At 57.1% G+C, this 57671-nt stretch carries 49 protein-coding genes and 1 pseudogene (2 of these 50 cut by a window edge); 40 read left to right on the plus strand and 10 right to left on the minus strand.

Annotated elements, in window-relative coordinates:
• From OR573_00535 to OR573_00645, 23 genes and pseudogenes are all read left to right on the plus strand, one after another.
• Positions 1–959: the 3' portion of a flagellar hook-length control protein FliK gene (locus OR573_00535; GenBank protein XGA80174.1), read on the plus strand. 346 nt of this gene lie to the left of the window's left edge; the window shows 959 of its 1305 coding nt (coding positions 347–1305); its start codon lies beyond the left edge, outside the window; its stop codon occupies positions 957–959.
• Positions 956–1252 (plus strand): EscU/YscU/HrcU family type III secretion system export apparatus switch protein, encoded by a 297-nt coding sequence (locus tag OR573_00540; protein XGA80175.1) that lies wholly within the window; start codon positions 956–958, stop codon positions 1250–1252. The genes OR573_00535 and OR573_00540 overlap by 4 nt, the downstream gene beginning before the upstream one ends.
• 138 nt (positions 1253–1390) lie before the next feature.
• A pseudogene (gene flhD / locus OR573_00545) lies at positions 1391–1702 on the plus strand (flagellar transcriptional regulator FlhD).
• Positions 1703–1782: 80 nt separating this feature from the next.
• Entirely contained in the window at positions 1783–2319 is a 537-nt protein-coding gene (gene flhC / locus OR573_00550) for a flagellar transcriptional regulator FlhC (GenBank protein XGA80176.1), read from the plus strand.
• Between the two features lie 243 nt (positions 2320–2562).
• Complete coding sequence (gene motA, locus OR573_00555; protein ID XGA80177.1) at positions 2563–3432, plus strand: flagellar motor stator protein MotA; 870 nt, start codon at positions 2563–2565, stop codon at positions 3430–3432.
• On the plus strand, positions 3429–4376 hold the full coding sequence (gene motB / locus OR573_00560) for a flagellar motor protein MotB (protein ID XGA80178.1): 948 nt from the start codon (positions 3429–3431) through the stop codon (positions 4374–4376). Before motA ends, motB begins: the two co-directional genes overlap by 4 nt.
• A 31-nt stretch (positions 4377–4407) precedes the next feature.
• Entirely contained in the window at positions 4408–6516 is a 2109-nt protein-coding gene (gene cheA / locus OR573_00565; protein XGA80179.1) for a chemotaxis protein CheA, read from the plus strand.
• A 17-nt stretch (positions 6517–6533) separates the two neighbouring features.
• A complete protein-coding gene (gene cheW, locus OR573_00570; protein ID XGA80180.1) occupies positions 6534–7034 on the plus strand; it encodes a chemotaxis protein CheW in 501 nt (166 codons plus the stop codon).
• Positions 7035–7217: 183 nt separating this feature from the next.
• Positions 7218–8102 (plus strand): chemotaxis protein CheR, encoded by an 885-nt coding sequence (locus OR573_00575; GenBank protein XGA80181.1) that lies wholly within the window; start codon positions 7218–7220, stop codon positions 8100–8102.
• Between the two features lie 53 nt (positions 8103–8155).
• Positions 8156–9220, plus strand: a complete 1065-nt coding sequence (locus tag OR573_00580) for a chemotaxis response regulator protein-glutamate methylesterase (GenBank protein XGA80182.1) — start codon at positions 8156–8158, stop codon at positions 9218–9220.
• A 61-nt stretch (positions 9221–9281) separates the two neighbouring features.
• Positions 9282–11000: a methyl-accepting chemotaxis protein gene (locus OR573_00585; GenBank protein XGA80183.1), complete on the plus strand. Its 1719-nt coding sequence runs from the start codon at positions 9282–9284 to the stop codon at positions 10998–11000.
• Between the two features lie 177 nt (positions 11001–11177).
• Positions 11178–11567, plus strand: coding sequence for a chemotaxis response regulator CheY (cheY, locus tag OR573_00590; GenBank protein ID XGA80184.1), 390 nt, complete (start codon positions 11178–11180; stop codon positions 11565–11567).
• A 45-nt stretch (positions 11568–11612) separates the two neighbouring features.
• Positions 11613–12308: a protein phosphatase CheZ gene (cheZ, locus tag OR573_00595; GenBank protein XGA80185.1), complete on the plus strand. Its 696-nt coding sequence runs from the start codon at positions 11613–11615 to the stop codon at positions 12306–12308.
• A 123-nt stretch (positions 12309–12431) separates the two neighbouring features.
• Positions 12432–13592, plus strand: coding sequence for a flagellar biosynthesis protein FlhB (flhB, locus tag OR573_00600; GenBank protein ID XGA80186.1), 1161 nt, complete (start codon positions 12432–12434; stop codon positions 13590–13592).
• On the plus strand, positions 13589–15670 hold the full coding sequence (flhA, locus tag OR573_00605; protein XGA80187.1) for a flagellar biosynthesis protein FlhA: 2082 nt from the start codon (positions 13589–13591) through the stop codon (positions 15668–15670). Before flhB ends, flhA begins: the two co-directional genes overlap by 4 nt.
• 70 nt (positions 15671–15740) lie before the next feature.
• Complete coding sequence (flhF, locus tag OR573_00610; GenBank protein XGA80188.1) at positions 15741–18029, plus strand: flagellar biosynthesis protein FlhF; 2289 nt, start codon at positions 15741–15743, stop codon at positions 18027–18029.
• Positions 18026–18607 (plus strand): hypothetical protein, encoded by a 582-nt coding sequence (locus OR573_00615; protein XGA80189.1) that lies wholly within the window; start codon positions 18026–18028, stop codon positions 18605–18607. The genes flhF and OR573_00615 overlap by 4 nt, the downstream gene beginning before the upstream one ends.
• A gap of 244 nt (positions 18608–18851) precedes the next feature.
• Positions 18852–19226 (plus strand): flagellar protein FlhE, encoded by a 375-nt coding sequence (locus OR573_00620; protein ID XGA80190.1) that lies wholly within the window; start codon positions 18852–18854, stop codon positions 19224–19226.
• A 26-nt stretch (positions 19227–19252) separates the two neighbouring features.
• Entirely contained in the window at positions 19253–19954 is a 702-nt protein-coding gene (locus OR573_00625; GenBank protein ID XGA80191.1) for an RNA polymerase sigma factor FliA, read from the plus strand.
• A gap of 69 nt (positions 19955–20023) precedes the next feature.
• Complete coding sequence (locus OR573_00630) at positions 20024–20818, plus strand: MotA/TolQ/ExbB proton channel family protein (GenBank protein XGA80192.1); 795 nt, start codon at positions 20024–20026, stop codon at positions 20816–20818.
• A 6-nt stretch (positions 20819–20824) separates the two neighbouring features.
• The gene (locus OR573_00635; protein ID XGA80193.1) at positions 20825–21484 is read left to right on the plus strand and encodes an OmpA family protein; all 660 of its coding nucleotides are present in this window, start codon (positions 20825–20827) and stop codon (positions 21482–21484) included.
• Between the two features lie 107 nt (positions 21485–21591).
• Positions 21592–23646: a diguanylate cyclase gene (locus tag OR573_00640; GenBank protein XGA80194.1), complete on the plus strand. Its 2055-nt coding sequence runs from the start codon at positions 21592–21594 to the stop codon at positions 23644–23646.
• Complete coding sequence (locus OR573_00645; protein XGA80195.1) at positions 23646–26348, plus strand: EAL domain-containing protein; 2703 nt, start codon at positions 23646–23648, stop codon at positions 26346–26348. The genes OR573_00640 and OR573_00645 overlap by 1 nt, the downstream gene beginning before the upstream one ends.
• Here the strand turns inward: OR573_00645 and OR573_00650 are convergent.
• Positions 26303–26944, minus strand: a complete 642-nt coding sequence (locus tag OR573_00650; protein ID XGA80196.1) for a hypothetical protein — start codon at positions 26942–26944, stop codon at positions 26303–26305. The genes OR573_00645 and OR573_00650 overlap by 46 nt on opposite strands.
• A gap of 207 nt (positions 26945–27151) precedes the next feature.
• On the opposite strand from OR573_00650, the gene OR573_00655 reads away from it, so the two are divergent.
• On the plus strand, positions 27152–29263 hold the full coding sequence (locus OR573_00655; GenBank protein ID XGA80197.1) for an adenosylcobalamin-dependent ribonucleoside-diphosphate reductase: 2112 nt from the start codon (positions 27152–27154) through the stop codon (positions 29261–29263).
• 79 nt (positions 29264–29342) lie between these two features.
• Positions 29343–30140, plus strand: coding sequence for a ribonucleoside-diphosphate reductase (locus OR573_00660; protein XGA80198.1), 798 nt, complete (start codon positions 29343–29345; stop codon positions 30138–30140).
• Positions 30141–30218: 78 nt separating this feature from the next.
• Here the strand turns inward: OR573_00660 and OR573_00665 are convergent, their stop codons facing one another.
• Positions 30219–31160: a sodium-dependent bicarbonate transport family permease gene (locus OR573_00665; GenBank protein ID XGA80199.1), complete on the minus strand. Its 942-nt coding sequence runs from the start codon at positions 31158–31160 to the stop codon at positions 30219–30221.
• Positions 31161–31298: 138 nt separating this feature from the next.
• Here OR573_00665 and OR573_00670 point away from each other — a divergent pair, with 138 nt between their 5' ends.
• A complete protein-coding gene (locus OR573_00670) occupies positions 31299–32267 on the plus strand; it encodes a LysR family transcriptional regulator (GenBank protein XGA80200.1) in 969 nt (322 codons plus the stop codon).
• Here the strand turns inward: OR573_00670 and uvrA are convergent.
• On the minus strand, positions 32240–35089 hold the full coding sequence (gene uvrA / locus OR573_00675) for an excinuclease ABC subunit UvrA (protein ID XGA80201.1): 2850 nt from the start codon (positions 35087–35089) through the stop codon (positions 32240–32242). The genes OR573_00670 and uvrA overlap by 28 nt on opposite strands.
• Before the next feature lie 277 nt (positions 35090–35366).
• Here uvrA and OR573_00680 point away from each other — a divergent pair, with 277 nt between their 5' ends.
• Positions 35367–36746 (plus strand): MFS transporter, encoded by a 1380-nt coding sequence (locus OR573_00680; GenBank protein ID XGA80202.1) that lies wholly within the window; start codon positions 35367–35369, stop codon positions 36744–36746.
• A gap of 60 nt (positions 36747–36806) precedes the next feature.
• The gene (gene ssb, locus OR573_00685; GenBank protein XGA80203.1) at positions 36807–37412 is read left to right on the plus strand and encodes a single-stranded DNA-binding protein; all 606 of its coding nucleotides are present in this window, start codon (positions 36807–36809) and stop codon (positions 37410–37412) included.
• A gap of 127 nt (positions 37413–37539) precedes the next feature.
• On the opposite strand, the gene OR573_00690 is transcribed toward ssb, so the two are convergent.
• Positions 37540–38199, minus strand: coding sequence for an FCD domain-containing protein (locus OR573_00690; GenBank protein XGA80204.1), 660 nt, complete (start codon positions 38197–38199; stop codon positions 37540–37542).
• Between the two features lie 139 nt (positions 38200–38338).
• Here OR573_00690 and OR573_00695 point away from each other — a divergent pair, with 139 nt between their 5' ends.
• From OR573_00695 to OR573_00730, 8 genes are all read left to right on the plus strand, one after another.
• The gene (locus OR573_00695; protein ID XGA80205.1) at positions 38339–38923 is read left to right on the plus strand and encodes a chromate transporter; all 585 of its coding nucleotides are present in this window, start codon (positions 38339–38341) and stop codon (positions 38921–38923) included.
• The gene (locus tag OR573_00700) at positions 38920–39450 is read left to right on the plus strand and encodes a chromate transporter (protein XGA80206.1); all 531 of its coding nucleotides are present in this window, start codon (positions 38920–38922) and stop codon (positions 39448–39450) included. The genes OR573_00695 and OR573_00700 overlap by 4 nt, the downstream gene beginning before the upstream one ends.
• A 248-nt stretch (positions 39451–39698) precedes the next feature.
• Positions 39699–40802, plus strand: coding sequence for a TRAP transporter substrate-binding protein DctP (gene dctP, locus OR573_00705; GenBank protein ID XGA80207.1), 1104 nt, complete (start codon positions 39699–39701; stop codon positions 40800–40802).
• Between the two features lie 19 nt (positions 40803–40821).
• A complete protein-coding gene (locus OR573_00710) occupies positions 40822–41316 on the plus strand; it encodes a TRAP transporter small permease subunit (protein ID XGA80208.1) in 495 nt (164 codons plus the stop codon).
• Positions 41316–42641 (plus strand): TRAP transporter large permease subunit, encoded by a 1326-nt coding sequence (locus tag OR573_00715; protein ID XGA80209.1) that lies wholly within the window; start codon positions 41316–41318, stop codon positions 42639–42641. Before OR573_00710 ends, OR573_00715 begins: the two co-directional genes overlap by 1 nt.
• A 41-nt stretch (positions 42642–42682) precedes the next feature.
• Positions 42683–44269 carry a gamma-glutamyltransferase family protein gene (locus OR573_00720; GenBank protein ID XGA80210.1) on the plus strand — a complete coding sequence of 529 codons (1587 nt, stop codon included), beginning with the start codon at positions 42683–42685 and terminating at the stop codon, positions 44267–44269.
• 316 nt (positions 44270–44585) lie between these two features.
• On the plus strand, positions 44586–45734 hold the full coding sequence (cfa, locus tag OR573_00725; GenBank protein XGA80211.1) for a cyclopropane fatty acyl phospholipid synthase: 1149 nt from the start codon (positions 44586–44588) through the stop codon (positions 45732–45734).
• Positions 45735–45844: 110 nt separating this feature from the next.
• Entirely contained in the window at positions 45845–47974 is a 2130-nt protein-coding gene (locus tag OR573_00730; protein XGA80212.1) for a methyl-accepting chemotaxis protein, read from the plus strand.
• Positions 47975–48088: 114 nt separating this feature from the next.
• Here OR573_00730 and OR573_00735 read toward each other — a convergent pair whose 3' ends face one another.
• From OR573_00735 to OR573_00750, 4 genes are all read right to left on the minus strand, one after another.
• Positions 48089–49441 carry a nicotinate phosphoribosyltransferase gene (locus OR573_00735; GenBank protein XGA80213.1) on the minus strand — a complete coding sequence of 451 codons (1353 nt, stop codon included), beginning with the start codon at positions 49439–49441 and terminating at the stop codon, positions 48089–48091.
• Entirely contained in the window at positions 49438–50004 is a 567-nt protein-coding gene (locus tag OR573_00740) for an isochorismatase family protein (protein ID XGA80214.1), read from the minus strand. Before OR573_00740 ends, OR573_00735 begins: the two co-directional genes overlap by 4 nt.
• A 316-nt stretch (positions 50005–50320) precedes the next feature.
• On the minus strand, positions 50321–51289 hold the full coding sequence (locus OR573_00745; protein XGA80215.1) for an Abi family protein: 969 nt from the start codon (positions 51287–51289) through the stop codon (positions 50321–50323).
• Positions 51289–51510 carry a hypothetical protein gene (locus tag OR573_00750; protein XGA80216.1) on the minus strand — a complete coding sequence of 74 codons (222 nt, stop codon included), beginning with the start codon at positions 51508–51510 and terminating at the stop codon, positions 51289–51291. Before OR573_00750 ends, OR573_00745 begins: the two co-directional genes overlap by 1 nt.
• Before the next feature lie 873 nt (positions 51511–52383).
• On the opposite strand from OR573_00750, the gene OR573_00755 reads away from it, so the two are divergent.
• Entirely contained in the window at positions 52384–53943 is a 1560-nt protein-coding gene (locus OR573_00755) for an AAA family ATPase (protein ID XGA80217.1), read from the plus strand.
• 190 nt (positions 53944–54133) lie between these two features.
• Here OR573_00755 and OR573_00760 read toward each other — a convergent pair whose 3' ends face one another.
• A complete protein-coding gene (locus tag OR573_00760; GenBank protein XGA80218.1) occupies positions 54134–54859 on the minus strand; it encodes a GntR family transcriptional regulator in 726 nt (241 codons plus the stop codon).
• 178 nt (positions 54860–55037) lie between these two features.
• Here OR573_00760 and OR573_00765 point away from each other — a divergent pair, with 178 nt between their 5' ends.
• From OR573_00765 to OR573_00775, 3 genes are all read left to right on the plus strand, one after another.
• Positions 55038–55322 carry a UxaA family hydrolase gene (locus OR573_00765; protein ID XGA80219.1) on the plus strand — a complete coding sequence of 95 codons (285 nt, stop codon included), beginning with the start codon at positions 55038–55040 and terminating at the stop codon, positions 55320–55322.
• Positions 55323–55324: 2 nt separating this feature from the next.
• A complete protein-coding gene (locus tag OR573_00770; GenBank protein ID XGA80220.1) occupies positions 55325–56494 on the plus strand; it encodes a UxaA family hydrolase in 1170 nt (389 codons plus the stop codon).
• Between the two features lie 119 nt (positions 56495–56613).
• Positions 56614–57627, plus strand: coding sequence for an Ldh family oxidoreductase (locus OR573_00775; protein ID XGA80221.1), 1014 nt, complete (start codon positions 56614–56616; stop codon positions 57625–57627).
• A 12-nt stretch (positions 57628–57639) separates the two neighbouring features.
• Here OR573_00775 and OR573_00780 read toward each other — a convergent pair whose 3' ends face one another.
• Positions 57640–57671: the end of a LacI family DNA-binding transcriptional regulator gene (locus OR573_00780; protein ID XGA80222.1), read on the minus strand. The gene runs 997 nt beyond the window's last position; the window shows 32 of its 1029 coding nt (coding positions 998–1029); its start codon lies off the right edge, out of view; its stop codon occupies positions 57640–57642.

Here is a 57671-nt window from a genome sequence, read left to right on the forward strand (position 1 = left end):
CTCTGATGCAATCGGCAGATACCGCTTCGCCGTCCACTCTGGCAACTCGCCTGGAAAGCAGTATCCGTGATAGCGGCCTGTTTTATGAATCCCATCTCAAGCGCTGGTTCCAGGGCGATGCAGCGCGTCAGCAGTTACTGCGTGAACCGCAAATGCAGCCTGGTGTACGGCCGTTGCCCACCGTCACTTTGGCCGGGCAGGGGCTGCCGGCGATCAACAATCCGCTTTCCCCGAATGGGCCGCCGCTACTTTTGCCCACCTCTGTGCCCTTCATGCTGCCGCCAGGTTCTTCCCTGAATATGTTGTTGCAGGCGCTTAGCCAGGGAGGCGGCGGCCCGCTTATTCAGTCAGGCAGCGCCCTGCTGCCGGTTGCTGGTAATGCTGCCCAAGCATCCAGCTTGCTGCCGGGTGCCAATCCCGCCGCCAGTGGTAATCCTTCGGCCGCTAATGTTTCGGCAGCCAGTGTTTCGCCAGGCAATGCTGCTCTACAAGGTCAGGGCGGTGAGTTGGGCGCAGGGCGTGAATTGCTTGAACTGCATGCCATGCGCCAGCGTGAAGTGGTCAATGAGAACCTGCAGGGTCTGGTACGCCAACAGTTAGAGCTATTGGTCACGCCGACAATTCGCTGGGAAGGCGATGTCTGGGCCGGGATTTTCATGGCCCTGGTGATCAACCTGCCTGGCCGGGAAGAAGGTGCCAGCGGTGACGATAGCGAACAGAGCGAATCGCAAGAGGGCTGGCGCTCGGAAATGCACCTTGATGTCCCTGATCTGGGCGAATTCAGCGTTGCCTTGTGGCTCTATCGCGGCACCTTGAGCGTTGACTTCACAACATCCAGTGGCGAGGTGCAGCAGCGCCTGGATGAACATTTGCCTGCCCTGGAGCAGCGCCTTTCGGCGTTGGATCTGCGTAAGGTGCAGCTGAGAGTGCGCCACCTGGAGGCTGATGAGGCGCGATGAATACTCCCCATGAACGCCGCCGCCAGGCGGTAGCGCTTGCCTATCAGGGTGACGATAGCGCGCCACGTGTCGTGGCGAAAGGCTATGGCGAAATGGCCGAGCGCATCATGGCGGAAGCGCAGCGTCAGGGTATCTATGTGCATGACGCCCCGGAACTTGTAGCCTTGCTTATGCAACTGGATCTGGACGAAGAAATTCCTGCCAGCCTCTATCAGGTGGTCGCTGAAATCCTGGTCTGGGTATTTGAGCTCTCGGGAGAAGGCGTGGCACCCTCCGACGCCCAGAAATCCTGACGCTCCTGTAACCACTAAAATTGCTCTAGCTAATGAAAGTGGGATATGTAACCATACGAGAAAGTAAATAAGCGTAAAACGTTAATGATATTGCTACACTTGAGTGGCAATGTTGCCGTATGGGTTTAATAAATCAGCATGAGTCATACCAACTTTTTCGATGAAGTTCAGGAAATCAATCTGGCCTATCTGCTTCTGGCCCAGCGCCTGCTGGCGGAAGATCGTGAGATAGGTATGTTCCGGCTGAAAGTGGATGCTGAGATGGCGGATATGTTGGCATCGCTCAACGCGCGCCAGCTTACCCAGCTGGCGCGGACTAACCAGCTGCTGTGCCGCTTCACGCTGGAAAGTGCCGAACAGTTGCGTCAGCTCACTCACAACCCGCGCGACCAGGGGTTATCCGGCCTACACACTTCCTTACTGTTGGCAGGTGAGCCGCTGGAAAGTCTTCGCGACTCGTCATCTGCAAAAGCCTCCACTGACAAGCCGTCATATGGCGGCTCTGGAAAGTCGTCTGACGAGGAGGCGGAGTGACCCAAAAAAGCTTGGTGGATGAAATGCACCAGGTGCAGCTGGCTATTGAGCTGATTGAGCTGGGGGCCCGCCTGCAGGTGCTGGAGACCGAGACAGAGCTAAGCCGTACCCGCCTGATCAAGCTTTACAAAGAAGTGCGCGGGATGTCGCCGCCTAAAGGCATGCTGCCGTTTTCAGCGGACTGGTTTATTACCTGGCTGCCTAATATCCACTCATCATTGTTTTATAACATCTACCGCAACCTGCTCAAGGAAGGCAGCTGCGAGCGTATTGATGCTTTTGTTAAAGCCTACCGGCTGTACGATGAGCAGGTTGAACTTGAAGATATGGAAGCTGTACTCGGGCTGACCCGTGCCTGGACGCTGGTACGTTTTTTTGAAAGCGACCTTCTCCAGCTGAGCCGCTGCACCCGCTGTGGCGGGAATTTTGTGGCCCATGCCCATAGTCCCACACAGCATTACGTCTGTGGGATCTGTCAGCCGCCTTCCCGTGCAGGTAAAACCCGCAAGACCGCCCGCTACAAAATGACCTGACAACGGTCGTGTCAGGTGTTCTTTACCTGCCTTTACCAAACAGAATACGTCTGCTGTCGACGGCTATGCCTGTTATGCTGTTAAATAGTGTTAATTAGGCCATGTATCGCTGACACCCTGACGATATGGAACAGCCCGACAGCCGGTGTGTCGCCCCCGGTAGCCTTCGGTGAGGCGTTTCTGTGTAGGCCTCGTTAGCCTAACGGCTAACACAGGTACACAAAACCGATAAGGATACTGCTTGTGTTAATTGCGCTCGGTTATGTGGTGGTCTTGCTCTCTGTATTCGGGGGGTATGTGCTTGCCGGTGGCAGCTTAGGGCCACTGTATCAGCCGCTTGAGCTTGTGATGATTGGGGGCGCAGGTGTTGGTGCCTTTGTGGCGGCCAATAATGGTAAGGCGCTCAAGGCGACGTTCAAGATATTTCCGCGCCTGCGGCGCACCAAGCAATACAACAAAGCCATGTATATGGAGCTGTTGGCGCTGCAGTACAAGATACTCTCCAAGGTGCGCCGTGAAGGCATGCTGGGGATTGAGCGGGATATCGATAACCCTCAGGACAGCCCCCTGTTCCAGGAGCATCCGAGGGTGCTGGCGGACACGCACATCATGAACTTTCTGACCGATTACCTGCGTTTGATGGTCAGCGGCGGCATGGAGCCGATGGAAATTGACGAGCTGATGCTGCACGAAATTGAGGGCTTTGAGCAGGAAGCACATATCCCTATTGATGCGATTGCCAAGGTGGGCGATGCCATGCCGGCATTTGGCATCGTGGCGGCGGTGATGGGGGTGGTCAAGGCGTTGACCTACGCCGATGCAGGCCCTGAGCAGATGGGCGAGATGATTGCCCATGCGTTGGTCGGTACCTTTCTGGGGATTCTGCTCGGCTATGGGTTTATCAACCCTCTGGCCAGCTATCTGGATCGTCAGGCCAAGGAAGCCGAAAAGATGCTGCAATGTGTTCGGGTCACGCTGTTGGCGAGCCTGCATGGTTATGCGCCACAGATTGCCGTGGAATTTGGCCGTAAGGCTCTGCATACCGCAGAACGGCCGAGCTTTACAGAGCTTGAAGACTACGTGCGCGATGCCAAAAAGGCAGGTAGTGCATGAGCCAGGGGGGAGGTGAGCGGCGCCCGATCATCATTCGGCGTAAAAAAGTCGTACACGCTCATCATGGCGGTTCATGGAAGATTGCCCTGGCGGATTTTATGACGGCCTTGATGGCGCTGTTTTTGGTGATGTGGATCCTCAGTACTGCCAGTGAAGAGGAGCGTCAGGGGGTAGCGGAGTATTTCAATATGCCACTGACACAAGCCGTGACCGGGAGTGACCGCTCAGGAAGCACCAGTCCGATTCCCGGCGGCGGCCCGGATCCGATGCATACAGAGGGCGAGCGTGCGCGCCTTGATCTCCGCCAGCACACGCGCCCCAGCGAGCAAGAGCGGCGTTTTTTCCGCGACGTTCAAGAACGTATCGAGCGGGCAATAGCGCTGCAACCGGAACTCAGCCTGATGCGTGAGCAGATGCGCTTTGACCTGACGCGGGAAGGGCTGCGCATCCAGTTGCTCGATACCGAACAGCGGCCGATGTTTGAACTTGGCAGTGATCAGGTAGCGCCCTATATGCGCGACCTGTTACGCACTATAGCGCCGCTGCTTAACGAGCTGCCTAATGATCTTAGCATCGGCGGGCATACCGATAGCCTGCCTTATAGCGGTGGCTATCGCGGCTACAGTAATTGGGAGCTCTCAAGCGATCGGGCCAATGCCTCGCGGCGGGAGCTGGTCGCAGGTGGTCTGGACCCGGTCCAGCTGCTGCGGGTCTCCGGGTTTGCCGACCGGGTTACCTTGCCAGAGGCTGATGCGCAGGATCCGATTAACCGGCGCATTGAGCTGGTCGTGCTGCTGCCAGAGGTGGCCGAGGCGATTCGCAATCCCAGGGTGACGCCGGGCAATCGCCCGGTTCCCGAAAATGATCCGACTGCAGAAGGCAGCGTAATCCCGGAAATACCGTTGACGATGAGTCCGAACGGGGCTGAGCCCGGCAGTAACTGACATAAAAACGACGCATAGGGTGAGAGTGTGCATGGATATCACGGACTTTTTTGACACCTTTTTTGAAGAAGCGGAAGAGCTGCTGACCGATATGGAGCAGCACTTGCTGGAGCTGGATGTCGAAGATCCGGACAGCGAACAGCTTAATGCCATTTTCCGCGCTGCCCATTCGATCAAGGGTGGGGCAGGCACCTTTGGTTTTACGGTACTGCAGAAGACCACACATATTTTTGAAAACCTGCTGGATCACGCGCGCAAGGGTGAGCTTGCTCTGCGCGCCGATCTTGTTGATACCTTCCTGGAGGCAAAAGACATCATGCACGATCAACTTAATGCCTACCGCAGCGAGGAGGAGCCCAACCAGGAAGCTTATGAACGCATCTGCCAGACATTGCAGCAGATTGCACTAGAGGAAATTGGCAAAGGTCTTGAAGCTGCCGAAGGTGCGCCGATTGCCAATGCGACCCCTTCCGCTGCTGCTGAAAAATCTGCGTCTTCATCGAGCGAAGCCGTCTCTGAGTCTAACCCTGAGCCCGCTCAAAGCGCGGGCAGTGACGGTGACCTGCTACAGGTTTCCCTGCTAAACGTCAGTGAAAAAGACCGTATTCTGCTGGCCGAAGAGCTTGAGCAGTTGGGCGATATCCAGTCCCAGTCCGGAGATGAAAAACGCTATGAGGTGATTCTCCAGGGCAATACCAGCCCGGATGATATCGAAGCGGTGATGTGCTTTATCATTGAGCCGGAGCAGATCGAGATCAAGGTGCTGGACGCTGCACCCGCCGCTGACACGCCAGCGCCGCCCCTATCGACGCCAGAGCCCACCCCTGAAAAAGCCCCGCCAGCTGCGGAAAAAGCAGCGACCAAACCTGCTGCTGATGCCAAGCCTAAAGCGAAAAAAGCCGCCTCTGAATCGTCCTCCATTCGCGTCTCAGTCGACAAGGTAGATCAGATCATCAACCTAGTTGGCGAGCTAATCATTACCCAGTCAATGCTCGATCAGACCGTTAGCGATCTGGCTGATCAGTCGGTCGGCAACAGTTCACTGCAAAACGGTATGAGTCTTCTGCAGCGCAATGCCCGGGATCTCCAGGAAGCAGTGATGTCGATCCGCATGATTCCCATGGAATTCGTGTTCAGCCGTTTCCCCCGGGTGGTGCGTGATACCGCCGGCAAGTTGCAAAAAGATATAGAGCTGGTCACCGAAGGCAAATCTACCGAGCTGGACAAAAGTCTGGTCGAACGGATTACCGACCCGCTCACCCACCTGGTGCGCAACAGCCTGGATCACGGCATCGAAATGCCCGATGAACGCGAAGCCAAGGGCAAACCGCGTACCGGCAAGCTGACCCTGGCGGCAAGGCATCAGGGGGGCAATATCCTGATCGAGGTCAAAGACGACGGGGCCGGCATGGACCGTGAAGTGCTGCTCAACAAGGCCCGAGAGAGTGGCCTGAATGTGTCTGACACCATGACCGATGAAGATGTCTGGCAGCTGATTTTTGCCCCTGGTTTTTCAACCGCCAAGGAAGTTACCGATGTGTCCGGCCGCGGTGTCGGCATGGATGTGGTCAAGCGCAACATTCAGGGGATGGGCGGTCGGGTTGAGATTCAGTCCAAAAAGGACGAAGGCACCAATATCCGCATCGTGCTGCCGCTGACGCTGGCCATCCTGGATGGCATGTCGATCAAGGTGGGTCAGGAAACCTTCATTTTGCCGCTGTCGGCGGTGCTGGAATCACTGCAGCCTGCCAAGCAAGATATGTATGCCATGGCCGGTGATGACGTGGTGCTGAAAGTGCGTGACGAATATCTGCCGGTGATTGCCATTCACGAAGTGCTGGATGTCGAAAACGCCATCACCGACCCGACCAAGAGCATCGCTGTGATCGTCCAGGGCGAAGGGCGTCGCTACGCCATGCTGGTGGATGAGCTACTTGGCCAGCAGCAGGTAGTGGTCAAGAACCTTGAAGATAACTACCGTAAAGTGCCGGGCATCGCCGCTGCGACCATTCTTGGCGACGGCAGCGTTGCCTTCATCCTGGATATTACCGGCCTGCACCGCTTGGGTCGCAATAAAAAGGAATCCGGCAAAAAGATTCAATCACCCGATTTCAAATCGACCCACGCTGTTACATCGTAAAAGGAGGCTGAGTCATCATGAGTCAGGCTAGCAGTAGTGTAGTGCTTTCTGCCGCTGAGGCAGATAACCGTGAATTCCTGGTGTTCTCACTGGGAGAAGAAGAGTACGCCATTGATATTCTCAAAGTGCAGGAAATCCGTGGCTACGAAAACGTTACCCGGATTGCCAATGCGCCGGACTTTATCAAGGGCGTGACCAACCTGCGTGGCGTGATCGTGCCGATTGTTGATCTACGCATCAAATTTCGCCTTGAAAGCGTTGAATATGGCGGACAGACGGTGGTGATTGTCGTCAATGTCGCTGATCGTGTTGTCGGCATCGTCGTGGACGGCGTCTCGGATGTGATGACCCTGACCCCGGATCAGATTAAACCGGCGCCTGAGTTTGGTGTCACCCTGTCATCGGACTTTCTGAGTGGCCTGGGCAGCCTGGAAGACCGCATGCTGGTGCTGGTGGATATCGACAAGCTGCTGACCAGTGAAGAAATGGCGCTGGTGGATACCACGCGTCAATCCTGATAGTGGCAAGAGTTTAACGCCATGGATGGCGCTTTGGGTAGTGCTCGCAGAGAAGAGCATGGGGCGCTTACGCATGGCAAAGAATGTTAAAATATGTTTAATGTTAAGAATGATGACGTTGAAAGAGGGCATTCAACGCAGATTTGCCAGGCCTGTGACTGACGCGATAATGGAGGCGTGTTTTTGACCGAGCAACGAGAGGGAGAGGCTAGTCAATGGTCTTCCGGCAATCAGATCGAACGTGATCTGATGCTGACAGACGCTGATTTCAAACGTATCCGCGAACTGATCTATCAGCGAGCAGGCATCGTGCTGGCCGAACATAAGCGTGAAATGGTCTACAGTCGGCTGGCCAAACGTTTGCGTCATCATGGCCTGACACGCTTCAGCGACTACCTTCAGCGTCTTGAGCGCCAGCCCGATGCTCGCGAGTGGGAGGCCTTTACCAATGCGCTGACCACTAACCTGACCGCTTTTTTCCGTGAGGCGCATCACTTTCCGCTGTTGGCGGAACATATCAGGCACAAGACAGGGCCGGTATCGGTCTGGTGTGCGGCGGCCTCTACCGGTGAAGAGCCCTATTCGCTGGCCATGACCCTCTTGGAAACCCTTGGCCCCAAGGCCAGCCAGTCGCGCATCGTGGCCACCGATATCGATACAGAAGCCCTGCAAAAGGCGCGCAGCGGCGTTTACCCCCTTGAGCAGGTACGCAAGATAGATGAAGTACGCGTTAAACGTTTCTTCCATAAAGGCACCGGTAAGCGCATTGGGTTAGCCAGAATCCGCCCTGAAGTCTCCGAGCTGGTGGATTTTTCTGCCTTGAACCTGCTGGCGCCGCAATGGCCAATCAAAGGGCCTTTTGATGCGATTTTCTGCCGCAACATCATGATCTACTTCGATAAAGAGACGCAGGCAAAAATTCTCAAGCGGTTTGCACCGCTGTTGAAGCCGGATGGCCTGCTCTTTGCCGGGCATTCGGAAAGCTTCTCGTATATCAGCAACGAGTTCAAATTGCGTGGGCAGACGGTCTACACCCTGGCGCCCCATCATCGCTCGTCCGGCAACTAGCCAAAGGTACTTGTAGTCAAAGGTATCTGGCCAACAACGACAGGAGGCGTGCATTGAGCGCATCTAAAATAAGAGTGTTATGCGTCGACGATTCGGCACTGATTCGCGATCTACTGACAGAAATCATCAACTCTCAGCCGGATATGGAAGTCGTGGCGGTTGCCCCGGACCCGATTGCCGCACGAGACCTGATCAAACAGCATAATCCTGATGTGCTGACCCTGGATGTCGAAATGCCGCGTATGGATGGCCTGGATTTTCTTGAACGCCTGATGCGCCTGCGGCCCATGCCGGTGCTGATGGTGTCCTCGCTGACCCAGGCAGGCTCAGAGATCACCCTGCGAGCGCTGGAGCTTGGAGCCCTGGATTTTGTTGCCAAGCCCAGCTTGGGTATTCGCAACGGCATGATGGAATACGCCAATGAGATCGCTGAAAAACTGCGTGCCGCCGCCCGTTCAAGGCCGCGTCAGGCGCTGCCCAAAAAGAATGCCCCAGCACGTAAAGAGCTGACCGCACCGCTGACCTCCAGTGAAAAGCTGATCATCATAGGCGCGTCGACTGGCGGTACCGAAGCGATTCGCTCAGTGCTGGAGCCACTGCCCGCCAATGCCCCGGCGATTCTGATCACCCAGCATATGCCCGGTGGCTTCACCCGCTCGTTTGCTGAACGTCTTGATCGGCTGTGCCGTATTTCGGTGAAAGAAGTTACCGATGGCGAGCGTGTACTGCCTGGCCACGCCTATATCGCCCCGGGGGATCAGCACCTTGAGCTGGCGCGCAGCGGGGCCAACTATGTGGCCCGGTTAAACAGCGGCCCGCCGGTTAACCGTCACCGTCCCTCGGTGGATGTGTTGTTTCATTCTGCGGCCCAGCATGCCGGTAAAAATGCCGTGGGCGTGATTCTTACCGGTATGGGTAAGGACGGTGCCAAGGGGCTTTTAGAAATGCGTGAGGCCGGTGCGGCGACGATTGCCCAGAACGAAGAAACCTGCGTGGTGTTTGGTATGCCACGGGAAGCTATCGCCATGGGCGGTGCCACTGAAACTGCTGCCCTGGACGATATTCCCGGCCGGATGATGTCGCTGGTAGCGGCGTCCGGTCGCGCCCAGCGGGTCTGATGATCACTTGCCATTTACCGGGCCGCTGATAACCCACGCCTGCTGACCAAGGAAACACGCTATGAGCCGCCTACTGCGCAACGTATCGCTGAACGTCTCCATTCTCGTCGCGCTTGTTCTACTGACCCTGGCGATTGCTGCCAACGTGGTGATTTTTACCCTTGCCGACAGGGCAACAAACCGCACACTGCACACCTTGGAAGCGATCAACGTTGACCAGCTCAACGAAATCAACCGCGCCGATGCCCTGTGGAGCGGCGCCATGGTGGAACTGGAAGCCGCCTCCAACGATTTCATGCTAGGCCGCCGCGAGCAGGCAGACCAGCGTCTAGATGCCGCCTCCAATCAGCTGGAGCGTGCGCAAGAACGCTTTGATAACTTTGCCTCAGTGGCGCGCACCGAGCAAGGCGAAGCGCTTGGCGCCCGGATTGAGACAACCTTTGCGGCGGGTATGGAGATTGCGCGTCAGCAGCTTGCGGCATTGAACGAGCTGCGCACTACCCAGTTCAACGAGTTGCGCGACGAGCTTGCCACTGTGGGCGCCCAGCAAGAGGCTGCGCTGGATGAGTTTGTTGACTATGCCACCCTGCGTGGCCAACAGCTACAGCAGGAACTCAATGACATCAGCCGTTTTTATTCGATTATCGAGTGGGTCATCCTGGGGCTGTCGATCCTGTTGGTAATCCTTATCTATGCCAGCCTGAGGGCGATTGTATTGCGACCGTTGAATCAGGTCGCTGTAGCGCTGGATGCGATTGCCAATGCCGACCTGACCCAAACCTTGCCCGAAGGCGGCAAGAACGAGATAGGCCGCTTGCTGACCTCAATGAGGCGTATGCAGCTGAGCCTGAACGATATTGTCGCCAAAGTACGTGAAGGCAGCCAGGAGATCTATCACGGCACCCGTGAAATCGCCAGCGGCAACGCTGACCTTTCATCGCGTACCGAGCAACAGGCCGCCTCTATCCAGGAAACCGCCGCCAGCATGGAAGAGATGACCGCCACGGTGAAGCAGAATGCCGACAACGCCCGCCAGGCCAGCACTCTGGCAGCGGATGCCTCAAGTACCGCGGAGCGTGGTGGTGAGGTGGTTGAGCAGGTGGTCAGCACCATGCACGGCATTTCCACCAGCTCGCAGAAAGTGGCGGATATTACCGGGGTGATCGACTCGATTGCCTTCCAGACCAATATTCTCGCCCTGAACGCTTCGGTGGAAGCCGCGCGTGCGGGAGAGCAGGGCCGTGGCTTTGCCGTGGTCGCGGGTGAAGTACGCAACCTGGCCAGCCGTAGCGCGGACGCGGCCAAAGAGATCAAAGGGCTGATTGAAAGTTCGGTGGCACAGATCAACGAAGGCTCTGTTCTGGTGGAGCAGGCGGGCGCCACCATGACAGAGGTCGTGACTTCGGTGCGCCGAGTCACCGACATCATGGATGAAATTTCGGCCGCCTCCCAAGAACAGAGTGACGGTATTGAGCAGGTCAGCCAAGCGGTAGGCCAGATGGATCAGGTCACCCAGCAGAATGCCTCTCTGGTGCAACAGGCCTCGGCGGCAGCGGCCTCGCTGGAAGAGCAGGCGAACCGTCTGGAGCAGGCGGTTGCGGTCTTCCAGCTGTTGGGTGCCAAACAGGCAGCGCCTGCCTTGGCGTCGCCGACACCAGCGCCTTCTGCCGCCCGCTCTGCAGCCCACTCCTCGCAGGAAGCAGCGCCGCTGCGGCGTCCTGCCAGCCAGACCCGTAGTACCCGGGAGACACCCGCTCAGGATGACTGGGAGGAATTTTGATGTGTGCGCACTTTCTGGCTCGGGTGTCCTTTGAAAAGCAGGCTTAACTGGCTGCTTTACAATGTTTTAAAATAAGATGATGGCGATATACTTGTTGGCTGGTCGTGATAAAGCGTCGCCATCATCAAACGAACCGTTAATAACACCGCAAGATCAAGATCTGAGTGAGGATAACCAATGGCAGACAAGAACATGAGCTTTCTGGTGGTTGACGACTTTCCGACCATGCGCCGGATTGTCCGCAGCCTGCTCAAAGAGCTCGGTTTTACCAATGTAGAAGAGGCCGAAGACGGCCAGGATGCGCTGAACAAGCTACGCGCGGGCAAGTTTGAATTCGTGGTATCGGATTGGAACATGCCCAACCTGGATGGCTTGGAGATGCTCAAGGAAATTCGTCAGGACGATGCGCTGAAAGAATTGCCAGTGCTGATGGTGACGGCAGAAGCCAAGAAGGAAAACATCATTGCCGCCGCGCAAGCGGGCGCCAGTGGTTACGTCGTCAAGCCGTTCACGGCCGCCACCCTCGAAGAAAAGCTGAACAAGATCTTCGACAAGATGGGCAAATAAAGCGGTGAGGGTGCTAAGGCGCCTGAATAATGAGGAGATAACATAATGCGTCAGAATGAGCAGGATGATTCTGCCCAGCTGTCCGAAGAGGCCGCCGAAGACCTGATCCAACGTATTGGCAAGCTGACACGCATGCTGCGTGAAAACATGCGGGAGCTGGGCCTCGATAAAGAAATTGAGAAGGCCGCGGAAGCAATTCCCGACGCCCGTGACCGTCTGCATTACGTCGCGGCCATGACCGAGCAGGCAGCCGAACGTGCCCTCAACGCGATTGACCGGGCCCAGCCCATGCAGGACCAGCTGACCGAACGCGCCGAAGCGCTGGACAAGCGCTGGACGGAGTGGTTTGAGGCTCCTCAGGAGCTGGATGACGCCAAGCTGCTGGTCAAGGAGACCCGCCAGTATCTCAGTGACGTACCGGATATGACCTCCGCGACCAGCAAGGAACTGCTGGAAATCATGATGGCCCAGGACTTTCAGGATCTGACCGGCCAGGTGATCAAGAAGATGATGGATGTGATCCGCGAGATCGAACATCAGCTGGTACAGGTGCTGATTGATAACGTGCCGGAAGCGCAGGCACGACAATCCATGCAGCGTAAGGCCGAAGATCAGTGGAAGAATGACAACGCACGGCGTAACGAAGAATTGCTCAATGGCCCACAGGTTAAGGAGGATGAACCTGATGTGGTCTCCGGGCAGGATCAGGTTGATGATCTGCTGGATGAGCTGGGTTTCTGATTGCCAGTAAGGTACGGATTTAATGGTTGTCCGGCTTCAACCGCCCAACAGGGCGGTTGAATGCGTCTTGAACAAGCATTGAAACCTTGACGAGACCATTGCAGCAAGCTGAGCAGAGAGTTTATGGCTGAAAGCGATAGCGACGACGAAAAAACCGAAGAGGCTACGCCGCGACGTGAGGAAAAAGCCCGAGAAGAAGGTCAGGTACCCCGATCACGGGAGCTGACCACCTTCCTGATGCTTCTGGGCGGCGTTATCGGGCTTTGGGGGATGGGCATGATGATCTATGACCAGCTTGGGCTGGTGATGGAGCAGGCCTTTGGGTTTGAGCGTCGTGAAGCCATGGAAACTCTGCCCATGCTGGTGAATGCGCTGGATATTGGTGAACGCACTCTCTACGCCATCATGCCGCTGTTTTTGCTGTTGACGGTGATTGCCATGGTCTCTCCGGCGCTGTTGGGTGGCTGGCTGATTTCAGCCAAATCCATGCAGCCAAAGCTTTCCAAGCTTAATCCGTTTAAGGGTCTGAAGCGGATGTTTTCCAGCCAGGCCCTGATCGAATTGTCCAAGGCGCTGGCCAAGTCAGTCCTGATAGGCGGCGTGAGTGCGGCTTTTTTGTATCTCAATATTGGTAAGTTTCTGGCCCTGATGACCCAGCCCATCCAGCAGGCCCTGGCCAATACCCTGACCATGGCCGCCCAGGCGGCAGGCCTGATGGTGTTGACGCTGATTGTGGTCATCCTGATTGATGTGCCTTTCCAGCTTTACAGCCATGCCAAAAAGCTGCGCATGAGCAAGGAAGAAGTCAAACGTGAGCACAAGGAATCCGAAGGTGACCCTCAGCTCAAGGCGCGCATCCGCCAACAGCAACAGGCAATGTCGCGGGGGCGGATGATGAGCAAGGTACCGGATGCCGATGTGATTATTACCAACCCGACCCACTACGCCATTGCCCTGGAATATCAGGAAGGCAGCATGGGCGCCCCCCGGGTAGTTGCCAAAGGCGCCGATGCGGTGGCGATGCGCATCCGCGAAGTAGCGCAGGAAGCGGGCGTGCCGCACCTTGAAGCCCCACCGCTGGCGCGGGCGCTGTATTACCACGTTGATCTGGACGCTGAAGTACCTGCCCAGCTCTACACTGCCGTGGCCGAGGTCATGGCCTGGGCCTATCGCCTGAAGAATATTGCAAAAGAGGGAGGCGATGTGCCCCCGACGCCCGATAACCTACCGGTGCCACCGGAAATGGAGAGCCGCGATTCACGCGGCAATGAGACACCGTTATGAAAGGCTTAGGCCAACTGATCAACCAGCGTGACTGGATGGGCGATGTGCGCATGAAGCTGCTCGCCGGCCCCATCCTGATCATGATGATCCTGGGCATGATGATTCTGCCGCTGCCGCCTTTCGTCCTGGATCTGTTATTCACGTTTAATATCGCCCTGGCGATCATGGTGCTGCTGGTCAGCATGTTTACCCAGAAACCGCTGGATTTCGCCGCGTTTCCAGCGGTACTGCTGTTTACCACCTTGTTGCGCCTCTCGCTGAACGTTGCCTCTACTCGAGTGGTGTTGATGAATGGCCATGAAGGCGGCGACGCAGCGGGCAAGGTGATCGAGGCCTTTGGTACCTTCCTGGTCGGCGGTAACTTCGCCGTTGGCCTGGTGGTGTTTCTGATTCTGGTGGTGATCAACTTTATGGTCATCACCAAAGGCGCCGGGCGTATCGCCGAAGTCGGCGCCCGCTTCACGCTTGATGCCATGCCAGGCAAGCAGATGGCGATTGACGCTGATCTCAACGCCGGGCTGATCGGAGAAGAAGACGCCAAGCAGCGGCGCGCCGAAGTGGCCCAGGAAGCCGATTTCTACGGCTCCATGGACGGTGCCAGCAAGTTCGTGCGCGGAGATGCCATGGCCGGGCTGGTGATCATGGTGGTCAACATCATTGGTGGCCTCTTGATCGGCATGCTGCAGCACGGCATGAGCTTTGCCGATGCGGGCGAGACTTACACACTGCTGACCATTGGTGATGGCCTGGTCGCGCAGATTCCGGCCCTGGTGATTTCAACCGCTGCCGGTGTCACGGTATCACGGGTCAATACCGATCAGGATGTTGGCCAGCAGATGATCAGCCAGCTGTTTATCAACCCTCAGGTGTTGATTCTGGCAGCCGCAGTGATGGGCCTTCTGGGCATGGTGCCAGGGATGCCCAACCTGGTCTTCCTGATCTTCACTACTCTGCTGGGCGGGCTGGCCTGGTACCTGATTCGCCAGAAGAACCAGCAGCTGGTGCGCCAGGAGATTGCCGACGTCCCGGCGCCGGTTCAGGAAGCGCCGGAGGCCAGCTGGGAGGATGTCCAGCTGGTGGATACCCTAGGCCTTGAAGTGGGCCATCGGTTGATTCCGCTGGTGGATTCACGCCAGAAAGGCGAGCTGTTAGGGCGGATCAAGAGCGTTCGCAAGAAGTTTGCCCAGGAAGTCGGCTTTTTGCCGCCCGTCGTGCATATCCGCGATAACCTGGAGCTTGCGCCCAACAGCTATGTGCTGACCATGAAAGGCGCTGAAATCGGCCGCGCCGAAGCTCATCCTGGCAAATGGCTGGCCATCGACCCCGGCCAGGTCTCGGGTGAGCTGCAAGGCTCGCCGACCAAGGACCCGGCCTTTGGCCTGCCAGCGGTATGGATCGACAGCAACCAGCGCGAGCATGCCCAGGTGTATGGCTATACGGTCGTGGATGCCAGTACGGTCATTGCCACCCATCTGAACCACCTGTTGCATCGTCATTCACCGGAAATGCTTGGCCGTGCCGAAGTGCAGAAGTTGCTCGACAAGCTGAGCGGCGACCAGAAATCCCTGGTGGAAGAAGTGGTGCCCAAGGCGATTTCACTGACGGTATTGCAACGCATTATGCAGAACCTGTTGGATGAAGACGTCTCGATTCGCGACTTGCGTACCATTCTGGATACCCTGGCCGAATACGCTCCTCAACAGCAGGATGCCAACGAGCTATCGGCGCTGGTGCGGATTGCGTTGGGGCGTGCGATTACCCAGCAATGGTTTGCCGGCCAGGACGTGCTTAATGTAATGGGCCTGGATGCCCAGCTGGAACAGGTGCTGTTGCAGGCTATGAACGGTAACGGTGCCATGGAGCCTGGCCTGGCGGATACCCTGATGACCCAGGCCGAACAGGCACTGGAGCGCCAGGAAGCTGCCGGTGAGCCGCCGGTACTGGTGGTGCAACACAGCCTGCGTGCGGTATTGGCGCGCTTTTTACGCCGCCGGATGCGCCACCTGGTGGTGATGTCCCAGGCCGAGATTCCCGACGACCGCACCCTGCGTGTTGTCACGCTGGTCGGTGGGCGATAGCCATGCTGCCAGCAGCCTGCACGAGTGAACACGTATCTCCACTTTTGAACCAAAGGGCAGAGGGTGAAACATGAGCGTAAGACGTTTCGTTGGCACCAATAGCCGCGATGTAATGCGCCAGGTGCGCGAGGCGCTGGGAGATGATGCGCTGATCGTTGCCAACCGCCGCACAGAAGGGGGAGTCGAGATTCTGGCCATGGCCGACGCGGCGGCGGATCACTTTGACCCTGCGCCCGAGGACCCGATTCCCCCTGAGCCACCTGTGGCGCAACCAGCGCCCGCGGCGGGGTTTGAATCAGCGCTGGCGGCGGCATCATCCCGGCCAGTACCTGCAAAAGCACAGCCTGCCAACCTCGAACAGGCCAAGCCAGACCCCTTGCAGGCGATGAGCGAACGCCTGCTCAAGGAAATGCAGGATATGCGCGCCCTGCTGGCCAGCACCGGGCAGCCGCTGGAAACCACACCGCCGCCCAGAGGCTGGGCGCAGCGTCTGCACCAGTTGCTGTTTGAAGTAGGGTTCAGCGTTGAAATTGCCAATGAGCTGCTGGCCGGCATGCCGGAGGATTTCAACCAGCTGGCCGATGAAAGCGAGCAACCGCTGGCCTGGCTGCGTACCCGGCTGGCCAGTCGGCTGACCGTCCTCAAGGATGAAAACAGCTTTTTTGATCAGGCCGGCATTGTCGCTCTGGTCGGGCCCACGGGGGTGGGCAAGACCACCACCACTGCCAAGCTGGCGGCACGCTTTGTGATGCGTCATGGCACCCGGCCAGTGGCGCTGGTGACCACTGACAGCTTCCGTATCGGCGCCCATGAGCAGCTGCGTATCTATGCTCGCCTGCTGGATATTCCCATGTACGCACTGGACGCCGAGCAGCCGATTGATTCCCTGCTGGGGCGTTTGCAGGGCAAACAGTGGGTGATTATCGATACGGTGGGCATGAGTCAGCGGGATCAAAGGGTGATCGAGCAGATTGCCCAGCTGCAGGGCGGTCATTCCAAGGTACGGCTGGTGTTATTGCTGAACGCTGCTAGCCAGCCGGAAACTCTGGAAGAAGTGGTGCTGCGCTATCGCCAGGCAGCCCGTGCCGCAGGCGCAGAGCTTGACGACTGCATCATCACCAAGCAGGACGAAGCCGGGCGGCTGGCGCCGGTGCTGGATATTGTCATGCGCCATGGCCTGCGTGTGCTGTTTGGCTCTCATGGCCAGCAGGTGCCTGAAGACATGAGCCTGGCGGCCGCCGCCCCGCTGGTGGAACAGGCGCTGAAAACCCGCACCCCGCGCTCGGCCCAGGCGGAACCTGACGGAGCGCCATCACTCAGCCTGCCGCGCTGGTCGCGAGATGTACTCGGTCAGGGGCGGCGGCTGTCCTCGCTGCTAAGCCGCCTGCGTGAACGGGTAGGTGGTTTTGCGCACCTGGAAGCCTGTTGGGATTTAGCCGCTCTGCCAATCCGCGTTCAGGCTGAGCGTCTGGACAAACTGCTGCAGGATTACCCGCCCGCCGGGGCGACCCTGGGCATGCACTGGGCGCCACGGCGTAACGAGCGCGGCTGTGACTGGGCCATGCCGGATACTGGCCTCGACCCCGACGGCGCCTGGCTGGCGCTGCCCTGGCTGCAGCATCGCCAGCCTGCCGGGTGGCAGCCACGCCTGGAAGCGCTGACTGAACAAAGCGGCGTGGCCGTGCATTTACTGCCTCAACTGCCTGATACCCCCAGCCGTTCCTGGCTTAACGCCCAGCAGCTTACCTGGGTCAGCCAGGTGCGCGGTACTCAACGCGTAGTCGCGGATGGCGAGCGGGTGACCCTTAAACAGGTGTTTGCGCAAAGCACCTTGACCCATAGCGTTGAGGTGCGTTTTCGTGGCCAGCCCATGCAGCTGTGGAACGCCTATGCCGAAGTTGACAGTGTTGAGCGCGATGCCCATGGCCAGAGCGAAACCTTACTGGCCTGGTATGCCGAGGTGCGTGACCCGGAAAGCGCCCGGGTGGTTACCCGTCGCTACTGGCTGACGCCGCGCCGCCTGGGGGCAGATGTTCTCTCCCTGCTGGTCATTCAACTGCAGGCTGAAGGCTTGGCCACCCTGACGCGGCGCGCCTGGCAACAGCTCAAGCAGGATGACGGTGGCGAAGTGAACGCCGAGGTGCGCCTGTTGATGGCCAGCGGCACGGCAGCGGTTGCCGGGCATCTGGATAATGCCGATGACGAAGCAGCGGTGGCGTTACACAGTGATCTGATGGGGCTTTTGGGGGCGCGCCGGAAACGCCGCGATACCGCCTTGCTGGATGCCCTGCTGTACGCCCTGATGGCCCGCGATGCGATCCGCCAGTTGGGCAGCGTTAACCGGGAGGGTGTGGTGTGAGCGAGCAGGATCAGGCATCAGGGTTACGCAAATGGGCCAACCTGCAGCGTCAGCAGCAGGGTCAGCAAGATCAGGCCGAGGAGGAAGGTGATGCAGACTCCCCAACCACTGAGCAGCCGTCAGCGCCCGAACCCGCTGAACCAACGCCAGCGTCTGAGCCAGCACCAGCACCCACCCCCGCGCCGCCCGCGCCGAAGAAAAGACTGATGGTGGTGGGTCTGCCTTCGACCGCCAATAGCCAGGCCAATCGGGTACGTGAGCGTCTTGAACAGTGGTCAGCGTTAGGGCGATGCTGGGCGGGAAAGCCGGAAAACTGGGATATTCATGTGGTAATGGCAGATGACCCCGCACTTCATGACTATGCGCGCCGCTACTCGCGCTGGGCGCTTTGGGTCAACAGCCACGCCGACAGTTTTGTGGATACCTTTCGCACCCTGCGTCAGCTGAGGGAATCCGGCGGCCCGCAGCGCTTGCTGGCGCTGCATGAACCTAATCTGCCACGGGCCGGTCTGTTGAGCAATTTGCAAGCGGCGGCACAGACTTACCTGGATATTGAACTGTTGATTTTAGCCAGATAGATGCCTTTGCGAGCGCTTTGCATTAAGCTAATTGTTAAGGTGTTTTTAACAAATAGGTATTAGTCGTCTGTTTGGTCATCAGAGCGGTTAAGAACAACCCCTTAAACAGGGAGGAAGCCTCAGGGAAGATAACTGTCAACGTCAGCACGGCCAGGCGTTACTGGCAACGGATGAAACCTTGTTTCCAAAACCATCAGATACCAGATTATTGTGCAATACCCTCCAACGCCGGGTAGGCATTGGAGTGTTGGCTTTGTTATGGCTGCCCGCCGCTGCCCTGGCAGCAAGCGGCAGCTGGGTGGCCAGCGTACCGGGCACCCTGGTCGCCATGAGTGACCGCCCCAGCGAGACGCGCCGCGCGACGCCACCGCCGGGTACACCAGTGGGCGAAGGGGTGATAAGCCAGGTGCAATGGCGCTGGGAGCCTCCTCCGGGGCAGTCGGTGAATGCCTGGCTTTGCCACCCCCAAAGCTGCCTGGCCTTGCCGATGCAGCGTGGCAGTACCCGGGCATTTGCAGGGGTAAGTGCGCAGACGCCGCTGCATTTTCGCTTTACCTTGCCGCAAGGACACAGGCCGGTACGCGTTCAGGGCATGCAGATCATCGTTAATTATCAGTAACGCGAGTCCAGCCGCGAGGCGAAAAGATGTACACAGCACAGGGCAGATTCGAACAGCAGGACCAGTTGACGCAATACATGCCTCTGGTGCGGCGTCAGGCGCTCTCGCTACAGGTGCGCCTGCCGGCCAGTATCGAGCTGGATGATTTGATTCAGGCCGGCACGGTCGGGCTGCTTGAGGCACTCAGCCGCTTTGATGCCAGCCAGGGGGCCACTTTTGCCACCTTTGCCAGCCAGCGTATTCGCGGGGCGATGATGGACGAGCTGCGTACCCGGGACTGGCTGCCACGCAGCGTGCGACGTTCCGCTCGGGCGATTGATGAAACCGTCAGGCAGCTGGAGCAGCAGCTTGGCCGAGCGCCGGAGGAAAGCGAGATCGCCGCCGGGCTGGATATGTCGCTGAGCGATTATCATCAGGTATTGCAGGACACCAACAGCGGGCAGCTGTTGCCCTATGAGACCCTGGTGGAAGATGGTGGCGAGCCGGATAACCAGAGTGCTCAGAGCCGCCCCTTCGAACAGCTTCTCGACAGCCAGCAGCGTCAGCACCTGGTCGCCGGTATTGAAGCGTTACCCGAGCGCGAAAAGCTGTTAATGGCGCTGTATTACCAGGAAGAGCTCAACCTGAAGGAAATCGGCGCTGTACTCGGCGTTACCGAATCCCGGGTTTCCCAGCTGCACAGCCAGGCTATCAGCCGCTTGCGAGCAAAGCTCAACGACTCTGCCTGATGCAGGGCCAATCTCTGACGCTTGAGCGTCTGTTTTCCACTTGATCAAAAGACCGGCAAGGAGCCGTTGATGAACCCCTCAACGCTAATCGGTATGTTTGCCAGCATTGTACTGCTGGTCAGTGTTCTATTTTTTACGGCTGAATCGCCGGAAAGTTTTCTCAACCTGCCGGGGCTGGCGATCGTGGTGACCGGCACCCTGGCCGCTACCTTTATCAGCTATCCGCTGCGCGAGGTGCTGAGAGTGGTTCGCCTGGTGGGTGTGGTGTTCCGGCGTGAAAATACCTACGTGCGCGATGACATCAAAGAACTGGTGGACATGTCGCGACTATGGTTCAAAGGCGACGTTCGTGCAGTCGAGGACGCCCTGCAGTACACTCGCAACCCGTTTTTGCGCTCTGGTATTCAGCTGGTGATTGCCAATACCAAGGAAGATGAGATCTTCGATATGCTGCGCTGGCGGATTGCCCGCCTCAAAGCCCGCGAGCACGCGGAAGCGCAGATTTTCCGCACCATGGCCACCTATGCGCCGGCCTTTGGCATGATTGGCACCCTGGTGGGGTTGGTGAATATGCTGGAAGTGATGGACGCCGGTGATCTTGAAGTCATCGGCCCACGCATGGCGGTGGCGCTATTGACCACTTTCTATGGGATTCTACTGGCCAACCTGATCTTCAAGCCGATCGCCGTCAAGCTGGAGCGCCGCACTGAAGAACGCCTGATCACCATGAACATGGTGCTCGAAGGTATTTCGCTGATTACCAAGCGCCGCCTGCCGTCGTTTATTGAGGAAACGCTTAACTCCTTCGTGGCCAACTACCACGATGAAATCCGCGATCCTAATGTCAAACCACGCAAGGGGTAATTGGCCATGTTGGATCGTGATACCCGGCGCACACTGGAACCGGTTGCCGTTGACAGTGGTGATGACGAAAGCTGGCTAACTAGCTACCTGGATGTACTGACGCTGCTGATCACGCTCTTTGTACTGCTGCTGGCGCTGACACCAGTAGGAAACGGCGAGGCTAGAGAGGCCATGCGTCCACCTGGTGCCGTGCCGTCTTTCCCGTTGGCCACCTTGGCGACCGGGATCATGCCGCGTAGCGATGGCCTGCAGCCAAAGTTCTCGGGTCTGAGTATTCCTGGGGTGAATGTCGAGCAGGGGCGTGAAGGTGTCACACTACGCATTGATGACAGCCTATTATTTGCCAGCGGCCAGGCAGAGCTGACCGCCCAGGGGCGGGGTGTGATTGAAAGCCTGGTAGAGGTGCTGGAATCCTTTGACGGCCAGATTTCGGTGGAAGGGCATACTGACAATATTCCGATTGCCACGGCACGCTTTCCGTCCAACTGGGAGTTGTCGGCCGCCCGTGCGATTGCCGTGGTTCGTCATCTGGAAAGTGAAGGGTTGGATATCTATCGGATGCGTGCCGTGGGCTATGCGGATACCCAGCCGATGGAAAATAACACAACACCAGAGGGGCGGGCCGCCAACCGACGGGTAGAACTGATCCTGCGTCAGCAACTCTGAACGCTGGCCAGCCATTACCATAAGCCACCATTCTTAATCATTTATAGTCAATCATTGTCATAGACTGTGATGGGTATCAATAAAATACGACCCGTGAAAAATAGTTCATGAATAGCGCATCCACTCTACCGCTATGGCAGATACAGCCCTTTGGTGCTCTGGTGGTGGCAGACAGTGCATGCCGCCAGGTACATGCGGTTAGCGATAACCTGATTGGCCTGCTGGGGGCGGATGCTGCAATAACGTCTCGCCCATCGCTTGCCTGTCTGCTCGGCAAGCGGCTTTGCCAACGCTTGCGCCATGACTTGCAAGGCCGCGAGCGCCTGCCAGCGCCGCTGACGTTTGTGCGCCATACTGATGGGCGACAAGTGCGCTATCAGCTACATGCCGTGCGCAGCGCCCACTGCGTACTGATAGAAATTGAGGCGCTACAGTCGCTGGGCAAGCAACGCCTTCTCGGGGCCGTGAATGAGTGGCTGATGCACCTGGCTGACGCCACCCACCAGCAAGTGTTGCTGGACTATCTGGTCGATGCCATTCAACAACTGACCGGGCACGACCGGGTTGTGGTATGCCATTTTGATAGCGACTGGAATGGCCTGATACGGGCGGAATCCCGGGGTGGAAAACTGCCCACTCTGCTTGGTCAATACTTTCCTGCCAGCGATTTTCCGCTGTTATTGCGGCGCAGCTACGAACGCCATCCAGTGCGTTATATTCCCAATGTTCAGGTGCCGCCGGTTCAGATGACTTTTTTCACGCCTGCCGAACGCCTGCAAAGCAGCGCGCAGCAGGTTTGTTCACTGGATACCACCCTGGTGCGCGCGCCTAGCCCCGCGCGGGTAGATTATTTAAAGCAGCTGGGGGTATGTGGTGCCTTGAACATTGCCATACAGGGAGATAACGACCTCTGGGGGATGGTGATCTGTCATTCAGCCGATGCCCACCCAACGCCGCCCCCCGTGCGCGATGCGGTACGTGCCCTGGTGCAGATGACCACTCAGCGGCTGTTGTTGCTGCGAGCACGTCAGGAGGCCCGCTTCCTGCAGCGTGTTCAGGATAGCCTGGTGCTGGCCAGCACCGCCCGCAAGGAGCCGCGCAGCCCGCAACAGCTGCTTGAAGCGCAGGCCAATACCTGGATGGAGCTGTTCCGCGCCGATGGTATAACGCTATGGATAAACGGCAACGTCTGTTCAGCAGGCAAAACGCCCCAGGTCAGGGTCATTAATCAGTGGGTCAAGCGTCTGGCACGCACCCATGGTTATAGCGGCCCCTGGTGTACTCGCCAGCTGGCAGAAAATCCGCTGACCCGCTCCCTGGCGATGGGAGATCGCTGTGGTGCCCTGGCCATGGCACTACCCTTCAGCCAGCAGCAAAATGGCTGGATGCTGTTATTCCGCCCCGAACAGTCAGAAACCCGCTATTGGGCAATACGCCCCCTTGATCCGCTAACGGCTTTACTGACCGCGCCACCCAACGCGGCCGGGCGGCAAGCGGCCACCACCCGGCGCAGTGAGGCGTGGCAGCGGGTTGAACGTCTGGCAGCAGTGGATCTGGGCGAAGACCTGACCCTGGCAATTTCCAGCTATGAGATCAGCCAGCTCAATGACCACCTGGAGCGCGAGCGCAAGGCGCTTGCCAGCGCCAATCAGCGCCTTGAACAGTTGGCCCATTTTGACCCGCTGACCCAGGTGTGGAACCGCTACCGGATTGAACAGGCCATTGACGCCGAGCTGGTGGCGGCCCAACGCTATGGGGCCCAGTTTGGGGTACTGCTGTTCGATGTGGATCACTTCAAGGCCATCAACGATACCTACGGCCATGCGCTGGGTGATGATGTGCTGGTCGCCCTGGCGCATCAGGTCGAAGCGTCTCTGCGTGGCTGCGACCATCTGGGACGCTGGGGCGGCGAGGAATTTGTGGTGCTGGCCCGCCACGCAGACTTCACCGCCCTGGCAGGTCTGGCGGAGCGTCTGCGCGTGCTGGTCACCACCTTGCATGTTGAAGGCCTGGATACATCGCTGACGGTCAGCGTGGGGGTGGCCGCCTGGCAGCCGGAAGACAGCTGCAAAACCCTGGTAGCTCGGGCTGATCAGGCTATGTACCGTGCCAAACATGCCGGGCGTAACCGGATAGAAGTGGCTGAAGGAGGGCAAGCCTGATGCTACGCGCACTGCTAAGCCGCTGGATGTCACCGCGCCGCGCCACCTGGAGCGCCTGCGCACTGCTGGTTGGGCTACTAGGGCTAGTGGCCTGGGAGATGCGCCATTACTATTTTAACCAGCAGCAGCTGGCACAGGCGCGTACCGAAACCAGCGCTCAAATGGTGGCTCAATGGTTGGAGAGCGCTCTGGAGACCTCACGGCAATCGCTGCGCGGGGTAACTGAGCTGTACCAACTGATGACCACCGGCCATCTCTCCACCTCTGAGCTGAGCGAGCTGCTTGACAGCCGCCGCGATAGCCTGCCGGTCTGGGACGAGGTGACCGTTCTCACGCCAGACGGCAGCGTGATAGCAGGCACCTATACTTCATCCTTGTCAGCACAAGACTGGACGCTGCTTTTGACGTTGACCGCCGACAATGGCCAGAAAAGCGGGGTGTCCAAGGTTTTTCATGCCAACGACGCCGAGCGGACGCCTTATCTGCTGCACGCCTTACAGATTGAAAATAGCCAGGGGCAACTGGAAGCGCTGGCGGTAGCCTGGCTGTCGCCCACCCATCTGGTGACGCTGGTCAATCAATTACCCTTACGCGAGGGCGACAGCATAGCGCTGTTGGACGTTGCCCAGCAGCTGATGGTGCAACGTAGCGGCGAAGATAGCCAGGCGACCACCTTGATTGATAAAAGGGTGGATACGCCGCAGCTGGCGAGGTTTCTGGATTCCCACCACCACAACAACAGCTGGATACGCCCGTCGCCGCTGGATGGCGACCAGCGTCTGTTTACCGGCTATAAGCTGGAAATGGCGCCTTGGCTGGTGATTGTGGGAGAAGATACCACCGTCTACCTGTATGACTGGTGGCGGCGCTTCTGGGCGCTGCTGATTGGGTGCTGTTTGTTGGTTGGGATGGGCATCGTGGCATTGCGTCACTATCGCCAGCTGTATGTGGCCGAACAGGCTCTGCGTGAGCATCGCAATCAGCTGGCCAAGGAAGTGGCCGCCCGCACCCGTGCCCAGCAGGCCACCGAGCTTGAAGCGGCCCAGCTCAAGATTGCCGCCATGGCGTTCGAAACCCATCTGGGCATGTTTATCGCCGATGCCCATAATCGCATTATTCAGGTTAACCACACCTTTAGCGATATCACTGGCTACCGTGAAGACGAGGTGATTGGCAAAACCCCGGCGGTACTCAGCTCCGGTCGCCATGACAAGGCCTTCTACCGCGCCATGTGGCAAGACCTGAACCGGTATAACCGTTGGCAGGGCGAGGTGTGGAACCGGCGCAGGAGTGGTGAGGTTTACCCGCAATGGCTGACTATCAGTGTGGTGCGTAATGACCAGCAGGAGATTACCCACTACGTGGCAACGCTGAGTGATATTACCCAGCGCAAAGCTGCCGAGCAGGAGATTCACCAGCTGGCCTTCTATGATTCGCTGACCCTGTTACCCAACCGCCGCCTGCTGATTGATCGCCTGGAAACCGCCCTCAAGGAAACTCAGCGGGAAGGCCTCTATAGCGGGCTGATGTTTATTGATCTGGATAACTTCAAGACCATCAACGACAGCCTCGGCCATTACCTGGGAGATGGCCTGTTGAAAGGGGTAGCCGAGCGGCTGGCAGGCGTGGTCAGAGACAGCGATACCGTGGCGCGCCTGGGCGGCGATGAGTTTGTGGTCATGCTGCATGAACTGGGCGAAAGTGAAACGGCCGCCATGCAGGGCGCCGAGGCCACTGCCCGTAAATTGCTGAGTGCCCTGCTGGAACCAATAGAGGTGGAAGGCCACGCCTTGCAGATCAGCGGCAGTATCGGGATTACCCTTTTTCATGGCGATAATGTCGGGGTCAGTGCGATTCTCCAGCAGGCTGACCTGGCCATGTATCAGGCCAAGGCCGCCGGGCGCAACGCGCTGCGCTTCTTCGACCCCTCGATGCATGCGGCGGTGGTCGAACGTGCCCAGCTGGAAGGTGATCTGCGCTATGCCATAGAGCGCCAAGAGCTGGTGCTGTTCTACCAGACCCAGGTCAACGCCGAAGGCGATGTGATTGGCGTTGAGGCACTGGTGCGCTGGCATCACCCTGTTCGCGGCCTGGTGTCGCCGGGGATTTTCATTCCGGTCGCAGAAGAGAGCCACCTGATTGGTGAGATCGGGGAGTGGGTGCTTGAAACGGCTTGCCAGCAGCTGGCCCAATGGGCCCGCTCACCGGCAACCGAAGGGTTGACGATTGCGGTCAACGTCAGCCCCAACCAGTTCCGCCAGCCGCGCTTTGTGGCCCAGGTGGAAGCGGTGCTGGCGCGCACCGCGGCTAATCCTCACCGGCTCAAACTGGAAGTCACCGAAAACCTGCTGATGGAAGATCTGGGCGTGATTCGCACCCGGATGGAGCAGTTGCGCCAACTGGGCGTGCGCTTCTCGCTGGATGATTTCGGTACCGGCTATTCCTCCCTGGCGTATCTCAAACGCCTGCCGCTGGATCAGCTCAAGATTGATCAGTCCTTTGTACGCGACGTGCTGGAAGACCCGGCGGACGCGGCGATTGTGCGCACCGTCATCGCCCTGGCCCACAGCCTGGAGCTTGAGGTCATCGCTGAGGGCGTGGAAACCGGCGCCCATCGTGACTGGCTGTATGCCGAAGGCTGCCGAGCCTATCAGGGTTACTGGTTCTCCCGGCCGTCGCCTGTTGAGACGCTTTCGCTGTAAAGTGACACCGCCGGGCGTAACTCATCGTCTCGCTCGTCTTCACTACCACCGTTTGAGCAGCTTGCCTGCAGGCGAGCCAGAGCGGCGTCGGCGCCCGCTAGGCTGAAGGTCATATGCCAGGGGTCGCGCTCACCCTGTTCAAAGGCAACAAACAGCTGATCACCCGCCGGCATTTCCTCCAGCAGGGTCTCCAGGCCGTTCAGGTAGAAATGGGCATAAAAGCCATCATCGCCGCGCTGGGTGATAAATTCCGCGACGCCCTGATGAATTGGCCGATCATCCACACGCACCAGGGTTGGCACCATATTCAGGGTGGTGTCCTCGCCTTGCAGGGTTTCCAGGGTGACGCGCATTTCAAGCCAGGGCAGGTCACAAATGCCCTGGGTAGCATTGACGCTGAAGGTGGCATCCGAATAGCTATGGGCTTCTACCGCGCGAAAATGCCGCTCATCCCCAAGCGACAGCGCCATCGACTGCCAGTGCTGATGGCGCTGGGCATCGCTGATGTTATAGGGCGTGGCCAGCGCCAGGGTGGGTAAACAGCCAATAGCCAAGAGGGTAAAGGATAAGTTCTTACAAAAGGTGCGCGTACCCATGGCAGGCTCTTCTCAGGCAAAAATGCAAGCCTACAACGACATTGACCAAGGCAAAAGGCTAAGGTGCTGATTTTTCTATATCTAGTATTTTTTTACAAAAAAATTAGCCTATATGGTGTCTGTCAAGACTATACTTGCTACTTTCAGACCGTATAATGCCTTGCGTTTTGGGCCGAGAATAACCCGTTGATGAAGGAGTTTTGCCACATGAGTACTGCTGCCAAAGCCGTAAAGACATCCAATGCTGTTCCGTTGCAGGCGCCTTCACAGGAAATCTGGGACTCCAAGTATCGGCTCAAGGATCGCCACAGCCAACCGGTGGATCAGGATGTCAGCGCCACCTATGAGCGGGTGGCCCGCGCCCTGGCAGCGGTAGAAGGTGACAAGGCAGACGAATGGCTGCCGCGCTTTCAGTGGGCGCTGGAGCACGGTGCCATTCCGGCTGGGCGGATTCTGTCCAACGCTGGCGCTGAAGAGTACAAACCTGCCGTCAGCCTGATCAACTGCACCGTGTCGCGCACCATCCGCGATTCCATGCGCGATATTCTTGATTCTGTGGTCGATGCCGGTATGACCCTGAAATCCGGGGCGGGTATTGGCTATGATTTCTCGACCCTGCGCCACAAGGGTGCCTTCGTGTTTGGCGCTGGTGCTGGCACCAATGGCCCGCTGGCGTTCATGGATATCTACGACAAGATGTGCTTCACCGTGGCTTCCGCCGGTGGCCGTCGTGGCGCCCAGATGGGCACCTTTGATGTGGGCCACCCGGATGTGCGTGAGTTTATCCAGGCCAAGCGCGAGTCCGGGCGTCTGCGCCAGTTCAACCTCAGCCTGTTGATCACCGATGAATTCATGGAAGCGGTCAAGGACAATGCCGACTGGCCGCTGGCTTTCCCGCTGCATCCGGGCGAGAAGGACGACGTCAAGCCGGAAGACCTTATCTACCGCGACTGGCCAGTGGTGGAAGACGGCTACACGGTTGATGAGGAAGGCCGCGTGGCCTGCCGTATCGTGGAAGTTATCAAGGCCCGCGAGCTGTGGGATACCATCATGTCCTCCACCTACGATTACGCAGAGCCGGGCTTTATCCTGATTGATCAGGTCAACCGCATGAACAACAACTGGTTCTGCGAGGATATCCGCGCCACCAACCCCTGCGGTGAGCAGCCGTTGCCGCCAGAAGGCGCGTGCCTTTTGGGCTCGGTCAACCTGACCAAGTTCGTGATTGACCCCTTCGGCAACAAGCCGCGCTTTGACTGGGAGCGCTACCGCAAGGTCGTTGCGGTGTTCACCCGTATGCTCGACAACGTGGTGGAAATTGCTGGCCTGCCGCTGCCCCAGCAGCAGCGTGAAATCGAAAACAAGCGCCGCCACGGCATGGGTTTTCTGGGTTTGGGTTCGACCATGACCATGCTCAAGATTCCCTATGGTTCCAAGGAATCACTGGCCTTCACCGAGGAAGTCAGCCGCCACCTGGCGCTGGAAGGCTGGAAGCAGGCGCTGGAGCTGTCCAAGGAAAAAGGCATGGCGCCGGTACTGGCAGAAGAGCACACCATTACCGCCAAGATGATGCGTGAGCGCCCCCAGCTGAAAAAAGACGGCTACGAAATCGGCGATAAAGTGCCGGGGCGCATTCTGCATGCCCGTTACAGCCAGTATATGGCCAAGGTCGCTGAGCTTGAGCCGGAACTGGTTGCCCAGCTGGCAGAGCACGGCGCGCGCTTTACCCACCATAGCTCGATTGCCCCGACCGGCACCATTTCGCTGTCGATGGGTAACAACGCCTCTAACGGTATCGAGCCTTCGTTCTCGCACCGCTATTTCCGCAATATTATCCAGTCGGGCAAAAAGACCAAGGAGCAGGTCGAGGTTGTCTCGTTTGAGCTGGCCGCCTACCGTCACTTTATTGCCTCAGACGCGGTAGAAAGCGATCTGCCGGATTACTTTATTACCGCTGATGCGGTGACCCCCGAGCAGCACGTTGCGGTTCAGGCGGCTGCCCAGCAGTGGGTGGATTCAGCGATTTCAAAAACCGTTAACGTGCCCACCGAGTTCCCGTTCGAGAAGTTCCAGGATCTTTACCTGCAAGCCTATGAAAGCCGCCTGAAAGGCTGCACAACCTTCCGCTTCAACCCGGAAGCCTTCCAGGGCGTACTGGTACGTGAAGATGACCTGAAAAACACCACCTATGTGTTTGAGCTGGAAAACGGTGAAACCGTTGAGCTGAGCGGTGATGAAAAAGTCATTTACGATGGTGAAGAGCACAACGCCGCCAACCTGTTTGATGGCTTGAAAGAAGGCACTTACGGCAAATGGTAAGGGCCGCCCGCTGCGCCGCCGGGCGAAGCGGATACCCTATACTGCTACCATCACTTGCTTGGTTTTGTGGAGAACACACATGACGGTTGAAATTACCTCGAAGATTGTCGGTTATCGCATCAAACAGGACGAGCCCGCCCCCCAGGCGGCGGCGCTGTTGGAAGAAGACCCACTGACGGTGCGCATTCCGTCGCGCCCGGAAGGCACCCTGGAAGCGGTGTCTGAAAAAATCTCCTATGTGGGCGCTGAAGGGCGCAAGAAAGTCTACCTGCTGGTGTCCTTCATGCCGGTAGAAGGCGTGGTAGGCGGTAAGCGGGTGGTGATCGAGCGCCCGGTGGAGTTCTTCTTCCCCTCAGGCCAGCTTTCCAGCGAGCACCAGTGGATCACCGCCACCATGCGTAGCCTGTCACTGGCGGCGCGCGGCGGTTACGTGACGCAGGCTGTGGCCGACTTGCGTAAAGTGGCCTGGGACAAGGGCCTGGTGCGCTGCGGCTGGAACCGCTGGGGCAAGCCGATGTTCCATGATTCGGAAGTCTCGGCGATTGCCTGGTCAATCCAGCAGATTCTTTACCGTCGCGGGTTTCTTGATCAGGACGGCAACCAGGTACCGGTGGAAACCCTGGTGGAGCGCTATCATCACCGCATGCAGCACGGCCACGCCTGGCAGCCGCCAGCGGGTGAGCCAGAAGCGGAGGCTGCAAGCGGTGCCGTCGAGCCGATCGGTGGCGCGGCCAATGAGGCAGATAGCAGCGCAAAAAAGCCTGAAGGCAGTGGCCCCGCAGTGGTTGGCCATTGCCCGGAATGCCGTGGTGAGCTGATTATGATGGACGGCTGCCCAACCTGTTACGCCGGTTGCGGCTGGTCCAAATGCGGTTGAAGTCTGGCTAAATAGCTCGTCTGAAAATCCGGAAGCGTTTCTCGCCTCCGGGTTTTTTCTATTTAAAGCACAGCAGAGCTAGCCCAGCAGATGTTCGATCAGCCGATGATAAAGCGGTATGCCGAGCATGACGTTGAGCGGGAAGGTAACCCCCAGCGACGCCAGCATGGCCAGGCCGATATTGGCTTGGGGAACCGCCGCGCGCATAGCAGCGGGGGCGGCAATGTAGGAGGCACTGGCGGCCAGGGCGGCCAGAATCACCACCGAGCCGATGGGTAAGCCGACCAGGGCACCGACCAGAATCCCCAGCAGTGACAACACCATCGGCGTGACCAGGGCAAAGGTAACCAGCCGCCAGTGATGCCAGGGGATGGGGCGCAGGGTCTGTGCGGCAGTCAGGCCCATTTCCAGCAGGAAGAGCGCCAGGACGCCTTTGAAGGCATTGGTGAACAGGGCGGTGACTTCTTCACCTTGAACGGGGCCGTAAAGCGCACCAATCAGCACACCGCCGGTCAGCAGGATAACCCCCCGGTTGGTCAGGGTTTCATGCCATAGCTTGCTGGTGCTTTCCTTGACGGCAGCGCCCTGGTGGCGCCGGAACAAAGCAATCGCCACCATGATGGCCGGCAGCTCCATGGCCACCAGATACAGCGTCACTTCACTGCCGACCGCCAGCTCACGGGCTTCCACATAGGCAAGTCCCACTGCAAAGGTACCGGCGCTGACCGAGCCGTAGTGGGCCGCTATGCTGGCGCTGTCTGCCGATGACAGGCGCACCAGACGGCGCAGTATCGGCATCAGCATCAGTGGAATGAACGCCGAGAGCAGGGCGACACCCAGCAGTTCGGGCACCAGCCCCCAGTGGATGTTGCCGTAAAGTGCCATGCCGCCTTTCAGGCCGATGGTCAGCATTAACAGCAGGCTCAGGGTGTCGTAAGTGGCCTTGGGTACTTCAAGATCGGATTTCACCGCTCCGGCAACCAGCCCCAGCAAGAAAAACATCACCACAATATCGGGCATACAAGGCGCTCCTTAACGTCAGCAAAGCTTGAATCACAAAAAAGAAGCTGCATTTTGCGAGCGAGGACGTGAGATAACTAATAATATATTCAAAGAAAAGTATAGATAATTATCTATGTAAACCAAGGAAGCTTTGCTGTGAACATTCGCCATCTGACGTTTCGGCTGCTGCAAGTCTACGTCACCGTTGTCCGCTGTGGCTCGGTCAGCGCCGCAGCGCGCCAGCTGCATCTTACCCAGCCTACCGTGTCGCAGCAGCTCAAGCGGCTGAGTGAGGCGGTCGGCAGCCCGCTGTTTGAACAGCATGCCCAAGGGCTGACCATGACGGCAACCGGCCAGGCGCTGTATCAAGCCAGCCGGGATGTGCTGGGGCGTTTTGATGACTTTGCCGATCAGCTAAGCGATTTGCAGTATGGCCGTAAAGGGCGTTTCAGCATTGTGCTGGTGAACACCGCCCAGTATGTGCTGCCGAGGCTTTTAGGGCCGTTCAGCCAGGCGTTTCCCGATGTGGATGTCACTGTGCATATCGGCAATCGTCGCCAGGTGCTGGCGCGTTTTGACCGCCATGAAGACGATCTCTATGTGTTCAGCCATCCGCCCGCATTGGCCCACGCGGTAGCGGCGCGTTTCATGCGTAACCCCCTGGTGGCGATAGCGGCCGCTGACCATCCGCTGGCACAGCAATCGTCGATCAGCCTGGAGCAGCTATTAAGTGAACGCTTACTACTGCGAGAGCCCGGTTCAGCGACCCGCATGCTGCTGGATAGCTGGCTGCAGGAGCAGGGCGTGAGCATGCAAAAGACCCTGCAGATGGCCAGCAATGAGGCCATCCGCGTGGGCGTCGCCGCCCGCATGGGCGTGGCGGTGCTATCAGAGCACGTGCTGCCCAAGGAACACCCCGAGCTTGCCGTGCTGCCAGTGGCAGGCCTGCCGATTGAAAGCCACTGGCAGTTTATCGTGCGCAGCGACCAGCGCCTGCCGCAATCGGCGCAGCGCTTTCTGCATTATGTCCATGAGCACCTTGGCCACTGGATCGAACCACACTTTGTCTGTAACGAGCTGGACGGCCTGCTGGCTGCTTACCCGACCTTTCCTCTGCGCAGCTGACGCTCAAGCAGCGGCTGGAGAAAGCGCCCGGTGTGGGACACTTTCATCTTGGCCACCTGCTCTGGCGTCCCTTCGGCGATGATCTGCCCGCCGCCGGAACCCCCTTCCGGGCCAAGGTCAATCAGCCAGTCAGCAGTCTTGATCACATCTAGGTTGTGCTCGATCACCACGATGCTGTTGCCATGGTCACGCAGGCGGTGCAGGACAGTCAGCAGCTGGCGGATATCCTCGAAGTGCAGCCCGGTGGTGGGCTCATCGAGAATATACAATGTCTTGCCGGTATCGCGCTTGGCCAGCTCGCGAGCCAGCTTGACTCGCTGGGCTTCGCCGCCGGATAGCGTGGTCGCGCTCTGCCCCAGGCGAATGTAGGAAAGCCCCACATCGAGCAGGGTCTGCAGGCGCCGGGCAATGGCAGGCACCGGGCTGAAGAACTCAAGGGCGTCTTCCACGGTCATTTCCAGCACCTGATGGATGGTTTTGCCCTTGTAATGAATATCCAGGGTCTCGCGGTTATAGCGCTTGCCCTTGCACACATCACAAGGCACATAGATATCCGGCAGAAAGTGCATCTCCACCTTGATCATGCCTTCGCCCTGGCAGGCCTCGCAGCGCCCACCCTTGACGTTGAACGAGAAACGCCCTGGCTTGTAGCCCCGTGAGCGGGCTTCCTGGGTGCCCGCAAACAGCTCACGAATAGGCGTGAAAATGCCGGTATAGGTGGCCGGATTGGAGCGCGGCGTGCGGCCGATTGGGCTCTGGTCGATATCAATGACCTTGTCGAGCTGCTCCAGCCCCTCGATCTTGCGGTAGGGTGCGGCCTTCAGGGTGGTGGCCCGGTTCAGCTCTCGGGCGGCAATCGGCATCAGAGTGCCGTTGATCAGCGTCGATTTGCCCGAGCCGGACACCCCGGTAATGCACACAAAGCAGCCCAGTGGCAGGCTCAGGGTGACATCCTGCAGGTTGTTGCCGGTGGCCCCGCTTAACACCAGCTGCTTTTCCGGGTTAGCGGGAATGCGGTAGGGAGGCACGGCAATCTCGCGGCTGCCACAAAGATACTGGCCGGTGAGAGAATCCGGGTTATCCATGATCTGCTGGGGCGTGCCTTGGGCAACGATCTGACCACCATGTACCCCGGCGCCGGGGCCGATATCCAGCACGTGGTCAGCGGCGCGAATGGCATCTTCATCGTGCTCGACCACAATCACGGTATTGCCCAGATCGCGCAGGCGCTCCAGGGTTTTCAGCAGGCGGTCGTTGTCGCGCTGGTGCAGGCCGATGGACGGCTCATCGAGAATATACATGACCCCGACCAGCCCCGCGCCAATCTGGCTGGCCAGGCGGATGCGCTGGGCCTCGCCGCCGGAAAGGGTATCAGCGCTGCGCTCGAGGTTGAGGTAATCCAGCCCGACGTTGACCAGAAACTCCAGCCGCGCATGGATTTCATTGACGATCTTTTCGGCGATTTCACCCTTGCGCCCCGGCAGCGTCAGGGAAGCAAAATAGCGCCAGGCCTCGCCGATGGGGAAGTGGACAATATCGGCAATGGTATGGTCATCGACAAACACATGGCGGGATTCCTTGCGCAGCCGCGAGCCGCTACAGGTCGCGCAGGGCTGCACGGCAATGTACTTGACCAGATCATCGCGCACCATGTTGGATTCGGTTTCCCGGTAGCGGCGCTGCAGGTTGGGCAAGACCCCTTCAAACGGGTGTTCACGGATGACCTTACGGCCACGGTCGCTGACGTAGCTGAACGGCACCGGCTCGTCGCCGCTGCCGTTGAGAATCAGGTCCTGGTCGTACTGAGTAAGCTCCTGCCAGGGGGTTTCCAACTTAAATCCATAGTGCTTGGCCAGCGCCTGTAGCTGGCTGAAGTAATAGACGCTGCGCCTGTCCCAGCCCTTGATCACCCCTTCGGCCAGGGAAAGCTCCGGATGGCTGATCAGCTTTTCAGGGTCGAAATACTGCTGCACCCCCAGGCCATCACAGGTCGGGCAGGCACCCGCCGGGTTATTGAACGAGAACATGCGCGGTTCAAGCTCGGCTAGGGAGTAGCCGCACACCGGGCAGGCAAAGCGCGATGAAAAGGCCAGGTCTTCCTGATCGCCGTCCATAAAGTGGATCATGGCGGTGCCGTCGGCCAGATTGATGGCGGTCTCGAAGGATTCTGCCAGGCGCTGGGCAATATCATCGCGCACCTTGAAGCGGTCAACTACCACGCTGATATCGTGTTTCTTGCGCTTGTCCAGCGGCGCGATATCATCCAGTTCCAACACCTGACCGTCGATCAGCACGCGCACAAACCCCTGGGCGCGCAGCTCCGCTAACAGCTGCAGGTGTTCACCCTTGCGGCCCTTGACCACAGGCGCCAGCAGCATCAGCTTGGTGCCTTCGGCGAGGTTCATGACCTGATCGACCATCTGGGAAATCGTCTGGGCTTCCAGATCCTCGCCGTGTTCCGGGCAGCGCGGCGTACCGGCGCGGGCAAACAGCAGGCGCAGATAGTCGTAGATCTCGGTGATGGTCCCCACGGTGGAACGCGGGTTGTGGGAGGTCGATTTCTGCTCGATGGAAATCGCCGGTGACAGGCCTTCAATATGGTCAACGTCGGGCTTTTCCATCATCGACAGGAACTGGCGCGCATAGGTCGAGAGCGATTCCACATAGCGCCGCTGGCCTTCCGCATACAGGGTATCAAACGCCAGCGATGACTTGCCGGAGCCGGAAAGCCCGGTAATCACGATCAGCCTGTCGCGGGGAAGCTCAACATCGATCTCTTTGAGGTTATGGGTGCGGGCACCCCTGACCAGAATGCTGTCCATCAACACCTCGTGGTGTACGGCAAAAGGATAATTATACGTTTCTTATACCTTATGGGGCAAAAAGGATGCGTAAACAAACCACGTCTTTGCCGCGTGGATAATGTCAACGTTGCCCGCAAAGCGTTAGAATAGCGGGCTGCCTTGTGCGCTTGTGCTGTGTCTTTTGATTCGCGCGGTTGTCGGATCAAGCCTGTTTTCATCGAGACTGTTTTCAAGAACCGTTTTCAAGGACTGTTTTCAAAGACCGTTTTCAAGGACTCTGTCAATCAAGGACCTTATGCGACACGTTTTTGCACTTTTGCTGACGTCTGAGCGCCGCGCGATCAGTGGCCTGGCCGGGCTTTATGCCTCGCGTATGCTGGGGCTTTTCATGGTGCTGCCGGTGCTGGCGCTCTACGCCGATGAGCTGGCTGGTGCCACTCCGCTGTTGATCGGCCTGGCACTGGGCATTTACGGCTTGACCCAGGCTTGCCTGCAGATTCCGTTTGGCTGGTTGTCGGATCGTTTCGGCCGCAAACGCATGATTGTGATTGGCCTTTTGCTGTTCGGGCTGGGCAGTGTGGTGGCGGCGCTGGCGGACTCGATTAGCGGTATTATCATCGGCCGTGCCCTGCAGGGCAGCGGTGCTGTGGCCGCGGTGATCATGGCGCTGCTGGCTGACCAGACCCGCGAGCAGGTGCGTACTCTGGCCATGGCGGCCATTGGTTTGTCGATCGGCCTTTCCTTTGCGTTGGCCATGGTGCTTGGCCCCTGGCTGGCCGCACGCACCGGGCTTGCCAGCGTTTTCTGGTTTACCGCCCTGCTGACGTTGGTAGGCATTGTGGTGCTATGGCGCTGGGTGCCGGCCGCTCCCCGGCGGCTCAAGCACCGCGATGTGGGTATGGATCGTCGCCAGCTGCGCCATGTCATCACCCGGCCTGACCTGTGGCGCCTGGATGTCTCGATCTTTGCCCTGCATCTGGTGCTGATGGCGATTTTTGTCGCGGTGCCGTTTCGTCTGCTGGAGGCGGGGATTGGCGTGGAGCGCCACGGCATGACCTATCTGGCCATCATGGGCGCGGCCTTTGTGCTAATGCTGCCTCTGGTGATCATTGCCGAGAAGTATCAGCATATGAAGCTGATCTGCCTGTTGGCAGTGGGCGCCATCACTCTGAGCCTGGCGGCGCTGGGCCTGCCGGTAGCGGATGGCAGGGGGCTTTTTGTCTGGCTGCTGGTGTTTTTTACCGGTTTTAACTTGCTTGAAGCCACCTTGCCTTCCATGCTCAGTAAACTGGCGCCAGCGGGGGCAAAAGGCACGGCCATGGGAGTTTATTCCACTGGGCAGTTTCTAGGCGCCTTTTTAGGCGGCACCCTGGGTGGTTTTCTGGCTCATCACTGGGGCCTGGATGCGGTATTTTTCGGCAGTGCTGGCCTGGCCCTGCTGTGGTGGGTGGTCATGTGGTCGATGCCTGCACCGCCGCCACTTTCCAGTGAGGTGGTTGCCCTTGGCGATAACCATGGTGATACCCTCGACACCCTGATGGAGCGCCTGGCCGATGTGGCCGGTGTGGAAGACGTAATGGTAGTGCCGGAAGAACGTCTGGCTTACCTCAAGGTGAATCGGCAGCAGTTGGATCAGGACGCATTAACGCGCCTTCTGACACCCCCACGGCGGTAAGGCGGCCAAGCGAGCGGGCGGCCCTCAAATTATTATGAATGGTATCAAGGAGCATCTTTTATGGCGCGCGGAATCAATAAAGTCATCCTGATCGGTAACCTCGGTCAGGACCCTGAAGTACGTTTCACCCCCTCCGGTACGGCCGTGGCCAACCTCAACCTGGCCACCAGCGATACCTGGATGGACAAGCAGACCGGCCAGCGTCAGGAACGCACCGAGTGGCACCGCATCGTGCTGTTCAATAAGACGGCAGAGATCGCCCAGCAGTACCTGAAGAAAGGCTCCAAGGTCTACATTGAAGGTCGCCTGCAGACACGCAAATGGCAGGATCAGAACGGCCAGGATAAATACAGCACGGAAATTGTCGCCAACGACATGCAGATGCTCGACTCGCGCGGCGGCGGTGATTTTCAGGGCGGCGGTGGCTACCCGAACGCTCAGCCCCAGCAGGGTGGCAGCTACCCACCGCAGGGTAATAACCAGTTCCAGGGCAATAACCCGCCCCCACAGCAGCAGCAACCACAACGCCCGCCTCAGCAGCAGCCAGCACCCCAGCCACCTCAGCAGGGCGGCCAACCGAACCACCAGCAGAATAATCAAAATAACCAGTACGGCGCTCCGGACCCGGGCAGCTTTGATGATTTTGATGACGAGATTCCCTTCTGAGACTGAGTACCTGTAATCTGTAACGATTAGAAAATGAAAGTCCTTGATAAAGCCTCACATAAGTGGGGCTTTATGTTTCTGTCATAGGTAAAAGCAATAACGGGCTACCGGAAAAGGTGTTGCCGTGTCACTGGAAGCTGACCAGTGCGATTTCATAGGAGCGCTGTATGTGGTCATCCAGCAACTCTCGGGCTTCCACTGCCTTGCGTTCAAGGGTCAGCGAGACCAGTTCGCCGTGTTGGGTATCCAGTAAGCGGCGTGTCTCGGGCGCTTCAGGGGCCAGGCGACGGTAACGGTCAAACTGGTCGTGTAGCTGTTCTATAAAACGTAGCAGCCATGCTGACTCGCAAGGTGCGACCAAGGTTCGGTGGAACTGGGCATGCAGGCGTTCCCATTCCTCAATATGCTCAGGCGTATCATTGGCACGCTTCAAACGGTGGGCAGCGGCAAGCAATTCTGATTCCCACATGGTATCTCCGCGTTCGATGGCACGTTGTAATGCCATTCCCTCCAGTTCGCGCCGCATGGTGGCAATATCATCCAGTTCAGCACGCTCCAGGCGAGGAACGCGAAAACCGCGCTGGTTTTCCTGTTCCAGAAGCCCATACGCGGCTAAGCGGTTCAAGGCCTCACGTAACGGGCTTAGCCCCACGTTATAACGTACCTTCAGTGCGCTGATGGCAATCTTTTCGCCCGCCTTGAAGCGCCCGCTTACCAGGTCTCGACGCAGGGTTTCATAGAGCTTGCTCGATGTGTTGATCAACTCCTTTCGTTTCAGTGCAGCCATTCTCCCTTTCCTCCTGAAATAACGGGATGTCAGACGCCTTTCTGCGCCGGCTAATACATAATAATGTCAGATAATCGATTTTTTAACTAAAATACGATAATAATTAGAATGATCAATCTTAAACCCTTATCTTACTTTCATGAGGCTTATCTTGCGTACTATTAATACTGTCAATTTACGTTCCCTGTTCTGGTCATTCACCCGAATTGGCCTGCTGGGTTTTGGTGGTGGCCCAGCCATGATTCCACTGATACAACACGAGGTCGTCAAGCGTCACGCTTGGATGAGCGATGATGATTTTGCAGACATGCTGGCAATTGGTAATACGCTTCCAGGGCCTATTGCGACCAAGCTACCGGGGTATATCGGTTATCGCGTCAGTGGCGTCATGGGCTGCTGCATCGCCGTTGTCGCCACTATCCTGCCGATGATCCTGGCAATGATTCTGTTGCTTGGCGTGCTGAATCACTATCAGGAGGTAGGCTGGATTCAGGGTATGGGGTCGGCGATGCTGCCAGTGGTCATGGTTATGATGCTCCAGTTGATGCTTGATTTCGGTAACAAGTCACGCCTGGCGCTGGGCATGTCGCCGAGTATTGCCATTGCTTTGTGTGCCGGCGGGCTGATCTATGGGCTTGGTCTGCATCCGGGGTGGGTGGTGGGTGGCCTGTTGGCGGCGGCTTTGCTACTGCCAGCGCCTGGGCGTAGGGAGGAAAGGTCATGATCTATTGGCAAGTGTTCCTGGCTTTTTTTATCCCCAACATGGTCGGCTACGGGGGTGGTCCCGCGATCATCCCCCTCATCGAAGCACAGGTTGTGACTCATTACGGGTGGATGAATGCGCAACAGTTTGCTGAAATTCTGGCCATCGGCAATGCCTTGCCTAGCCCCATTGCCACCAAGATGGCGGGGTATATCGGTTTTGAAGTAGCAGGCGTTCTGGGGGCTATCATTGCCATACTGGCGAGTGTGGTTCCTTCAATTCTGCTCATGCTTGCCGCACTGGGTTTGATTTATCGCCATCGCCACTCACCTAAAGTGCAGCGAATGAGCCAATGGGTACGTCCGGTCATCGCCATGATGATGGGATGGCTGGCGTTCAGCTTTTTAAATGAGGGCCTGCAGCAAATCGGTACTCTCCATACGGTGGTGATTGGCGTGGCGGCGGCTATCTCACTCCTGCATTTCCGTATTCATCCCGCCTTTGTTGTCCTGGCGTCCTTGTGTTACGGCGCTGTATTTCTCGGTTGAGCTGATCGACGGCAATCGTGCAAGAAAAAACATGGTGCCGCACTCAAAAGCGGCATTGTGTGGCCTGCAAGGCCCTGAATTGGTGCAGTCTTTATCAGGCAAGCAGATCAGGCGAGGTGCTGCACAATGCATATTCACCGATAAATGATTGCTAAATCTTTTATAAATAAAAAAATCGATTTTTTGGCATGGCCTTTGCAAGTTCCTCGCCGTTGCTGTTATCCATTGATCAGATGAGGTTAGATGCCATGTCGCTTTCACGTCGTCAGTTTGTTACGACCGCTGCTGTCTCTTCCACCGCCGGGCTTGTCCTTGGTGCCCCCGGTATTGCCGCGGCGCAGTCGCCGTCTACCTTCAATTGGCGCATGACGAATGCGTACGGTCCGGGCTCGCCGTTTTATGTTGAGGGCCCTGGTAGCCCGACCGACATGATTCAAAAGATCAACACCATGTCGGGAGGACGACTCAACATCCAGCACTTTGCCGCCGGTGAACTCATTCCTGCCCTTGAAGGCTTTGAAGCGGTTCAGTCCGGGGTAATCGAAATGAACGCGGCCAACAGCTACTTCTGGTCTGGCACCACGTTCGCGGCGCAGTATTTTACCACCGTGCCGTTCGGGATGAGCTTCCTGGGCCATATGGCCTGGCTGTTCCATGGCGGCGGGCTGGAGTTGTGGCATGAAGTGTATGAACCCTATGGCATGGTCGCTTTCCCTCTGAATAACACGGGTGTGCAGATGACCGGGTGGTTCCGTGAGCCCATCGAGGATATCGGTCAGTTAAATGGGTTGCGCATGCGTATCCCTGGCTTGGCAGGCAAGGTTTATGCCGCCTTGGGAGTCGATGCCAGAGTGTTGCCAGGTGGCGAAATCTTCCCCGCACTGGAACGTGGTGTGATCGATGCGGCAGAGTTTGTAGGCCCTTATCAGGACAGGCGCCTGGGGCTACAGAACGCTGCCAGTTATTACCACACGACCGGATGGCACGAACCTGCCACCACCGGCGAGCTTTTGATCGGCAAGGCACAGTGGGACAGCCTGCCGGAAGATCTGCAGATGATAGTGCGTTCTGCCTGTATGGCCTCCTGTCTGGAAAGCGTCACCTGGTCGGAGGCGGTGAATGGCGAAGCCTTGACTGATCTGGTCGAGAATCATGGTGTCAACGCCCAGGTATTGCCGGCGCCTGTTGTTGAAGCATTGCGCGAGGCCACTCGGGATACGCTAGCCACCGAGGCGAATGCTGATCCCTTGGTGCGCAAGGTGCATGACAGCTATATGGCCTTTAAAGCCAAGCATGACCGCTGGGCCGGCATCAGTGAAGGCCCATGGCATACATCTATTCTGGGAGTGTGAGATGAGAGCCGTGGAGCGTATGGTCCACGGACTCGAGGCGGCGGTTCGTCTATTTGGCGGGCTGGCCGCCTGTGTCTGCGTGGTCCTGGTATTGCTGGTCACCGGTGATGTGATGATGCGCTATTTTTTCCGGGTAGGCGCCGTATGGTTGCAGGAGCTGCAATGGCACCTGATTTCACCGATTGCCCTATTTGGCATTTCCTATGCGCTTTATCGCGGTGAGCAGGTACGTGTCGATGTTTTTTTTGAGCACTTTCCAGAGGGAGTGAAGCGCGTCATTGAAGTTATGGGGGGCTTGATGCTGATGGCGATAGCCCTCTACTCCATGTGGCTCTGCCTGCCCTGGGTAGAGCAATCCTGGCTGCGTAACGAAGCATCGCCCAATCCGGGTGGTTTACCCTGGCGTTGGGTGCTGAAGGCCTTTCTTCCGCTTGGTTTCCTGCTCCTGGCCATGCAAAGCCTGGCGCATGTATTACGTCATGGTTTTGCACTCAGCAAGAAGGAGGGAGCCTAATGTCTCCGAATGAATGGCTGGCGATTGGAATGATTGTCGCATTTTTTGTGTTGCTGCTGATTGGTTTGCCTGTGGGCATTGCGATCGCCAGCAGTGCCTTTGTGTTTGGCTATATCGGTTTTGGCCCCATGCTGTTCAATCTCCTGCCTTCGCGTATCTATGGGGTGGTCACCAACTACACCTTCATGGCCATTCCATTGTTCGTCTTTATGGGCGTCATGTTGGAAAAATCCAAGCTGGCGGAAGAGCTGATTGATATTGTGGGCCATCTGTTTGGCCGTGTTGCGGGCGGTATGGGTGTGGCGATTATTGCCATCGGCGTCTTGTTAGGCGCTGCGACGGGAATTGTAGGCGCCACCATCGTCACGTTGGGCCTGTTGACCTTGCCGACGCTTCTTCAGCGTGGCTACCCAAAGCCCTTAGCTACCGGCATGATCTGTGCCTCTGGCACGCTGGGGCAAATCATTCCGCCCAGTCTTGTGCTGATTCTGCTGGCCGAAATTCTGGGGGAATCCGTGGGCACAATGTTTGCAGCGGCCATGATACCCGGGCTGACCCTGGCGGCTGTTTATATCCTTGCCATTTTGCTGTTGGCTGCCTTTAAGCCAGGGTTAATGCCGCCAATTCCTGTGGAGGAACGCAATGCCATGGGGCGTGGTGAATTGATCCGCAAGGTGTTTTATGTGGTTGCTCCTCCTGTGGGGTTGGTGTTGGCGGTGCTTGGGTCGATTATCGGTGGGGTTGCCGCTCCCACTGAAGCGGCCGGAATGGGAGCGATTGGCGCCTTATTGTTTGTAGCGCTCTCTGGGCGTCTACGTTTTCCGCTCTTAGTGGAGGTTGCCAAGTCAACGCTGCTTATTTCAGCGATGGTGTTCTTTATCCTGATTTGTGCGCAAGTATTCGGGCTAGCGTTTCGTGGCTTGGGAGGAGAGCATCTTGTAGAGCGCATGTTTGAATGGGTACCCGGCGGTGTGACAGGGGCCATGCTGTTCATGTTGCTACTGATGTTCGTGTTGGGCCTGTTCCTTGAATGGATTGAAATCACTTATGTGGCCTTGCCACTATTTTTACCCTTTTTTGTGCAGATGGGGGTCGATATGGTGTGGCTGGGCATTCTGATCGGGTTGATCCTGCAAACTTCTTTTTTGACACCGCCCTTTGGTTGGTCACTGTTTTTCCTGAAAGGCGTTGCACCTGATGAGGTGACCACCGTTGATATCTACAAAGGCGTATTACCGTTTATTGCGCTGCAATTCCTGGCCGTTGCTCTCGTCTTTGCCTATCCCTCCATTGCCACCTGGTTGCCTGATGCTATTGGTTGGTAGGCCCTGAGCAGAACATTTCACTATCAGTTGGACGTATTTTTATGATTCATACCCGACGCAGTTACGGCGGCATGTGTGTAGCCCCTCACCACCTGGCAGCAGAGGCTGGGCGCGATATTCTGAAAGCTGGTGGCAATGCGGTTGAGGCGATGGTGGCTGCTGCGGCCAGCATTGCCGTTGTTTACCCGCATATGAATGCTATTGGGGGGGATGGTTTTTGGCTGATTCACGAACCGGGTAAAGACCCGGTGGCCATTGATGCCTGCGGTGGAGCAGCCAATCTGGCAACACCAGGGTTTTACGCGCAGCATCAGCAGATTCCCGAGCGAGGACCTCTGGCAGCACTCACCATGGCAGGCACCCTCAATGGTTGGGAAAAGGCCCTGGAAGTTGCCAAAGGCTGGGGGGCTTCCATGCCACTAGAGGACCTGCTGGCGGATGCCATTCATCATGCGCGTACGGGCGTTGCGGTCACGCAAAGTCAGCATGCATTAACCGCCAAGCACCAGAAGCGGCTCAGCCAAAGCCCGGGTTTCAAGGAAACCTTCCTGCAAGGCGGTAAACCGCCACCGCAAGGTAGCCGGTTGTGTCAGCCCAGGCTGGCGGCAACCCTGGCGCATTTGGCAAAACGCGGGCTGAGCGACTTCTATCGCGGTGAGCTGGCGGGCAGCATGGCTCACGACCTGACGGAAGCTGGTAGCCCACTGCGTCTGGATGATTTTCATGGTTACCAGGCGCAACGGGTCAAACCCTTACAGGTTGAACTGGCGGAGGCGACGCTTTTTAATCTGCCAGCCCCCACCCAGGGTGTTGCATCCTTGATGATCTTGGCGCTGTTCGAGCGGCTCAAGGTCGCTGAAGGGGAGAGCTATGAGCACCTGCACGGGCTAATTGAAGCGACCAAGCGCGCTTTCATGCTGCGAGATCGTGTCGTGACAGACCCGGAACATTTACCTGTAGCCTTGTCATCACTGCTGGAAAAACATCACCTGGATCAGGAAGCTGAGCAGATTGACATGCAGCGGGCTTTACCCTGGCCGCATGTTCCTGCTGAAGGAGACACCATCTGGATGGGCTGTGTGGATAGCGAAGGGCGCGCCGTCAGTTTTATTCAGAGCATTTACTGGGAATTCGGAAGTGGCGTCGTACTGCCAGAAAGCGGTGTCCTGTGGCAGAACCGTGGTATCAGCTTTTCACTTGACCCTTCTGCATTACGGGCATTGAGTCCGGGCCGAAAGCCATTTCATACCCTTAACCCGGCACTTGCACAGTTCAAGGATGGGCGAACCATGGTTTACGGTACCATGGGCGGTGAAGGTCAGCCACAGACCCAGGCCGCCGTCTTTTCGCGTTATGCCTTTTATAATATGCCGTTGCAAGCGGCTGTCAGTGCACCGCGTTGGCTACTGGGCAGAACCTGGGGAGAAGAAAGCACCAACCTTAAGATGGAGTCACGCTTCGCTGCTGATACGGTCGCCCAGCTGAGCACGGCAGGCCATGATGTCAGTGTGTTACCCGAGGCATACAGCGATACCATGGGACATGCAGGAGGTATCGTACACCACCCTGATGGCCTACTTGAAGGCGCTCATGACCCCCGTAGTGACGGTGGTGCGGCGAGTGTTTGATTGCTCTATTCACCATTGGCGGGCTACCGCCAATGGTGAATATCGCTGGTTACCACTAGTGGCCTATAGCTCTTTCGGTCGGCCATTTCAGGCGGTTAAAGACGTGCTCAACCGTCATGGCACGGGTAAAACAACAACTTTGCATAGCCACTTACTTACAAGAGGCTGGTTTTATTTTTGCTCTTTTCCTACACTTAAAATGTTAATTTCGATATATAAGTAAACTGTATAGTTTACTTATTCGCTTATTCTGATACGACGAGACCTCCTATGAACTCAGTTCTCCCTTCCGGAGAGGACGGTAAGGAGTTATCTAGTGGATAGCAGTACTTGTACCTTTTACGACGAGACATCCACCTCGCAGCGCTTCGTTGCCGAGCTGCTGGCAAAAGCTGATATATGCATCAACGGTGATCGCCCCTGGGATATTCAACTCAATGCCCATGGTGTTATTGATGATGCCTTGGTGCGCGGCAATCTCGGCCTGGGTGAGTCCTACATGAACGGTGACTGGGACGCAGAGCAACTTGATGAGTTCTTCTATCATCTTATGCGTGCCCGGCTTCCTTGCGAGATTAATCCGCGCAAGCTGGCGCTTCATCATCTACGCAGCAGGCTGCTGAATTTGCAGACGCCTGCGCGGGCCTTTGAGGTCGGCGAGGTTCATTATGATCTCGGTAATGACCTTTATGCGGCCATGCTTGATCCGCGTATGACGTACACCTGCGGCTACTGGAAAGAGGCAGATAACCTGGCGGATGCGCAGGAAGCCAAGCTGGATCTGATCTGTCGCAAACTGGAGCTGAAACCCGGTATGCGAGTGCTCGATATAGGCTGCGGCTGGGGCAGTTTCATGGCCTATGCGGCCGAGCATTATGGCGTGGAATGCGTAGGGCTGACGATTTCCCGTGAGCAGGCCAGTTATGGCAAATCCTTGATCGAAAAAGAGTTACCGGTTGAGTTTCGTTTGCAGGACTACCGTAATGAAACCGAGAAGTTTGATCGCGTCGTCAGTCTTGGCATGTTCGAACATGTGGGGCGCAAGAACTACCGAACCTATATGGAAGTCGCCGCACGTTGCCTGAAGGATGAAGGGCTGTTTGTGCTGCACACCATTGGTAAAAACGTGCGTGGCACTCCGCCTGACCCTTGGATTGACAGGTATATCTTTCCTAACGGTGAGCTTCCAGCGCTTAGCCATGTTACCGACGCTGCTGAAAGCCTGTTTGTGGTTGAAGATCTGCACAATTTTGGCGCCGACTACGACAAAACGCTGATGGCTTGGCATGCCAACTTTGAGGCGGCCTGGCCCAGGCTTGCTGAGGCCTACGGTGAGCGCTTTTACCGTATGTGGCGCTACTACCTGCTCAGCTGTGCCGGGGCATTCCGTGCCCGTGATATCCATCTCTGGCAGTTTGTGTTGAGCAAGAGAGGGGTCTTGGGTGGCTATCAGCGGGTCAGTTGATGCACATCAGAGTTTGCTTGAATTTATTTAATAATCTTTAACCATTGAACACTCGGTATGGCACGTGCATGATCCTCTCGGAAGTCTGACCATTTCCAGAGGGTAACATCATGCGCAATAACCAACCTGTCACCCAGCGTGAATACCCACTGACCGACAAACATCTGCTGATTTCACGCACCGATCTCAAGGGGCACATCACCTACGTCAACGATGACTTCATCAGCACCAGCGGCTATGAGCGGGATGAGTTGATCGGTCAGCCACACAACCTGATTCGCCATCCTGATATGCCGGAAGCGGCATATGCCGATTTCTGGGCCACCATTCAGCGTGGAGAAACCTGGCGCGGTCTGGTCAAGAATCGCTGCAAGAACGGTGATCACTACTGGGTAGAAGCCAACGTAACGCCGATCTTGGAAGACGACCAGTGCCAAGGCTATACGTCAGTACGCGTGAAACCCTCAGACGAAGACATCCAGCGCGCCGAGACCTACTACCGCCAGCTGCGCGAAGGCAAGCGTACCTCCTTTACCCTGGATCACGGGGCTATCGTCCGACGCGGTGTGACAGGTTGGCTTTTACGCCTCAACCTGAGAACGGTGCGCGCCAAGCTGGTGATGATGATCCTGGTACCGGTGCTGTTGTTACTGCTTTCCGGCGTTGTCAGTATTTATGGGCTAACGTCTTCCAGCGACAGGATCAGCGAGATCAATACCGTAAGCGTTCAGGATATTGCGGAACTTCAGCGCATCGACCAGTTACTTGCTGATCTGATTATTGATCTTGAACAGCCCGTGCGTAACCCGCGTGCCATGCGCTTATCCGAGATTGAAGCCCTGGCCGATGAAACCACCGCTATGGCAGAGCAGATTGATGCCGCCCGCGAGCGTTTCCTGGCGGGCAAGGCCATTGACGCCAACCCTGAAGGTGACCCTGCACGCTTTGATGACCAATTGACCACCGTGATTGAGCAAGGCATCGAACCCACCATGGCAGCGCTGTTGGACGGTAATGGCTTTGATGCGGATGACGCCTTCAATCAGGTGCTGCGCCCGCAAGCTGACGCGCTCGGCCAGATTACCCGCAGCATGGTCGAAGACAAGCTGGTATTTGCCAACACACTGGCAGAGAAAAGCCTTGAGCAGGAGCGTAACCTGTTGATCACTCAAGGTACCATCCTATTGGCGAGCATTGGGGGGCTGGTGGTGCTCGGCCTGCTGGTGATCCGTGCGATTACCACCCCCTTGCGCCAAGCCACCGATGCCACCCTGCAGATTGCCTCGGGCAACCTGGCGGCGCGCCTGCCCAGAATCACCCGGGATGAGGTGGGTAAGCTTGCGAAAGCGCTTTCGATCATGCACCACAGCCTGACGGCTACCACCCGTACGATCAAAAGCGGCGTTGACGTGGTGGCCCCCGCCAGCGCTTCGATTGCACAAGGTAATGAAGAGCTGTCAGCGCGCACCGAGCAGCAGGCCGCGTCTCTGCAGCAGACCGCATCCAGCATGGAGGAAATGACCGCGACCGTTCAGCAGAACACTGACAACGCACGCCAGGCCAATGGGCTGGCCGGAGAAAATGCCGGCAGCATGGATAAGACCGGCGATCTGATGCAATCCGTGGTGCAGAGTATGGAGCGCATTACCCAAAGCGCTCAGCGTATGAAAGAGATGGTTGATGCGATCGACAACATTGCCTTCCAGACCAATATCCTGGCCTTGAACGCCTCGGTGGAAGCCGCCCGTGCCGGTGAGCAGGGCCGTGGTTTCGCGGTGGTGGCCGAAGAGGTGCGCAGGCTGGCAGGGCGTAGCGGCGAGGCTGCCAAGGAAATTCGCACTCTGATTGCTTCTTCCAGTCAGGATATCGACAGCGGTGCCCAGGAAGTACGCAAGGCCGAAGCGGCGATGAATGAGGCGTTGGACGCCTCGCGCCGGGTCAAGGACATCATGGGCGAGATCAGCGCGGCGTCTGAGCAGCAAAGCGGCGGAATCACTGAAATCAATCAGGCCATCAATGAAATGGATCAGATGACCCAGCAAAATGCGGCCCGGGTTCAGGAGACCGCCCATGCTGCCGTCCAGCTTGAACGTCAGGCGGAGCACCTGGCACTGCAGATGGGTATTTACCGCATGCCGGGGGCTGGGCTGGAAACGCTGCAGGAATCACAACAGCAACAAGGGGCAGCCCTATCGCTTCCAGGCACAGCAAAAGCGGTGCATGACAAGCGAGATTTCTGATCTGGTCACGCCAGCCGTGATGCTGGATCTTGCATGTTTCCATAAAAGCCTCTTTTCAGAGGCTTTTATGGTTTAGGCGCCGTTGATGCAGTTCAGATGTTTGAAACAGCGCACTCAACTTTCTGAACGCAGTCGTTCCAGCTCAGGGCTCAGCCTTACGGAATAACCGCTTTCGCCGTCATCAAGCGCAAGGGCATCGGGCGGCAGCTGTGTCAGTGCCTGGGCAACTCGCTCCTTGGCGCTATCGGCGCGGGCCATCTCGTCTGCGTCGAGCTTGCCTGCCACCACCAGGGGGCGAAGTAAGGGCTCACATCGCTCAGCGCTGTCAGCCAAGGCTTCATCGCGCAGGGCGATAACGTCACCGAGATAGCCGCCGTCCTCCGCGTAGCGGCGGTAGACCTGCTTGGCACAGGGCAGGTTGATTTTACCGGTGGAGTGCTTGACGCGCGGCTGGCCAGCGTAAGCCACCAGCTTGTAGGAAAGGTCAATCACGGGCGCATCCGCCGAAACGCCCATCTGGGTGCCCACGCCAAACGCATCAATGGGGGCGCCGTCTTCCAGCAGGGCGCTGATAGCATGTTCATCAAGACCGCTGCTGGCGATGATACGCACCTTGCTGAGCCCGGCGCTATCCAACAGCTGGCGGGCCTGTTTGGCCAGGTCGCCAAGGTCGCCGGAATCCAGGCGAATGGCCTGCACCCGTATGTCGGGCTCCTCACGCATCAGCTCAATCACCTTGCGGACGCCTTCCAGGGTGTCGTGGGTATCGACCAGCAGGGTGGTGTTCGGGTAATGGCGAGCGAACAATCGGAAGGCCTCGTATTCGTCGTCATGGGCGAGCACATAGCTGTGGGCCATGGTGCCATTGATGGCAAGGCCGTGGCGCAAGCCGCCCAGCACATTGCTGGTGCCCGCCAGCCCGGCGTTGCGGTAGGCCCGCACGCCGCGCACGGCGGCATCGATTCCGTGCATGCGGCGCATGCCGAAATCCACCACCGGGTGGCCCTGGGCGGCCATCACCAGGCGCACGGCCTTGGAGGCGAGCACGGTTTCCAGCTGCACCAGGTTCATCAGCAGGCTTTCCAGCAGCTGGGCATGGGCAATCGGCGCATCGACTTCAAGCAGGGGCTCATTGGGAAACACCGGGGTGCCTTCAGGCAGGGTGTGAATATCTCCTTCAAAGCGCCAGTCGCGTAGCCAGTCCAGAAAGCCCGTCTCGAACAGGCCCGTCTCGGCAAGTTTTGCCAGCGCGGCCTCACTAAAGCGCAGCTCATTCACCAGGGCAGCGGCATGCTGCTGGCCGCAGGCAAGCATGAAGCGCCGCGCCGGTGGCAGTTTGCGAAAGAACAGGCTGAAGGTGGCGCGCTGGTCATAGGCTTCTTTCCAGTACGCCTGGGTCATGGTCAGCTGATAAAGATCAGTGAGCAGGGCCAGTTCGCTGTCGTCGACCATCGGGGAGCCCGTCATGCGCGCACCTCGGCACCGGCGTCGTGAAATGCCTGACGACACTTGGGCACGGCTTGCGGGTCAACGGCGGCACTCAGGGGTTCCAGCAGCAGGGTGGCAAAGCCTTCCTGGCGGGCATCCAGCACGGTGGCGTGAACGCACACATCGAGTGCCAGCCCGCACACGACCACGCTCTTGATGCCTTTTTCCTTGAGATAACCACCCAGGCCGGTGCCATCGAAACCGGAATAGGCATCCGCATCAAAGGCGGTGGCCTTGCTGACGCGAATGGCCTCAGCGGGCAGTTGCAGATCCGGGTGGAAATCGGCACCCGGGGTATCCTGTACGCAGTGTACCGGCCAAGGGCCGCCGCGATGCTCAAAACTCACATGGTCAACCGGGTGCCAATCGCGGGTCGCCACCACCAGCGCACCTGCTGCCCGAGCGGCCTCAATTTCAGCGTTGATACCCGGCACCAGGGCAGCACCACCGGCCACCCCAAGGGCACCGCCTTCACAGAAATCGTTTTGCATGTCGACCACGATTAGCGCAGTCGCCGGTGTGTAGTTAACCTTTATGCTCATCAGGCACCTCCCGAAGGGGTTGTGGGTAAGTTACCAGAGTTTTTAGTCTCGCAGTGTGACGCCTGAGACTCAAGGGTGGCCTTGGAAGGCGTTAGATGATGTGCGCACATTGACGGCTGACCAAGCGAAACGTGATGTCGTCGGGCTGAAAACCAGTGCACCAGAGGCTAATAAGGCCGGGGCATTCTTTTTATGGCTGCAGGCTCTGGGGCAGTTGCAAATTCACTATGAGCGGCTTATTATTTTCAGTAACACGGCCCCCGCCTCTTGGCTCCAACAGGAACCTACGCGGGGGTTCTTATTTTTAGTTTTCGTGTTACCACCAACTACCCCAACCTTTCGGTATGCCCATATCCATAATGGATAATGAACGTTGCGAGTGCTGCTCGGGAAACGACAGTATGTGGTTTGCCAGCCGCTTATGCCACTCGGTATCTGGGCATACGATTTTGACCATGTGACGGCAAATGGCCAGCAGTAGAAACGGCTTGGCGATCAAGTCCTTTTTCCCTATAAAGCTGCAGCACCATGCAATAGTGTCTGTACCTGCCAAACTGGGTTGGTCTGCTACGTTACGGTTCCAGAGGCGGCTATGGTGCGCGCACAGATTGCGTAGATAGTTCAGCGAACGTAGCCATGTCTGGAAAGTGTTCCAGTCGTTAACGCCGTAGCGATTGGCCAGTACCCGTTGATCCTTCACTTTCATCATGGCAAAAAATTGAGACAGTGCGCCGAAGTCCCAGGTCTCTACCGCTACCCATATTGGCAAAGACGGGCCGTGTTTCACTCGATAATGTTTAACGAAGTCTTCCTTTGAGCGACGTTGCAAGCCTCGGCATTTTTCTTCCCATTTCTCAAAGCGTGTTTGGCCACCGCTGAGTTTTTTGCGGATAAAAGATGGGTGTAACTGGTCTGAATCTAGGTGCGCAAACACAGAACGTTTTCCCAGCAGGTGAGCGATATCTACGCGTAGAGCAACTTCAATGCGTTCGAGCGCGTCCATGGCCAGCAGCCGCAACTGCTTGTCGAACAGGTACAGGCGCACCGCATCCACAAACTGGGTGTCTGAGTGAAACTCATCCATCGCTTTTGTGGTTAGCTTGCCGGGTTCACTGCTTTGCACGACCTCGAACTTGCGAAACGGGTACCAGTAAGCGCTGAGGCGGTAGTAGCCTACCCGCTGCAGATAATCCAGAGCGGCGGTCTCGTCGCTGACTACCATGCCTCGGGATTTGAGCAGCGCCAGCTGATCTGGGAACGACGTCCATGGCCTGCTGTAAACCATTAGTTCAGCCCTCCTTCCACTACAGTTCTGGCAACTGGCATTTTCTTATACTGGCAGTAGCCATCCAATAATGCATCAGACGATGGAAACTCGGTCAGCGCCTGCTGCATGCCATCGCCCAGACTGTGCTTGTTATCCTTGGCTTCTATCACCGCTATCGGCTGGTTTTTCTGGAAGCTCAGCAGGTAATCCGCACGGCGCTTTTTACCCCGAGTATGCATCCGCCCCCGCACGATGATGCGCCCAGCGGTAAAGGTAACTTACTCATGTACCTGGGTCTGGATATCCCACCCGCCTGCACCCAGGCAGGGGTAATGAACTAGGTGCAAATATCGCGTTCGCTGATAGCCTTCTTATCCATGGCAGCATCCTGCTTATGCGGCGGAGTGGTAATTCATTACACAAGCTTACGATATTCAACTGATTGAAGCATCCTGTGCTAGGCTGAACTGAAAGGTGAGCGGATTTTGATGGGGTATCGCGATGAGAGGGAAGGCTGGTTTCGACCCAACACTGTCATTCCCGAGTGGGGTAATCGGGAATCCATTTTGACTTTGCCAGGAGAGCCACAAATCCAGGATGGCTTCGCAAAGCAAGCCGCCAACGCGCTACTGGCGAGGGGGGAGCAGGCATCAAACCCAGCTCAACGCCTTTGGAGACGGCGAAGAGGTGAACGACGACCAGAGCCACAAACCGTCAAATGTCAATTATAGAAACCTACTACATTAGCTGATATTGTGACTTAAAAGGCGCCAAGGAAGAGGCCGCATGACGCAAAAATGCCAATCACCCAAACAACACCCAGCCGGCCCGGTTCAGCATGAGCAGGCCGACGTTTTTGTGGGTGAGGGTTGAAGGGGAATAGGTCAAGTGGTGGCTGCTTTCGACCCAAAGCGGCCTAAGCTGGGAAATATAGCAGGCGATAGCCTAATGGTAATTAATAGTCAAAAGGATCATAAGCTTGGGAGAATCTAGTAGGCTGCATTTGCTGGAAAAAAGTGCCGGCACGTTCAATCATCCTAGAGCGCGCCGTCTAATACGCTGTTAACCGAAATACCCTAATGAAGTATCGTTTCAAGCGAACCGGATAGATCATGACTGATAAATATAGAGAAAGCAGCACGGACAAGAAGCTTCGACAATGGTTCGTAAACGATATGAGCAGAGGCCTTCTCCGGCAAATTGATTTAAGAAAAGGGAACTTGAGAGGGCTTGCTCCTTTCAAAATGCAAATAGATTATCCGATCACTGCAATTGCGGGCAGGAATGGAGCTGGAAAATCCACGATACTAGCTATTGCTTGTTGCGCTTATCACAACAAGAGGTCCGGATTTAAGCTTAAGGGACGCAGGAACTCCTATTACACGTTTTCTGATTTCTTTGTGCAACATACTGAGGAAGTCCCACCTCAAGGGATCGAAATTTTCTATCTGCTCGCCCATGACAACTGGAAAAAGTCTAAAACATTGCCAGATGGCAAGGGACTGGCGTATCAAAAGCGTTGGAAAAGAAAAGGTGGAAAATGGAATGACTACGCCACACGAATAAATTCCAATGTTGTGTTTCTTGGGATAGACAGAATTGTTCCCCATAGTGAACGCAGTCAATCCAAGTCATACTCCAAGTCTTTTATGGATTCTGATCCTAAAGGGTGGGAGGGAAAAGTCGCAGATATTGTTGGATATATCCTTGGGAAAAAATATTGCGAGCTTAGGTACCTGGAACATTCCAAGTATGGTCTACCCATCGTAAAATGCGGTGAAAATAAATATTCTGGACTTAATATGGGAGCGGGAGAGAATGCTCTTTTCGAGATATTTCGTATTATATACTCCTGTGAGGATGGGGCATTACTAGTTGTCGATGAAATTGAGTTGGGCTTGCATATAGACGCACAGAGAAAGTTGTTAAGGAAGCTTAAAGAGAGCTGTCTCGAGAGAAGAATTCAGGTGATTTGTACGACCCATTCGAAGGAGATATTCGATAGCCTTCCGCCAGATGCTAGGAAATTTGTTGAGTCTGTACAAAATAAAACCCTTATTACCGAAGGTATTGCACCAGAGTTCGCTATGGCAAAAATGGGTGCAAGCGAAATAAAAGAATTGGATGTAATGCTTGAAGATGGCGTTGCTGCCGAGATTTTTACGTTTGCGCTACCTACAAACCTCCGACAACGTGTTAATCCCATATCGGTAGGTTCAGCTGCAGCACTAAGTAGACAGCTAGCAGCGGCCTACGCACGAAAAGAACCCCGTCCGATTTTGGCAATATTTGATGGTGATCAGCGCAAGCTAGAGAATGATAACGCTGAACATGCAAAGAAGATGGCGGAGTTAACTGACCCAGGTTTCGATGAATGGTTCAAAGGGCGCGTTGCCTACCTTCCAGGTGAAGCTTGGCCAGAAGCTTGGCTTCTCCAAGCAAACGTCGAGTTTATCACTAGCCTTGCTAATATGCTGGGCACGGATGAAGACTGGCTCGCGGAGGTAATTGAGTACGGTCTACAGGCGGGCAAGCATGATGAGTTTCATGAACTTTCTAAACATTTAGGGTTGGAAAAACATCATTGTATTCAGTATTTAATGATGAATATTCGTAACTGTCAGCCTGAAGCTTTCAGTGAAATTGAATCCGCTGTTGAGCGTGCACTCTGATTTTGGTTAACAAGGCCAGGCACGGCGACGCCTTTTACGTTGCGGCTTTGTCCTCACTACCAAGCCACACATGCTGGCGCGCGTTACATCAGAATTGCCTAAAATTCCTGACCGACAGCGGCAACGCCACCGCTTCGGCGCTAGCGGTGATGCCAGCGCCTGTTTGAGTAAGTTAACCCCTTAGCCTATGTTACAGCTCGTTCAGGTAGCAGTGGTGTTGGGTGTTACAGCGTGAAACACGGTATTCAAGGGCTTCGCCTTGCAGGCCTCGGGCAATCCGGCGGACTTCAAGCAGCGGTGAGCCAATCTCTACGCCCAGGTGTTTCTGCTCCTGTTGGCCAGCGGCAACGGCTAGTAAGCGTTCCTCCGCCTTTGCAACACTCTGGCTGAATTTCTGCTGATACAGCTGATAAAGGGTGTTGGGCAATGTCTGTGGTTCATTTTCGAGCGCCGGGAAGCGCGCGGCATCCACCACCAGATCTTCCAGTAATGCCGGTACGTCGTCCAGCACCCTGATGCGTTGGATATGAACAACCACGGTGCCTTCCTCAAGTTCAAGCGCCTGGGCTTCTTCCGCCGTGGCCTGGCGGCATCTGCGCTGCAGCACCCGGGAAACCGGAAGCGAGCGTGAGCCATCAAAGCGCACAAAATGGAAAAACTGAAACAGCGAACGATCACTGTCGTGGGTGGCAACGACGGTGCCTTTCCCCTGATGACGAATAACCACGTGCTCGTTGGCCAGCGCATCAACGGCCTTGCGCAGCGTACCTACGCTGACACCGTATTCCTGTGAGAGGGCAGACTCGCTGGGGATGTAAGTGCCCGGTGGCCAAATGCCCGAGACAATGCGTGATAGCAGGGCTTCCTTGATTTGCTGATACAGCGGGCGGTAGCTGGGTGTCGGCTGGTCGTTCATGTTCTGTTCCGTTCCTTGAAGTGTTGCTAAACAGGGCAGCCACTTCCATCAATGGTTTGCGCTCATAACGATCTTTGCATTAGAGCAATAATAACAAAAAAACATACAGAGGACTTGCTATCATCTATCATATGTCATATATATGAGTTGTGGTTTCACAACGATGAGAGGAGACATCATGAGTATCGACTTCGTAGTGCATGATGCCGACGACAGTGTCGGCGTCGCGGTGGTCGAGGGGATTCAGGCGGGTCAGGAACTGACAGGCTGGGTCATGCAAGGTGATCAGACAATTACGTGCACCGTCAGTGACCCTATCCCGATCGGGCACAAGCTGGCCGTTCGTGATCTGGCAGAAAGCGATGCGGTAATGAAGTACAGCGTCGATATCGGCCGCGCTATCAAGCCGATCAAGAAAGGCGAGCACCTGCACGTCCACAACGTTAAAACCAAGAGGTGGTAAAGATGGAAATCCAAGGTCGCAAATTTCTGGGTTATCGTCGCAAGAACGGGCGTGTCGGTGTTCGCAATCACGTCATCGTGCTGCCGGTAGACGATATTTCCAACGCTGCCGCCGAAGCCGTTGCCAATAACATCAAGGGCACCATGGCGCTGCCGCATGCCTATGGCCGCCTGCAGTTTGGCCCGGATCTTGATCTGCACTTCCGTACCCTGATTGGTATTGGCAGCAACCCCAATGTGGCGGCAGTGATCGTGATTGGCATTGAGCCGGGCTGGACCAACAAGGTGGTTGACGGCATCAAGGCAACCGGCAAGCCTGTTGAAGGCTTCTGGATCGAGCAGAATGGTGATCACAATACTATCTGTGCCGCGTCCAAAAAGGCGCGTGAGTTTGTTCAGTACGCCAGCGAGCAGCAGCGTGAAGAATGCGATATCAACGAGCTGTGGGTCTCGACCAAGTGCGGTGAGTCTGACACGACCTCTGGTCTGGCCTCCTGCCCGACCACAGGTAACGCCTTCGATAAGCTCTATGATGCAGGCTGTACCCTGGTATTCGGCGAAACGTCCGAGCTGACTGGCGGTGAGCACCTGGTAGCAGAACGCTGCGCCACCCCTGAAGTGCGTGAGCAGTTCCAGGCGATGTTCGACAGCTACAGCGACATGATTGATCGCTACAAGACCAGCGATCTGTCCGAGTCACAGCCGACCAAGGGCAACATTGAAGGCGGCTTGACCACTATCGAAGAAAAGGCGCTGGGTAATATCCAGAAGATCGGTAAGCGCTGTATGGTCGACGGGGTGCTGGATAAGGCCGAAACGCCTACCGGCTCGGGCCTGTGGTTCATGGATTCCTCTTCAGCGGCGGCCGAGATGGTCACCCTGTGTGCGGCAGCGGGTTATGTGGTGCATTTCTTCCCGACTGGCCAGGGCAACGTAATCGGTAACCCGATTCTGCCGGTCATCAAGCTGTGTGCCAACCCGCGCACCCTGCGCACCATGAGCGAGCATATTGATGTGGATGTAACGCATCTGCTGCGCCGGGAAATGGATATGGATCAGGCCGGCGATACCCTGCTGGAAATGATGGTGCGTACTGCGAATGGTCGCCTGACAGCGGCTGAAGCGCTGGGCCATCGTGAGTTTGTCATGACGCGTCTTTACGAAAGCGCCTGAGCTAAGCTGGCGCCTTGGCCGATGGCTGGGGTGTCAGCTGAGTAGGCTTCTGTTTTCAGATGTAATCCGCTGTTGGCTGATAGTGTGCATTTTGTTCTTGATAAAATGGAGCTGGCTAGATGAGCGGTAGCATTGAACTTAATATAAGCCATGCGCGTGAGTTGGCAATGGCGGCCATGCATGGCCGCGGCTTTGGTGAGGCTGAAGCGGCGGCGACGGTCGAGGCCTTGCTGGGAGCAGAGCGTGATGGCTTGCCATCCCATGGCCTTTCACGGCTGCCGTTCTATCTGGATCAGGCTGCCAGTGGCAAGGTGGATGCTTCCGCGGTTCCCCAGGTAGAAACTGACGGCGCCGTGGTGCGCGTAGACGCTCGGCATGGTCTGGCGTTTCCGGCGGTGGAGCGCGGCCTTGAGGCCGGCTATCAATGCGTGGCGCAAGCGGGTATAGCGGCGGTGTCCATTGCGCACTCTCATCATTTTGGGGTGGCCGGTGCGCCAGTGGAAGCCGCTGCTCGCCGTGGCTATCTGGCGCTGGCGTTCAGTAATGCGCCGTCTGCCATGGCGCCCTGGGGTGGCAAGCTGCCTCTGTTTGGCACTAACCCGATTGCCTTTGCCTGCCCGCGCCGTGACGGTGACCCGCTGCTGATTGATCTCTCTCTATCCAAGATCGCTCGCGGCAAGGTCATGCTGGCCAAGATCAAGGGCGAGCCAATCCCCGAAGGTTGGGCGCTGGATACCGAAGGGCGTGTTACCACCGACCCGGATGCTGCCATTGCAGGCAGCATGGTGCCCGCTGGCGATGCCAAGGGAGCCGCGCTGGCGCTGATGGTGGAGTTACTGACAGCGGGCCTGACAGGCAGTAATTTTGGCTTCCAGGCAAGCTCATTTTTTGAGGCTGAAGGCGAGCCGCCGGGGATTGCCCAGCTGATGTTACTGATTGACCCGCAGCGTTTTTCTCAAGGCTTTGTTGACCATGCCGAAAGCCTGTTTGCGGCAATGCTCGACCAGCCGGGTGTGCGGATTCCCGGTGAGCGGCGTTTTCAGTTGCGCCGTGAACAGGATGACACGGTCACGCTGTCCACTGATCTGGTGGCGGCCCTTGAACAGCATGCTGCGTTTGCCGGGCAGAGCTAAACAGGGTTCAGGCTAGCCAGCAGGTGGCGCCGGGCCGGTAGATC

Origin of the sequence: Halomonas sp. CH40, from assembly GCA_041875495.1 — a bacterium.
Lineage (GTDB): Bacteria > Pseudomonadota > Gammaproteobacteria > Pseudomonadales > Halomonadaceae > Vreelandella.

Bases quoted from the DNA above. Each gene is read 5' to 3' on its own strand.
- OR573_00650 (XGA80196.1), bottom strand. From the start codon at position 26,944: ATGGGTACGCGCACCTTTTGTAAGAACTTATCCTTTACCCTCTTGGCT.
- OR573_00730 (XGA80212.1), top strand. From the start codon at position 45,845: ATGCGCAATAACCAACCTGTCACCCAGCGTGAATACCCACTGACCGAC.
- OR573_00655 (XGA80197.1), top strand. From the start codon at position 27,152: ATGAGTACTGCTGCCAAAGCCGTAAAGACATCCAATGCTGTTCCGTTG.
- OR573_00740 (XGA80214.1), bottom strand. From the start codon at position 50,004: ATGAGCATAAAGGTTAACTACACACCGGCGACTGCGCTAATCGTGGTC.
- OR573_00645 (XGA80195.1), top strand. From the start codon at position 23,646: ATGCTACGCGCACTGCTAAGCCGCTGGATGTCACCGCGCCGCGCCACC.
- OR573_00745 (XGA80215.1), bottom strand. From the start codon at position 51,289: ATGGTTTACAGCAGGCCATGGACGTCGTTCCCAGATCAGCTGGCGCTG.
- OR573_00710 (XGA80208.1), top strand. From the start codon at position 40,822: ATGGTCCACGGACTCGAGGCGGCGGTTCGTCTATTTGGCGGGCTGGCC.
- cheW (XGA80180.1), top strand. From the start codon at position 6,534: ATGAGTCAGGCTAGCAGTAGTGTAGTGCTTTCTGCCGCTGAGGCAGAT.
- cheZ (XGA80185.1), top strand. From the start codon at position 11,613: ATGCGTCAGAATGAGCAGGATGATTCTGCCCAGCTGTCCGAAGAGGCC.
- OR573_00720 (XGA80210.1), top strand. From the start codon at position 42,683: ATGATTCATACCCGACGCAGTTACGGCGGCATGTGTGTAGCCCCTCAC.
- cheA (XGA80179.1), top strand. From the start codon at position 4,408: ATGGATATCACGGACTTTTTTGACACCTTTTTTGAAGAAGCGGAAGAG.
- OR573_00760 (XGA80218.1), bottom strand. From the start codon at position 54,859: ATGAACGACCAGCCGACACCCAGCTACCGCCCGCTGTATCAGCAAATC.
- OR573_00585 (XGA80183.1), top strand. From the start codon at position 9,282: ATGAGCCGCCTACTGCGCAACGTATCGCTGAACGTCTCCATTCTCGTC.
- OR573_00715 (XGA80209.1), top strand. From the start codon at position 41,316: ATGTCTCCGAATGAATGGCTGGCGATTGGAATGATTGTCGCATTTTTT.
- uvrA (XGA80201.1), bottom strand. From the start codon at position 35,089: ATGGACAGCATTCTGGTCAGGGGTGCCCGCACCCATAACCTCAAAGAG.
- OR573_00640 (XGA80194.1), top strand. From the start codon at position 21,592: ATGAATAGCGCATCCACTCTACCGCTATGGCAGATACAGCCCTTTGGT.
- OR573_00765 (XGA80219.1), top strand. From the start codon at position 55,038: ATGAGTATCGACTTCGTAGTGCATGATGCCGACGACAGTGTCGGCGTC.
- OR573_00770 (XGA80220.1), top strand. From the start codon at position 55,325: ATGGAAATCCAAGGTCGCAAATTTCTGGGTTATCGTCGCAAGAACGGG.
- OR573_00635 (XGA80193.1), top strand. From the start codon at position 20,825: ATGTTGGATCGTGATACCCGGCGCACACTGGAACCGGTTGCCGTTGAC.
- OR573_00755 (XGA80217.1), top strand. From the start codon at position 52,384: ATGACTGATAAATATAGAGAAAGCAGCACGGACAAGAAGCTTCGACAA.
- flhF (XGA80188.1), top strand. From the start codon at position 15,741: ATGAGCGTAAGACGTTTCGTTGGCACCAATAGCCGCGATGTAATGCGC.
- OR573_00735 (XGA80213.1), bottom strand. From the start codon at position 49,441: ATGACGGGCTCCCCGATGGTCGACGACAGCGAACTGGCCCTGCTCACT.
- OR573_00665 (XGA80199.1), bottom strand. From the start codon at position 31,160: ATGCCCGATATTGTGGTGATGTTTTTCTTGCTGGGGCTGGTTGCCGGA.
- OR573_00775 (XGA80221.1), top strand. From the start codon at position 56,614: ATGAGCGGTAGCATTGAACTTAATATAAGCCATGCGCGTGAGTTGGCA.
- OR573_00660 (XGA80198.1), top strand. From the start codon at position 29,343: ATGACGGTTGAAATTACCTCGAAGATTGTCGGTTATCGCATCAAACAG.
- OR573_00690 (XGA80204.1), bottom strand. From the start codon at position 38,199: ATGGCTGCACTGAAACGAAAGGAGTTGATCAACACATCGAGCAAGCTC.
- OR573_00750 (XGA80216.1), bottom strand. From the start codon at position 51,510: ATGCATACTCGGGGTAAAAAGCGCCGTGCGGATTACCTGCTGAGCTTC.
- OR573_00695 (XGA80205.1), top strand. From the start codon at position 38,339: ATGAGGCTTATCTTGCGTACTATTAATACTGTCAATTTACGTTCCCTG.
- flhA (XGA80187.1), top strand. From the start codon at position 13,589: ATGAAAGGCTTAGGCCAACTGATCAACCAGCGTGACTGGATGGGCGAT.
- motB (XGA80178.1), top strand. From the start codon at position 3,429: ATGAGCCAGGGGGGAGGTGAGCGGCGCCCGATCATCATTCGGCGTAAA.
- OR573_00630 (XGA80192.1), top strand. From the start codon at position 20,024: ATGAACCCCTCAACGCTAATCGGTATGTTTGCCAGCATTGTACTGCTG.
- OR573_00540 (XGA80175.1), top strand. From the start codon at position 956: ATGAATACTCCCCATGAACGCCGCCGCCAGGCGGTAGCGCTTGCCTAT.
- OR573_00625 (XGA80191.1), top strand. From the start codon at position 19,253: ATGTACACAGCACAGGGCAGATTCGAACAGCAGGACCAGTTGACGCAA.
- flhB (XGA80186.1), top strand. From the start codon at position 12,432: ATGGCTGAAAGCGATAGCGACGACGAAAAAACCGAAGAGGCTACGCCG.
- dctP (XGA80207.1), top strand. From the start codon at position 39,699: ATGTCGCTTTCACGTCGTCAGTTTGTTACGACCGCTGCTGTCTCTTCC.
- ssb (XGA80203.1), top strand. From the start codon at position 36,807: ATGGCGCGCGGAATCAATAAAGTCATCCTGATCGGTAACCTCGGTCAG.
- OR573_00700 (XGA80206.1), top strand. From the start codon at position 38,920: ATGATCTATTGGCAAGTGTTCCTGGCTTTTTTTATCCCCAACATGGTC.
- OR573_00680 (XGA80202.1), top strand. From the start codon at position 35,367: ATGCGACACGTTTTTGCACTTTTGCTGACGTCTGAGCGCCGCGCGATC.
- cheY (XGA80184.1), top strand. From the start codon at position 11,178: ATGGCAGACAAGAACATGAGCTTTCTGGTGGTTGACGACTTTCCGACC.